Source organism: Candidatus Binatia bacterium, from assembly GCA_036563615.1.
Taxonomy (GTDB): Bacteria; Desulfobacterota; Binatia; order UBA12015; family UBA12015; genus DATCMB01.
Genome location: DATCMB010000010.1, coordinates 1 through 56,842 on the forward strand (window position 1 = coordinate 1; position 56,842 = coordinate 56,842).

Annotated in this window: 53 protein-coding genes, 1 tRNA gene, 1 other RNA gene and 1 pseudogene (1 of these 56 cut by a window edge); 19 read left to right on the plus strand and 37 right to left on the minus strand. The window is 70.5% G+C overall.

The features are described from left to right. Positions 1-510: SNF2-related protein (locus VIS07_08930; protein ID HEY8515625.1), on the minus strand; the 510-nt coding region annotated here is incomplete at its 3' end. Further along, positions 497-1,359: pseudogene (locus VIS07_08935) on the minus strand (WYL domain-containing protein). The pseudogene VIS07_08935 and the gene VIS07_08930, both read right to left, overlap by 14 nt. A gap of 148 nt (positions 1,360-1,507) precedes the next feature. Here VIS07_08935 and dnaE point away from each other — a divergent pair. The 6 genes from dnaE (at position 1,508) to VIS07_08965 (ending at position 10,391) form a co-directional block, all read left to right on the plus strand. After that, entirely contained in the window at positions 1,508-4,969 is a 3,462-nt protein-coding gene (gene dnaE / locus VIS07_08940) for a DNA polymerase III subunit alpha (GenBank protein HEY8515626.1), read from the plus strand. Positions 4,970-4,988: 19 nt separating this feature from the next. Beyond that, positions 4,989-6,311, plus strand: coding sequence for a GTPase HflX (gene hflX, locus VIS07_08945; GenBank protein HEY8515627.1), 1,323 nt, complete (start codon positions 4,989-4,991; stop codon positions 6,309-6,311). Positions 6,312-6,335: 24 nt separating this feature from the next. Further along, entirely contained in the window at positions 6,336-6,884 is a 549-nt protein-coding gene (locus tag VIS07_08950; protein HEY8515628.1) for a CDP-alcohol phosphatidyltransferase family protein, read from the plus strand. A gap of 45 nt (positions 6,885-6,929) precedes the next feature. Continuing rightward, positions 6,930-7,853 carry an outer membrane lipoprotein-sorting protein gene (locus tag VIS07_08955; protein ID HEY8515629.1) on the plus strand — a complete coding sequence of 308 codons (924 nt, stop codon included), beginning with the start codon at positions 6,930-6,932 and terminating at the stop codon, positions 7,851-7,853. Next, complete coding sequence (locus tag VIS07_08960) at positions 7,843-8,772, plus strand: inositol monophosphatase family protein (protein HEY8515630.1); 930 nt, start codon at positions 7,843-7,845, stop codon at positions 8,770-8,772. The genes VIS07_08955 and VIS07_08960 overlap by 11 nt, the downstream gene beginning before the upstream one ends. 71 nt (positions 8,773-8,843) lie before the next feature. Beyond that, positions 8,844-10,391, plus strand: coding sequence for a fused MFS/spermidine synthase (locus tag VIS07_08965; GenBank protein HEY8515631.1), 1,548 nt, complete (start codon positions 8,844-8,846; stop codon positions 10,389-10,391). On the opposite strand, the gene VIS07_08970 is transcribed toward VIS07_08965, so the two are convergent. Further along, complete coding sequence (locus VIS07_08970; GenBank protein ID HEY8515632.1) at positions 10,379-11,161, minus strand: NRDE family protein; 783 nt, start codon at positions 11,159-11,161, stop codon at positions 10,379-10,381. The genes VIS07_08965 and VIS07_08970 overlap by 13 nt on opposite strands. Positions 11,162-11,380: 219 nt before the next feature. Between VIS07_08970 and VIS07_08975 the strand changes: the two genes are divergently transcribed. The 5 genes from VIS07_08975 to VIS07_08995 all read left to right on the plus strand — a co-directional run bounded on the left by VIS07_08975 (position 11,381) and on the right by VIS07_08995 (position 16,640). Then, on the plus strand, positions 11,381-12,349 hold the full coding sequence (locus tag VIS07_08975; GenBank protein ID HEY8515633.1) for a MoxR family ATPase: 969 nt from the start codon (positions 11,381-11,383) through the stop codon (positions 12,347-12,349). A gap of 20 nt (positions 12,350-12,369) precedes the next feature. After that, positions 12,370-13,791: a VWA domain-containing protein gene (locus tag VIS07_08980; GenBank protein ID HEY8515634.1), complete on the plus strand. Its 1,422-nt coding sequence runs from the start codon at positions 12,370-12,372 to the stop codon at positions 13,789-13,791. Positions 13,792-13,854: 63 nt separating this feature from the next. Continuing rightward, positions 13,855-14,370 carry a bifunctional nuclease family protein gene (locus tag VIS07_08985; protein HEY8515635.1) on the plus strand — a complete coding sequence of 172 codons (516 nt, stop codon included), beginning with the start codon at positions 13,855-13,857 and terminating at the stop codon, positions 14,368-14,370. A 29-nt stretch (positions 14,371-14,399) separates the two neighbouring features. Continuing rightward, positions 14,400-15,155 (plus strand): tetratricopeptide repeat protein, encoded by a 756-nt coding sequence (locus tag VIS07_08990; GenBank protein ID HEY8515636.1) that lies wholly within the window; start codon positions 14,400-14,402, stop codon positions 15,153-15,155. Positions 15,156-15,206: 51 nt separating this feature from the next. Beyond that, entirely contained in the window at positions 15,207-16,640 is a 1,434-nt protein-coding gene (locus VIS07_08995; protein ID HEY8515637.1) for an amidase, read from the plus strand. Positions 16,641-16,860: 220 nt separating this feature from the next. Here VIS07_08995 and VIS07_09000 read toward each other — a convergent pair whose 3' ends face one another. The 12 genes from VIS07_09000 to VIS07_09055 form a co-directional block, all read right to left on the minus strand. Further along, on the minus strand, positions 16,861-17,457 hold the full coding sequence (locus VIS07_09000) for an XRE family transcriptional regulator (protein HEY8515638.1): 597 nt from the start codon (positions 17,455-17,457) through the stop codon (positions 16,861-16,863). A 51-nt stretch (positions 17,458-17,508) separates the two neighbouring features. Beyond that, positions 17,509-18,132: a tetratricopeptide repeat protein gene (locus VIS07_09005; GenBank protein HEY8515639.1), complete on the minus strand. Its 624-nt coding sequence runs from the start codon at positions 18,130-18,132 to the stop codon at positions 17,509-17,511. Beyond that, positions 18,129-19,280, minus strand: a complete 1,152-nt coding sequence (locus tag VIS07_09010) for a deoxyguanosinetriphosphate triphosphohydrolase (GenBank protein ID HEY8515640.1) — start codon at positions 19,278-19,280, stop codon at positions 18,129-18,131. The genes VIS07_09005 and VIS07_09010 overlap by 4 nt, the downstream gene beginning before the upstream one ends. 113 nt (positions 19,281-19,393) lie before the next feature. Then, positions 19,394-20,539, minus strand: a complete 1,146-nt coding sequence (locus tag VIS07_09015) for a glycosyltransferase family 9 protein (protein ID HEY8515641.1) — start codon at positions 20,537-20,539, stop codon at positions 19,394-19,396. Between the two features lie 102 nt (positions 20,540-20,641). Next, positions 20,642-20,715: transfer RNA gene (locus VIS07_09020), tRNA-Arg, on the minus strand. A gap of 232 nt (positions 20,716-20,947) precedes the next feature. Beyond that, a complete protein-coding gene (gene secF, locus VIS07_09025; GenBank protein ID HEY8515642.1) occupies positions 20,948-21,937 on the minus strand; it encodes a protein translocase subunit SecF in 990 nt (329 codons plus the stop codon). Positions 21,938-22,000: 63 nt separating this feature from the next. Then, positions 22,001-22,579, minus strand: a complete 579-nt coding sequence (gene recR / locus VIS07_09030; GenBank protein ID HEY8515643.1) for a recombination mediator RecR — start codon at positions 22,577-22,579, stop codon at positions 22,001-22,003. A gap of 52 nt (positions 22,580-22,631) precedes the next feature. Continuing rightward, positions 22,632-22,961 carry a YbaB/EbfC family nucleoid-associated protein gene (locus VIS07_09035; protein HEY8515644.1) on the minus strand — a complete coding sequence of 110 codons (330 nt, stop codon included), beginning with the start codon at positions 22,959-22,961 and terminating at the stop codon, positions 22,632-22,634. A 31-nt stretch (positions 22,962-22,992) separates the two neighbouring features. Next, positions 22,993-24,867, minus strand: coding sequence for a DNA polymerase III subunit gamma/tau (gene dnaX, locus VIS07_09040; protein ID HEY8515645.1), 1,875 nt, complete (start codon positions 24,865-24,867; stop codon positions 22,993-22,995). Positions 24,868-24,957: 90 nt separating this feature from the next. Next, positions 24,958-25,056: signal recognition particle sRNA small type (ffs, locus tag VIS07_09045), an RNA gene on the minus strand. 78 nt (positions 25,057-25,134) lie between these two features. Continuing rightward, positions 25,135-25,749 carry a CDP-diacylglycerol--glycerol-3-phosphate 3-phosphatidyltransferase gene (gene pgsA / locus VIS07_09050; GenBank protein ID HEY8515646.1) on the minus strand — a complete coding sequence of 205 codons (615 nt, stop codon included), beginning with the start codon at positions 25,747-25,749 and terminating at the stop codon, positions 25,135-25,137. Further along, positions 25,746-26,405 (minus strand): lytic transglycosylase domain-containing protein, encoded by a 660-nt coding sequence (locus VIS07_09055; protein HEY8515647.1) that lies wholly within the window; start codon positions 26,403-26,405, stop codon positions 25,746-25,748. Before VIS07_09055 ends, pgsA begins: the two co-directional genes overlap by 4 nt. A 442-nt stretch (positions 26,406-26,847) precedes the next feature. Here VIS07_09055 and nadB point away from each other — a divergent pair, with 442 nt between their 5' ends. Then, positions 26,848-28,473, plus strand: coding sequence for an L-aspartate oxidase (gene nadB, locus VIS07_09060; GenBank protein ID HEY8515648.1), 1,626 nt, complete (start codon positions 26,848-26,850; stop codon positions 28,471-28,473). A gap of 16 nt (positions 28,474-28,489) precedes the next feature. On the opposite strand, the gene purF is transcribed toward nadB, so the two are convergent. From purF to VIS07_09150, 18 genes are all read right to left on the minus strand, one after another. After that, on the minus strand, positions 28,490-29,917 hold the full coding sequence (gene purF / locus VIS07_09065; GenBank protein ID HEY8515649.1) for an amidophosphoribosyltransferase: 1,428 nt from the start codon (positions 29,915-29,917) through the stop codon (positions 28,490-28,492). A 1-nt stretch (position 29,918) separates the two neighbouring features. Then, entirely contained in the window at positions 29,919-32,129 is a 2,211-nt protein-coding gene (gene purL, locus VIS07_09070) for a phosphoribosylformylglycinamidine synthase subunit PurL (protein ID HEY8515650.1), read from the minus strand. Between the two features lie 4 nt (positions 32,130-32,133). Further along, positions 32,134-32,901, minus strand: coding sequence for a phosphoribosylformylglycinamidine synthase subunit PurQ (gene purQ / locus VIS07_09075; GenBank protein ID HEY8515651.1), 768 nt, complete (start codon positions 32,899-32,901; stop codon positions 32,134-32,136). Next, complete coding sequence (purS, locus tag VIS07_09080) at positions 32,898-33,173, minus strand: phosphoribosylformylglycinamidine synthase subunit PurS (GenBank protein HEY8515652.1); 276 nt, start codon at positions 33,171-33,173, stop codon at positions 32,898-32,900. Before purS ends, purQ begins: the two co-directional genes overlap by 4 nt. Then, positions 33,170-33,889, minus strand: a complete 720-nt coding sequence (gene purC, locus VIS07_09085; GenBank protein ID HEY8515653.1) for a phosphoribosylaminoimidazolesuccinocarboxamide synthase — start codon at positions 33,887-33,889, stop codon at positions 33,170-33,172. Before purC ends, purS begins: the two co-directional genes overlap by 4 nt. Continuing rightward, entirely contained in the window at positions 33,889-35,226 is a 1,338-nt protein-coding gene (gene purB / locus VIS07_09090) for an adenylosuccinate lyase (GenBank protein HEY8515654.1), read from the minus strand. The genes purC and purB overlap by 1 nt, the downstream gene beginning before the upstream one ends. Then, complete coding sequence (gene dut, locus VIS07_09095; GenBank protein HEY8515655.1) at positions 35,223-35,741, minus strand: dUTP diphosphatase; 519 nt, start codon at positions 35,739-35,741, stop codon at positions 35,223-35,225. Before dut ends, purB begins: the two co-directional genes overlap by 4 nt. A 22-nt stretch (positions 35,742-35,763) precedes the next feature. After that, positions 35,764-37,044: a pitrilysin family protein gene (locus VIS07_09100; GenBank protein HEY8515656.1), complete on the minus strand. Its 1,281-nt coding sequence runs from the start codon at positions 37,042-37,044 to the stop codon at positions 35,764-35,766. 8 nt (positions 37,045-37,052) lie between these two features. Next, positions 37,053-39,149 (minus strand): polyribonucleotide nucleotidyltransferase, encoded by a 2,097-nt coding sequence (gene pnp, locus VIS07_09105; GenBank protein HEY8515657.1) that lies wholly within the window; start codon positions 39,147-39,149, stop codon positions 37,053-37,055. A 73-nt stretch (positions 39,150-39,222) separates the two neighbouring features. After that, the gene (gene rpsO / locus VIS07_09110) at positions 39,223-39,492 is read right to left on the minus strand and encodes a 30S ribosomal protein S15 (protein ID HEY8515658.1); all 270 of its coding nucleotides are present in this window, start codon (positions 39,490-39,492) and stop codon (positions 39,223-39,225) included. A gap of 43 nt (positions 39,493-39,535) precedes the next feature. Then, positions 39,536-40,465 (minus strand): tRNA pseudouridine(55) synthase TruB, encoded by a 930-nt coding sequence (truB, locus tag VIS07_09115; GenBank protein HEY8515659.1) that lies wholly within the window; start codon positions 40,463-40,465, stop codon positions 39,536-39,538. Then, positions 40,440-40,973: a 30S ribosome-binding factor RbfA gene (gene rbfA / locus VIS07_09120; protein ID HEY8515660.1), complete on the minus strand. Its 534-nt coding sequence runs from the start codon at positions 40,971-40,973 to the stop codon at positions 40,440-40,442. Before rbfA ends, truB begins: the two co-directional genes overlap by 26 nt. Then, a complete protein-coding gene (gene infB / locus VIS07_09125; protein ID HEY8515661.1) occupies positions 40,970-43,864 on the minus strand; it encodes a translation initiation factor IF-2 in 2,895 nt (964 codons plus the stop codon). The genes rbfA and infB overlap by 4 nt, the downstream gene beginning before the upstream one ends. A gap of 288 nt (positions 43,865-44,152) precedes the next feature. Beyond that, positions 44,153-45,559 carry a transcription termination factor NusA gene (nusA, locus tag VIS07_09130; protein ID HEY8515662.1) on the minus strand — a complete coding sequence of 469 codons (1,407 nt, stop codon included), beginning with the start codon at positions 45,557-45,559 and terminating at the stop codon, positions 44,153-44,155. A 23-nt stretch (positions 45,560-45,582) separates the two neighbouring features. Further along, complete coding sequence (rimP, locus tag VIS07_09135; protein ID HEY8515663.1) at positions 45,583-46,071, minus strand: ribosome maturation factor RimP; 489 nt, start codon at positions 46,069-46,071, stop codon at positions 45,583-45,585. A 203-nt stretch (positions 46,072-46,274) separates the two neighbouring features. Next, entirely contained in the window at positions 46,275-48,116 is a 1,842-nt protein-coding gene (locus VIS07_09140) for a long-chain fatty acid--CoA ligase (protein HEY8515664.1), read from the minus strand. Between the two features lie 37 nt (positions 48,117-48,153). Then, entirely contained in the window at positions 48,154-48,648 is a 495-nt protein-coding gene (gene greA, locus VIS07_09145) for a transcription elongation factor GreA (GenBank protein HEY8515665.1), read from the minus strand. Between the two features lie 105 nt (positions 48,649-48,753). After that, on the minus strand, positions 48,754-48,924 hold the full coding sequence (locus VIS07_09150; GenBank protein ID HEY8515666.1) for a hypothetical protein: 171 nt from the start codon (positions 48,922-48,924) through the stop codon (positions 48,754-48,756). 89 nt (positions 48,925-49,013) lie between these two features. Here VIS07_09150 and VIS07_09155 point away from each other — a divergent pair, with 89 nt between their 5' ends. From VIS07_09155 to VIS07_09170, 4 genes are all read left to right on the plus strand, one after another. Continuing rightward, a complete protein-coding gene (locus tag VIS07_09155; protein HEY8515667.1) occupies positions 49,014-49,772 on the plus strand; it encodes a phosphoribosyltransferase family protein in 759 nt (252 codons plus the stop codon). Continuing rightward, entirely contained in the window at positions 49,769-50,359 is a 591-nt protein-coding gene (locus VIS07_09160; protein HEY8515668.1) for a methyltransferase domain-containing protein, read from the plus strand. The genes VIS07_09155 and VIS07_09160 overlap by 4 nt, the downstream gene beginning before the upstream one ends. An 83-nt stretch (positions 50,360-50,442) precedes the next feature. After that, on the plus strand, positions 50,443-51,048 hold the full coding sequence (gene purN, locus VIS07_09165) for a phosphoribosylglycinamide formyltransferase (protein ID HEY8515669.1): 606 nt from the start codon (positions 50,443-50,445) through the stop codon (positions 51,046-51,048). Between the two features lie 56 nt (positions 51,049-51,104). After that, the gene (locus VIS07_09170) at positions 51,105-52,631 is read left to right on the plus strand and encodes a tetratricopeptide repeat protein (GenBank protein ID HEY8515670.1); all 1,527 of its coding nucleotides are present in this window, start codon (positions 51,105-51,107) and stop codon (positions 52,629-52,631) included. A 100-nt stretch (positions 52,632-52,731) separates the two neighbouring features. Here the strand turns inward: VIS07_09170 and VIS07_09175 are convergent, their stop codons facing one another. Beyond that, the gene (locus tag VIS07_09175) at positions 52,732-53,412 is read right to left on the minus strand and encodes a TIGR04283 family arsenosugar biosynthesis glycosyltransferase (GenBank protein HEY8515671.1); all 681 of its coding nucleotides are present in this window, start codon (positions 53,410-53,412) and stop codon (positions 52,732-52,734) included. 53 nt (positions 53,413-53,465) lie between these two features. Between VIS07_09175 and VIS07_09180 the strand changes: the two genes are divergently transcribed. After that, positions 53,466-53,948 carry a hypothetical protein gene (locus tag VIS07_09180; GenBank protein HEY8515672.1) on the plus strand — a complete coding sequence of 161 codons (483 nt, stop codon included), beginning with the start codon at positions 53,466-53,468 and terminating at the stop codon, positions 53,946-53,948. Here VIS07_09180 and VIS07_09185 read toward each other — a convergent pair. Then, a complete protein-coding gene (locus tag VIS07_09185) occupies positions 53,934-54,356 on the minus strand; it encodes a hypothetical protein (GenBank protein ID HEY8515673.1) in 423 nt (140 codons plus the stop codon). The two genes, VIS07_09180 and VIS07_09185, sit on opposite strands and share 15 nt — an antisense overlap. Positions 54,357-54,726: 370 nt before the next feature. On the opposite strand from VIS07_09185, the gene VIS07_09190 reads away from it, so the two are divergent. Then, a complete protein-coding gene (locus tag VIS07_09190; GenBank protein HEY8515674.1) occupies positions 54,727-55,167 on the plus strand; it encodes a hypothetical protein in 441 nt (146 codons plus the stop codon). Positions 55,168-55,188: 21 nt separating this feature from the next. On the opposite strand, the gene VIS07_09195 is transcribed toward VIS07_09190, so the two are convergent. Both VIS07_09195 and grxC read right to left on the minus strand, forming a co-directional pair. Further along, the gene (locus VIS07_09195) at positions 55,189-56,235 is read right to left on the minus strand and encodes a quinone-dependent dihydroorotate dehydrogenase (protein ID HEY8515675.1); all 1,047 of its coding nucleotides are present in this window, start codon (positions 56,233-56,235) and stop codon (positions 55,189-55,191) included. Between the two features lie 91 nt (positions 56,236-56,326). Beyond that, positions 56,327-56,587 carry a glutaredoxin 3 gene (gene grxC, locus VIS07_09200; protein HEY8515676.1) on the minus strand — a complete coding sequence of 87 codons (261 nt, stop codon included), beginning with the start codon at positions 56,585-56,587 and terminating at the stop codon, positions 56,327-56,329. A 78-nt stretch (positions 56,588-56,665) separates the two neighbouring features. Here grxC and mazG point away from each other — a divergent pair, with 78 nt between their 5' ends. Continuing rightward, on the plus strand, positions 56,666-56,842 hold the beginning of the coding sequence (gene mazG / locus VIS07_09205) for a nucleoside triphosphate pyrophosphohydrolase (GenBank protein HEY8515677.1). The gene runs 609 nt beyond the window's last position; only the first 177 of its 786 coding nucleotides appear in the window; it begins with the start codon at positions 56,666-56,668; its stop codon lies off the right edge, out of view.

Genomic DNA, 56,842 nt, shown 5'->3' on the forward strand with positions numbered 1-56,842 from the left:
CTTGTGCGCCTCATCGATGACGACGAGGTCCCACCGGATGGCCCGCAGTTCGTCCCGGATCGAATGGGCGAAGTTGTAGGACAGGATCAGGATGGCGCCCTGGTCCAGCGGATTGCGGGCTTCCCGGCGGGCCTGCCTGTATGCCCTGGCGTCCAGGACGACCGCGGGCAGGTTGAACTTTTCCTGCAGCTCCAGCGCCCATTGCTTGCGCAGCGACGCGGGGCAAAGGATCAGGAGCCGGCGCCGGCGCTCGGCCCAGGACTGGCACAGTACGATGCCGGCCTCGATGGTTTTCCCGAGGCCGACTTCGTCGGCGAGGATCACCCCCTTGGAGAGGGGGTTCTGGAGCGCGAACAGCGCCGCCTCGATCTGGTGGGGGTTGAGATCCACCGAGGCATCAAAGAGTGCCATCGAGAGGCGATCCATGCCCGAGGCCGCCCGACGGGTCAGGTCATGGGCATAGTACTTGGCGTGGTGCGGGGTCAGGGAGATGACATCAGGCGACGCCATCGAGCACCTCCCTGTTCAACAGCACGATCTGCTGGTCCGCCGGGCTCCGGGTGGACGGGTCAGCGTCTAGGCCGAGACGTTTGATCGCGTAGTAGAGCATGGCCTTGCGGACAGTGATGCTGGCCTTGCCGTTGCGCATGCCATAGTCCAGTGCGATGACCTTCTTCTGCGCATCCGACAGCCCCGGGTGCGGGCCGATTTCCAGCGTGATGTGCGTGTGCCAGTCGGCATCCTGGCTGGGGTCCGCGTCACTGGGGCGGCTGTCCCGGATGCCAAGGATGCGCGCCAGCAGGAAGTCCTTGAAGCAGCCGTCGGTGAAGCAGTACGCCCGGGCATGCCAGCGGAAGCCGTCGAACGCGATCGCATGGGGCGCGATCCAGCGCCAGCGCGGGGGCGGGGCTGGAAAGGGACTGGTACTCGGCCTCAAGCGCCTGCCTGGTACCGGATTGCTTCGATGACGTTGCGCAACGTGTGGGCGTCGATGCCGCGAACGGGACTGGGGACTGTGTCGAAGGCCGGCAACTGGCCGATCCAGGTTTCCTCCTGCGCGGCGATGCCGTCGGAGATCGACCGCAGCTGGGACAGGTAGCTCGCCGGGTCCGGTTTTAGGAACAGGGGCTGGAAGCGGTCGCCCCGGACGTAGGCGCGGGCGCTCTTGTCGTAGACCATGTTGCCCGGCGCCATGCCGAGGTAGCGGTTCAGGTCGGCAGAGGCCTGGTTGATCGAGATCCCGAAGGCGGCCATCAGGTCGCCGCGGTTGACATGGCCTTCCCAGAACAACCGGAACTCGATGAACACGAGCCGGCGCTCAATGCCCCACCGAACGCTACGTTGCGTTGCCCCCACCATTGCACCCCAGTATCATGCCCGCATCAGACGCGTCCGCGTGGGTCTCGGCACGCGCAGCGCGCGGCCGGGAAAGGCGAGCGCGAGGAGTGGGGCCTCGTCGGGATCGGCCCGGCGGGGCGAGGGGGCGGCTGCCCCTTCGGAGGGATGAATGGGTTTCGTGCACCTGCACCTGCACACGCAGTACTCGCTGCTCGACGGCGCCAACAAGATCGGCGAGCTGCTTCCGACCATCGCCAAGCTCGGCATGCCGGCGGTCGCGATGACCGACCACGGCAACATGTTCGGCGCGGTGCAGTTCTACACCAAGGCCGCGGAGGTCGGCGTGCAGCCGATCATCGGCTGCGAGGTGTACGTCGCGCCGAAGAGCCGCTTCGACAAGAGCTCGGCGCGCGCCGACGATCCCGAAGCCGGCGGCAACTACCACCTGATCCTGCTCGCGCAGAACGAGAAGGGCTACCGCAACCTCTGCCGCCTGGTGACCGCCGGCTACAAGGAAGGGTTCTACTACAAGCCGCGCATCGACAAGGAGCTGCTGCGCGAGCTGAACGAGGGGCTGTTCTGCCTCTCGGGCTGCCTCGCGAGCGAGATCAACCAGGCGATCGCGCGCTCGGATCTGGTGCGCGCGCGCGAGGTCGCGTCCGAGTTCGCGCAGATCTTCTCGGGCGACCGCTACTACATCGAGATCCAGGACAACCACCTGCCGGAGCAGGAAGCGGCGAACCGCGAGCTGGTCGCGCTCGCCAAGCACCTCGGCCTGCCGCTGATCGCGACCAACGACTGCCACTACCTGCACCGCGACGACGCGGAGGCGCACGAGGTCCTGCTCTGCATCCAGACCGGCAAGACGCTGTCGGATCCGAAGCGCTGGAAGTTCGGCACCGACCAGCTCTACGTGAAGAGCCCCGAGGAGATGCGCGCGGCCTTCGCGGAGTTCCCCGAGGCGATCGACAACACGGTCGACCTCGCGAAGCGCTGCGACTTCAAGATGAGCTTCGGGCAGTACCAGTTCCCGGAGTACACGGTCGAGGAGGGCGACACGCTCGAGGCCGCGCTCGAGCGCGCGGCGCGCGCCGGGCTCGAGCGGCGTCTCGCCGCGATCCGCGCGCAGAACAAGAAGTTCACCGACGCCGACGTCCCGCGCTACGTCGAGCGCCTCGAGACGGAGCTCGACGTCATCAAGCGGATGGGCTTCGCCGGCTACTTCCTGATCGTCTCGGACTTCATCACCTGGGCGAAGCGCCGCGGCATCCCGGTCGGACCGGGGCGCGGCTCGGCGGCGGGTAGCCTCGTCGCCTGGGTGATGGAGATCACCGACCTCGATCCCCTCGCGCACGGGCTGCTGTTCGAGCGCTTCCTGAACCCCGAGCGCAAGTCGATGCCCGACATCGACGTCGACTTCTGCTTCGAGCGGCGCGACGAGGTGATCCAGTACGTCCGCGAGAAGTACGGCGAAGACCGCGTCGCGCAGATCATCACCTTCGGAACGCTCAAGGGGAAGGCGGCGCTGAAGGACGTCGGCCGCGTGCTCGAGTTCAGCTTCGGCGACACCGACCGGCTCGCGAAGCTCTACCCGGCGCCGCGCCAAGGCAAGGAGTACGCGCTCGCGAAGGCGCTCGAGATGGAGCCCAAGCTGCGCGAGGTGCGCGACAAGGGCGAGCGCGAGCAGAAGCTCTTCGCCTACGCGCTCAAGCTCGAAGGCTTGATGCGCCACCACTCGAAGCACGCGGCCGGCATCGTGATCGCGTCGAAGCCGCTGGTCGAGTCGGTGCCGCTGTGCGTCGACAAGGACGGCAACGTCCTCACGCAGTTCTCGGGCACCGACATCGAGAAGATCGGCCTCATCAAGTTCGACTTCCTCGGGCTCAAGAACCTGACGCTGATCCAGAACACGGTGAACCGCATCAAGGCGAACCGTGGCATCGAGGTCGACGTCTCGGCGCTGCCGCTCGACGACAAGAAGACCTACCGCCTGCTGTCGCGCGGCGAGACGGTCGGCGTGTTCCAGATGGAATCGAGCGGCATGCGCGACCTCGTGACGCGCGTCAAGCCGACCTGCTTCGAGGACATCGTCGCGATCAACGCGCTGTTCCGTCCCGGACCGCTCGACTCCGGCATGGTCGACTCGTTCGTGCTGCGCAAGCACGGCAAGGAGGAGATCACCTACCTGCACCCGCTGCTCGAGCCGATCCTGAAAGAGACCTACGGCATCATGGTCTACCAGGAGCAGGTGATGCAGGCGGCGCAGGTGCTCGCCGGCTACTCGCTCGGCGACGCAGACAACCTGCGCCGCGCCATGGGCAAGAAGAAGCCCGAGGAGATGGCGCGTGAGCGCTCGCGCTTCGTCGAGGGCGCGGTCAAGAACGGAATCAGCGAGAAGCTCGCGGGCGACATCTTCGACCAGATGGAGACCTTCGCGGGCTATGGCTTCAACAAGTCGCACGCGGCCGCGTACGCGCTGGTGTCGTTCCAGACCGCGTACCTGAAGGCGCACTACCCCGAGGAGTTCATCGCGGCGCTGATGACCCTCGAAATGGACGACGCCGACCGCACGCACAAGAACATCGCCGAGGCGCGCGAGCGGAAGATCCCGGTGCTGCCGCCGGACATCAACGAGAGCCGCGAGGACTTCACGGTCGTCGAGGGCAAGATCCGCTTCGGGCTCGGCGCCATCAAGGGCGTGGGCGCGAAGGCGATCGAGGCGATCCTCGCGTCGCGCGACGCGGACGGGCCGTTCCTCGGGCTCGACGACCTGGTGCGCCGCGTGCGCTCGGCGCACGTCAACCGGCGCGTGCTCGAGAGCCTGATCAAGTGCGGCGCCTTCGACTCGTCGGGCGTCGATCGCGCGAGCCTGCTCGCGGGCCTCGACGACGTCATGCGCTGGGCGAACAACGCGGTGCTGAACCTCGACCAGCACAGCCTGTTCAGCGGCCTGCGCAACGGCGAGCCCGAGCGCTTCAACTTCCCGCGCGTCAGCAACTGGTCGCCGCAGGAGCTGCTCGCCGCCGAGAAGGAGACGCTCGGCTTCTTCATCACCGCGCACCCGCTCGACCGCTACGAGCGCCAGCTCGCGAAGCTCGTCACCTGCCGGACGGTCGACCTGCGCAACCTGCCGAACCAGCAGAAGGTCACGCTCGCCGGCGTCATCCAGGGTCTACGATTGAAGAATAGTCGCAAGGGCGACCGCTACGCGACTTTCTTCCTCGAGGACAAGCACGGTATCGTGGAGGTGATCGCGTGGCCCGACGCCTTCCGGAAGTTCGAGCCGCTGATCACCGGAAGCGAGCCGGTATGCGTGAGCGGACGACTGGACGTGAGCGAAGAGCGGCGACAGATCATCGCCGACGAGCTGACGCGGCTCGAGGAGGCGCGTGCGAGAGCCATCCGCGAGCTGCAGATCTCGCTCGATGCGCGCCGCGTGACGCGCGAGGCGGTGGAGCGCCTGCGGCAGACGCTGACGCGCTACCCGGGTCCGTGTCCCGCGTACGTGCACGTCGTGCGCGAGGAGTACGAGACCCGCATCGCGCTCGAGAAGCACGGTGTCGCCACGACGCACGAGCTGATCGCGGCGCTCGCCGAGCGCATCGAAGGGGTGGAGGCGCGATTCATCTAGTGACCCTGGGAGGGGCGCGATGAGTCGTCGGCGCACGCACGAGGTGCGGCGCGCCGACGAGCGGGCGCTGCTGGTCGGCACCGAGCTGACGAGCGCGCGCCACGACGGCGGTCCGAGCGTCGAGGAGTCGCTCGAGGAGCTCGCGCAGCTCTGCCGCACCGCCGGGGTCGAGGTCGTCGGCCGGACGTGGCAGCGCCGCGCCGTGCCCGACGTCCGCACCTACGTCGGCAAGGGCAAGGTCGAGGAGATCAAGAACCTCGTGCAGGAGCTCGAGGCCGGCGTGGTGGTGTTCGACGACCCGCTCTCGCCGGCGCAGCAGCGCAACCTCGAGCGCGCCATCGGCCTCGGGCCGGGCGGCGAGCCGACCGTCAAGGTGCTCGACCGCAGCCAGCTCATCCTCGACATCTTCGCGCAGCGCGCGCACACGCTCGAGGGCAAGCTGCAGGTCGAGCTCGCGCAGCTCGAGTATCTGCTGCCGCGCCTCACCGGCCACTGGACGCACCTGTCGCGTCTCAAGGCCGGCGTCGGCATGCGCGGCCCCGGTGAGACGCAGCTCGAGGTCGACCGACGGCGGATCCGCGACCGCATCGCGATGCTGCGCCGTCGTCTGGTCGAGGTCGCGCGCACGCGCCGCCTGCACCGCGAGGAGCGCGCGCAGGTGCCGTTCCCGACCATCGCGCTCGTCGGCTACACCAACGCCGGCAAGTCGACCCTGATGCGGCGGCTCACCGGCGCGGACGTGCTGATCGACGACATGCTGTTCGCGACGCTCGATCCCACCGTGCGTCGCATCAAGCTGCCGCGCAGCGGGGTGGCGCTGCTGTCGGACACCGTCGGCTTCATCCACAAGCTGCCGCACCAGCTCGTCGAGGCGTTCAAGAGCACGCTCGAGGAGGTGCGGACCGCCGACCTGCTGCTGCACGTCGTCGACGCGTCGAACGAGGCGCGCGCGCGCCACATCGCCGTGGTCAAGGACGTGCTGAAGGAGATCGAGGCGGACGAGCGGCCGGTGATCCTGGTGCTCAACAAGATCGACCGCCTGAACGACGAGGCGCGGCGGGCGATCGAGCTCGAGGCGCAGCGCGAGGGCGGCGTCGCCGTGTCGGCGGCGACCGGCGACGGCATCGACGAGCTGCGCGAGAAGATCGACGGCATCCTCGACGCGCGCACCACCAAGACCGAGTTCCGCGTGCCGCTCGACCGCGGTGAGGTGCTCGCACGGCTGCACCGGTACGGCGCCGTGCTCGACTCGCGCCTGGACGGCGACGCGACCTTCGTGACCGCGCTCGTGACGCCGAAGCTCGCGGGGCAGATCCGCAAGGCGCTCGCCGAGCCCGCCTGACGCAGCGCGGGGCCCCAGCCAGCGATGCTCAACATTCCGAACACCCTGACCCTGCTGCGCATCGTCGCGATCCCGGCGATCCTGATCTCGCTCGACGAGGGGAGCTACGGGCTCGCGTTCGCGCTGTTCGTCGCGGCCGGGATCACCGACGGTCTCGACGGCGGGATCGCGCGCATGACCAACACGCGCACCGATCTCGGCTCCTACCTCGACCCGCTGGCCGACAAGGGGCTCGTGCTGAGCCTGCTGATCAAGCTCACCTGGATGGGGATGATCCCGCGCTGGGCGCTGACCATCATCCTGACGCGCGACATCGCATGCTTGACGGGCTACGCGATCCTGTTCTTCCTCACCGGGGAGCGGCTCGAGGTGCGCCCGACCCTGGTCGGCAAGCTCGCGACCTTCCTGACCCTGACCGGTCTCGCCGGGGTGCTGCTCGTGCTCACGTACCCCGAGGTGCGGGGCGCGATCCCGACCGAGGCGATCTTCATCGCGGCTGCGGGAGCCACGGCGATCGCCGGCGTGCAGTACGTCGGGCGCGGGCTGCGCTGGTACCAGACGCGACCCACGTGAAGTCGACGCTCCGAGCGACGCATCTTCTCTGCTAGGCTGCTTCGGATGACGCGCTCGACCAACGCGACCACCCCGAGCGGGACCTCCGCCAAGCTCCTCGTTCTCCTCGCCGGCGCGCTCCTCTTGCTGACGCGCGCGGCCGCCGCGCAGGAGCCCGCCGACACGCCCGGCGCAGGCGCCCTCGACGCGGCGCTCGGCGCGAGCCCGAGCCCGTCGGCGAACCCGGCGCGGGCGCTGCTCGACGAGATCAACCACCTCGACGACACCACCCGGCGCTGGACCGACCGCACCCAGCGCCTGAAGCTCCTGATCGTCGACGGACGCGGCACCGAGCGTCAGCGCGAGCTGCGCATGAAGACGCTCAAGCGCGACGGCGGCGAGGACAAGACGATCACCGTGTTCTTCGCGCCGCCCGAGGTACGCGGCACCTCGTTCCTGCAGTTCGCGCACAAGGACCGCGACGCCGAGCAGTGGCTCTGGCTGCCGGCGCTGAACCGCGTGCGTCAGATCTCCGCGCAGTCGAAGAACGAGAGCTTCGTCGGGACCGACTTCAGCTACCGCGACCTCGAGCTGCTGACCGACGTCTTCGAGTGGACCGAGGCCGAGGCCACCTCGCGTCTCGTCGGCAACGAGCAGATCGAGGGTCGCGACGCGGCGATCATCGAGCTCGAGCCGAAGAAGAAGGACGTCGGCTACCGGCGGATCCGGCTTGCGATCACCACGCCGGACAAGGTTCTGCGCCGCATGGAGTTCTGGGCGGGGCAGGGGAGCGCGCCGAAGAAGCTGCTGCACCTCGACGACATCCGCGACGTGAACGGCATCCCGACCGCGTTCCGGCTGGAGATGCTCCAGCCCGCGGCTGGCAGCCGGACGCTCGTCGAGGTGCTCGACGTCCGCTACGACCAGGGGCTCTCCGAGGACGAGTTCACGCAGCGGGCGCTCGAGCGCGGGGCTCTCGATGACGAGTGAGCGTGGCTCCGGCCGTCGCGAAGGCCGCAGCACGGCGGCCGGTCGCGAACGGCGCGGGCGCGGGCTGCTCGCGACGCTCGGCCGCGCGGCGGCGCTCGGTCGCGCGCTGCGACGCGAGCCCGAGGGCACGCCGAAGAGCGAAGCGCCGCCGCGGCCGCCGCTCGACGCCCGCACGCTGACCCGTCTCGCGCGCCGCGCCGGAGCCATCGGTCTCACGCAGTTCCGCCGCGCTTCCGCGGAGCGCAGCGCCGCGGGCACGCTCGTCACCGAGGCCGATCGCGAGATCGAGCGCTGGATCCGCAGCGAGATGGGCAGCGTCGCGCCCGACCTCGCGGTGATCGGCGAGGAGCTCGCGCCGACCGGGAACGCGGCCGAGGGCTGGGCGCTCGCGGTCGACCCGATCGACGGCACCGAGGCCTACGTCGCGGGGCTGCCCACCTGGTCGGTCTCGCTCGGCTTGCTCCATCGCGGCGTCCCGGTCGCGGGCGTGGTCTACCTGCCGGCGTTCGACGACCTCTACCTCGCGTACGGCGGCACGCTGCGCTGGAACGGCGTCGAGGTGCCGCCGGGTGGCGTCGAGCCGCAGCACACGGGCTTCGTGCTCGCGTACTCGGAGTTCCACCGGCGTCCGCTGCTGCGTCTGCGCGGCAAGGTGCGCGCGCTCGGCTCGACCGCGTACCACCTGAGCCTGGTCGCGCGCGGCGCCGCGGAGGCGGCGATCATCGGCCGCGTGCGGGTCTGGGACGTGGCGGCCGGCAAGGCGCTGCTCGACGCCGTGGGCGGAGAGCTCGTCTACCTGCGCACCGGACAGCCGGTCGATCTCTCGGCGCTGCTGCACGGCGCGCCGACGCGTGACTTCATGGTCGCGGCGCGCGCCGGCGCGACGCAGCGGGTCTTGCAGCGCATCAAGCGTCGCTGAGTCGCGTGATGCGGCTTGCGCGCTCCGACGCGCGCGGGCAATAACGAGCGCTCCTCCGGATCACCCGTTCCATGCCACCAGCGAGCGACAACTCCTTCCCGGGGGACGACCGGCTGCTTCGGGTTCTCCTGCCCATCAGCGTGTTCGTCTCCGGCGCCGTGGTGATGATCGTCGAGGTGCTGTGCACGCGGCTCATCGCCCCGGTCTACGGGACGAGTTTGCACGTGTGGTCGGCGACCATCGCGGTCACGCTGCTCGCGCTGTCGGTCGGCTACTGGATCGGCGGCCGGGTCGCCGATCGTTACCCGCGGGCGTCGACGTACTTCCTGGTCTTCGAGCTCGCCGCGCTGCTGATCGTGCTGCTGCCGCTCCTGCGCGAGCCGATTTTGGACTTTACGCAGCCCCTCGGTCTGCGCGGCGGCGCGCTCGGCGCGGCGGTGCTCTTTCTCGGCGCTCCGCTGACGCTGCTCGGCATGATCTCGCCGTATGCGGTGCGCCTCGCGACGCACGTGCTGACCGACCTCGGCCGCACCGCGGGACGCCTCTACGCGCTGTCGACCGCGGGCAGCCTGATCGGCACGCTGCTCGCGGGCTTCTACCTGATCCCGAGCTTCCGGCTACGCTCGGTGTTCCTGGGCTCGGCGCTCTTCCTGGTGGTGCCGGCGGTCGCCTACCAGGCCCTGGCGGCGCGGCGGCACCTCGCGATGCTCGCGCTGGTGCTGGCGGCGTGCGGCCTCGTCGCCGCGAGCCCGACCGCGACGGCGGAGGGCATCCGGCACGTCGAGGAGTCGCACTTCGGGCAGCTCAAGGTGCTCGACTCCGGCGGCGCGCGCACGATGCTCGTCAACGGCACGATCCAGACGCAGACGATCGCCGGCACCAACGTCGCGATCACGGCGTACGCGCCGATCCTCACCGAGCTCGCGTGGCGCGCGCGTCCGCACGGACGGCGCGCGCTGATCGTCGGGCTCGGGGGCGGCGTGCTGGTGCCGCTGTTCAACGCGCTCGGCGTCAAGTGCCAGATCGTCGAGATCGACCCGAAGATCGTCGACGTGGCGCGCGAGTACTTCGCGTTCGATCCGCGGCGGACGCCGGTCGCGATCGCCGACGGTCGGCAGTTCCTGGCCAGCACGGACGACCGCTACGACTACATCATCCTCGACGCGTTCGCGGGCGAGGTGCTGCCGGTGCACCTGCTGACCCGCGAGATGGTGGCGCTGCTCGACGAGCGGCTCGCCAAGCGCGGCGTCGTGGTGCTGAACTACCTCGGCTACCGCGAGGGCGAGCGCGCGCGCCCGCTGCGCTCGGTGGTGCGGACGCTCGAGACGCGCTTCCCGCACGTCGTCGTCTACCCGAGCTACCCGCCGGGCGACTACGGCAACAACATCGTGCTCGCGGCGCGCGAGCCGATCGAGCTGCGCGGCGGGCCGCGTCCGTTCCCGGTGCCGCCGTGGCTCGAGGAGCAGGTGCGCGTCCAGCCGCCGCTCGACGTCACCGGCGACGCGATCGTCCTGAGCGACGACTACAACCCGCTCGACCTCTGGGCGGTCGACGCCGCGGAGGCCTGGCGGCGCTCCGCGCTCCACACGTTCTCGCGCGAAGTCCTCTACGCCGAGTGAGCGGCCGCCGTCTGCTCCTCCTGCCAGGGGAGTGGCACGCGGCGGTAGCTCCCCTGACACGGCGCGCGCGAGGAGTGCAGGAAGCGGAACCCGCCGCGGTCGTCGGCGAGCAGGATGCTCGACGAGCGCGTGCCGAAGGCGTCGGTGTGGATGCAGAGCTGATCGGTCGGCGCGCGGTCGTCGAGCGCGGTCAGATGGTCGCCCAGCACCTCGTGCAGCCCGGCGACGAGCGCGCTCCGATCGCGCGTCTCGATGAAGCGCGTCGCGAGCGCCTGGAAGCGCTGCGCCGAGCGCGAGATGCGCGGGCAGGTGCCGTCGTTCAGGTCGAGGTTGCTGAGCAGGTGCGTGCCGGGCGGCAGCTCCTCCACCACGACTCCCTCGCTGCGGTTCTGCGCGACGATCGCGCTCGAGCGGTCGGCGACGAGGATGTTGAACGGGTTGTGCGCGTCGGGCGGCACTTCGCGCAGCAGCGCCGCCGCGGCCTCGACCGACTCGGCGCGGGCGAGCGTGACGCAGAGCTCGCCGCGCGACTTGCGGGTCGGGTCGGGCGGCTGCGTCGACCGGCGGTTCAGCACCCCGACCACCATCTCGCGCGAGCTCACCGCGAGCCACGAGCCGCCGGCCACCAGGTCACGTCCGCCGATCACCGTCGGCTCGGACGCGAGCAGGGTGGGGCGCTCGGCGGGCCGGGCGTAGAACTCGTCGCGGTTCGCCGCCACGACGAGCGGCAGCCCCGGCAGGACGCGCGTCATCACGGCGAGCGTGCACATGGCAGGCGTCATAGTCGCCTGGGCCGCTGGCGCAAGCGTCGCGGGTACGTGGCGAGCGCGGGGGAGCGTGCAGGGCAGGCGGCCGGCGACCCGACGGGTCTCGGCGCGGTGCGCGGACCAAGCTTCCACGGGCCTGGAGTCGCGCGCCTCGATTCAGAGTTTCCATGGCAGGGCGGCTGTGTTACCCGGACTCATCCGGGCCCGCCCCGACTCTCGCCCATGTTTTCGAGCATCGACGACGTCGTCCAACGATTCGCTGCCGAGAAGTACATCTGCAGTCGCACGATCGCGACCGTGGTGTACCTCGCCACCCAGATGCGCAAGCCGATCCTGGTCGAAGGGCCGGCTGGCGTTGGCAAGACCGAGCTCGCCAAGGTCGCGGCGCGCTGCCTCGGCCACGAGCTGATCCGCCTGCAGTGCTACGAGGGCCTCGACGAGGCCAAGGCGCTGTACGAGTGGGAGTACGGCAAGCAGCTGCTCTACACCCAGATCCTGAAGGACAAGATCGGGGAGGTGCTCGCCGGCACGACGACGCTCAAGGAAGCGGTCGAGCGCATCTCGGCGCAGGACGGCGTTTTCTTCTCGGAGAGGTTCATCCTGCCGCGTCCGCTGCTGCGCGCGATCACGTCGGAGAAGCCGGTCGTCCTGCTGGTCGACGAGATCGACAAGTCGGACGCCGAGTTCGAGGCCTTCCTGCTCGAGATCCTGAGCGATTTCCAGGTCAGCGTTCCCGAGCTCGGCACGATCACGGCGCGTCAAGTGCCGCTCGTCGTGCTGACCAGCAACAACAGCCGCGAGGTCTCCGACGCGCTCAAGCGCCGCTGCCTGCACCTCTTCATCGACTACCCGTCGCAGCAGCAGGAGCTCGAGATCATCAAGCTCAAGGTTCCGGAGGTCTCGGAGGCGCTCGCGGCGGACGTCGTCGCGGTCGTGCAGGCGGTGCGCAAGCTCGACCTCAAGAAGTCGCCGAGCATCAGCGAGACGCTCGACTGGGCGCGGGCGCTCGCTCTGCTCAACGTCGAGACGCTCGGCGAGGAGCTGGTCAACGACACGCTGACCACGATCTTCAAGTACGAGGGCGACGTGCGAAAGGCGCAGACCGAGCTGCGCGAGTACATGGCCCGCCAGAAGGCGCGCGCCCGGACCGAGGGGCAGCCCGACCCCGCGGACAAGGACGTCCTGCACTGACGACGGTGTAGGCCTCCTCCGTGGAAGCGAAGATCATCGAGTTCGCGGGGCTTCTTCGGCGCCACGGGCTCCGGATCTCCCCCGCGGAATCGCTCGACGCGCTGAACGCCCTCGAGGGCACGGGCGTCGCGACGCGCGAGGTCGTCAAGGACGTCCTGCGCGCGACGATGGTCAAGCGCGCGACCGATCTGCCAACCTTCGAGGAGCTCTTCGACCTCTACTTCTCGGCGCTCGGCGAGGCGATCCGCGAGAGCACCGAGCAGACGGCCGCGGCCGTCGCCGGCTCGCTCGCCGACTACCAGAAACTGCTCGAGCAGCTCGAGGAGCTGCTGCGCAAGCGTCAAGAGCAGGGGCAGGAGCTCTCGGAGCTCGCCAAGGCGCTGCTGCGTCACGACGACGGGACGCTCGAGCGCAGGATGCGCGAGGCGGCGGAGAGCGTGCGCTCGAGCTCGGGCGAGCGCAGCAGGCAGGAAGGGCAGATCGGCCACGCGCTCGGCGAGCAGCTTCGCCTGGGCGAGGTCATGCGCGAGCTCGAAGGGCTGTCGGAGCAGCTCGAGGAGCTCGGCGTCGACGGCGAGACCGCAGCCAAGCTGCGCGAGCTCATCAAGCGTCGCCTCGCGGACCTCGCCGATCTGATCAAGCGCGCCGCGCGTCTCGAGGTGGCGCGCGAGAAGCCGAAGCCGCGCGATCCCACGGGGCTCCAGACGCTCGCCGAGAAGAGCTTCTACTATCTCACCGAGGACGAGATCCGCCGGATGAAGGAGGCGGTGACGCGGCTCGCGCAGCGCCTCAAGCACGTCGTCTCGATCAAGCGTCAGCAGGCGAAGCGCGGCAAGTTCGATCTGCAGCGCACGCTGCGGCACAACACGCAGTACGGCGGCGTGCCGTTCGACGTGCACTTCGATCGCCGCAAGAAGAACCGTCCGCAGATCGTCGTCATGTGCGACGTCTCGGACTCGGTGCGCAACGTGTCGCGCTTCATGCTGCAGTTCGTCTACTCGCTGCAGGACCTGTACTCGAAGGTGCGAAGCTTCATCTTCGTCGCCGACGTCGGCGAGGTGACGAAGCTCTTCGAGGAGCACGACATCAACCAGGCGATCGACCTCTCGCTGCGCGGCGACGTGATCAACGTGTTCGCGCACTCCGACTTCGGCCGCGCCTTCAAGAGCTTCCACCGCGATCACCTGGCGGCGATCAACCGGCGCACGACCTTCATCGTCCTCGGCGACGCGCGCAACAACTACAACCTGCCGCACGAGTGGGTGCTGCGGGACATCCAGCGCAAGGCGAAGCAGGTGATCTGGCTCAATCCCGAGAGCAAGACGACCTGGGGCTTCGGCGACAGCGAGATGGACCGCTACATGCCGTTTTGCGACGTGGTCGAGGAGTGCCGGAATCTGAACCAGCTCTACCGCGTCATCGATCGCCTGGTCGTGTCCTGAGCGCCCCGTCCGCACCCGGGTCGAGCGTTGACCCGGGGGACGCCGGTGGCTAGGAATGAAGCGGTGAGCCGCGAGGATTTCATTCTCATGAGCGTGGGCGGCCTGACGCTCGACCCGGTCACGAAGACCCCCATCGTCGTGCTCCGGGACTCCGAGAACAAGCTGAACCTGCCGATCTGGATTGGACTCCTCGAGGCGACCGCCATGGCCACCGAGCTCGAAGGCATCAAGATGGCGCGTCCCATGACGCACGACCTGCTGAACTCGATCATCAGCGAGCTCGGGGCCGCCGTCGAGTCGGTCGAGGTCAACGACCTCCGCGACAACACGTTCTTCGCTCGAGTGCGGCTACGGCATGACGATCGGGTGCTCGAGGTCGACTCGCGGCCGAGCGACGCGATCTCGCTCGCGCTGCGCACCAAGAGCCCGATCTACGTCGCGAAGAAGGTGCTCGAGCAGTCGAGCGTCTTGCAGCAGGCGGAGGAGGAGAAGGAGCAGAATCTCTCCAACGTCTCGCGCGACAAGTGGGCCGAAATCCTCGAGAAGATGGTTCCCGAGGACTTCAAGTACAAAATGTAACGGGGCAGGGCACGGAACCCCGCAAGCACATGACCCAGGCCGCGTCGACCACCACGAAGCGCGAGCGCTTCCGCCGCAAGGACCTACGCCAGCCCGACGAGTTCATCTCGCTGTCGCGTCGTGCGATCGAGTGGGGCCAGCAGAACCTGCGCCTCGTCCAGATCGGCGCGGCGGGACTGCTCGGTGTCCTGCTGCTCGTCGGCGCGATCACCTGGTACGTCCAGGCGCGTGCCGAGCGCGCGGCGCGCGCGTACTACGGCGCCAACGAGCTGTTCAAGCGCGAGCAGTGGGGCGAGGCGTACGAGAGCTTCCGTGCGGTCGCGAACGACTACGGCAGCACCTCGTACGGCAGGCTCGCGAAGCTCTACGCCGGACGCGCCGCGATGAAGGCGGGCAAGCCCGCCGAGGCGGTGCCGATGCTGCGCGAGTTCGCGAACCAGGCGCCGGATCCGGCGCTCGAGCAGCTGGCGCTCGTCGAGCTCGCCGCGGCGCTCGAGGCGAGCGGTGACGCGTCGAGCGCGCGCACCGAGCTCGAGCGCGCGGTGGCCATCGACGGTCCGGCGAAGCCCGAAGCGCAGATCTCGCTCGCGCGGCTCGCGGAGGCGGCAGGCGAGAAGGACAAGGCGATCGAGCTCTACCAGAAGTACCTCGAGGAAGACCCCGACGGCGCTTCCGCCGAGCTCGCGCGCATGCGTCTCGTCGGGCTCGGCGTCACGCCGCCGCCGGCGCCGCCCAGCCTGGGCTTCCCGGGCGGCATGTCGATGCCGCAGATCCAGATCCAGTAGCGCGCTCAGGGTCGCGGTCGGCACGGCCCGCGACGCCGGGAGGCCCGACCGATGGACGACGTTCTCCAGCTCGACGCGACCGCCCAGGCGGAGCTCGTTCGCCGCCGTGAGATCTCGCCGACCGAGCTCGTCGACGCGGCCATCGCGCGCATCGGGCGTCTCGACCCGAAGATCAACGCCGTCATCCTGCCGAGCTTCGAGAAGGCGCGCGCCCAGGCCGCGTCGCGCGATCTTCCGGACGGACCGTTCCGCGGCGTTCCGTTCCTGCTCAAGGACCTCGGCGGACAGTCGGCCGGCGACCCGTACTGCGCCGGAACGCGCATCCTGCGCGACCTCGGGCGACGCGAGGAGGCGGACTCGTACTTCACGGCGAAGCTCCGCGCCGCGGGCTTCTGCTTCGTCGGACGCAGCAACACGCCGGAGCTCGGACTCCTGCCGACCACCGAGCCCGAGGCCTTCGGCGCGACGCGCAATCCCTGGAACCTCGAGCATTCGCCCGGCGGCTCGAGCGGCGGCTCCGCGGCGGCCGTCGCCGCCGGCATGGTGTCGATCGCGCACGCGAGCGACGGCGGCGGCTCGATCCGCATCCCGGCGAGCCACTGCGGTCTCGTCGGCCTGAAGCCGACGCGCGCTCGCAGCTCGTTCGGACCGGACGCCGGCGAGCGCTGGAGCGGGCTCTCGTGCGAGCTCGTCGTCGCGCGCAGCGTGCGCGACGTGGCGGCGGTGCTCGACGTCGTCGCGGGCCCGATGCCCGGCGATCCGTACTTCGCGCCGCCGCCGCGCGAGCCGTTCGTGAAGGCGCTCGCGCGCCGCGAGCGGCTGCGCATCGGGCTCATGACCGAGGGGCCGCGCGGCGTCGCGGTGCACCCCGGGTGCGTCGCCGCGGCCGAGAAAGCCGCGCGCGTCCTCGAGGACCTCGGCCACGTCGTCGAGCGCTCGCATCCCGCGGCGCTGCACGATCCGTCGGGCGTCGAGAGCCTCGTCGTGCTGATCGGCGTCAACACCGTCCGCACGCTCGAGGTCTACGAGGAGATGGCCGGCCGCAAGCTCGGCCCGGACGACATGGAGCCGCTCACCTGGGCGCTCGCCCAGGCGATGCGCGAGCGGCGCGCCTCGGAGCTGCTGGCCGCGCAGCAGAAGGTGCACGCGTTCTCGCGCCGCATGGCCGCCTGGTGGGAGGAGGGCTTCGACGTGCTCGTCACGCCGACCACCGCCGAGCCGCCGCCGCGCCTCGGCTGGCTGACCTCGACCCGCGAGGAGCCGTTCCGGGCGTTCGCGCGCGCTGCGAGCTTCACGGCGTACACGTCGGCGTTCAACCTGACGGGTCAGCCCGCGATCTCGCTGCCGCTGCACGTGACCGCCGACGGACTGCCGGTCGGCGCGCAGCTCGTCGCCGCGTACGGACGCGAGGACGTGCTCTTGAGCCTCGCTGCGGCGATCGAGGAAGCGGCGCCGTGGGCGGATCGGCGTCCGCGGCTCGAGTGACGACGCCGTAGCCGCGCGCGGCGGGAGGCTGCGCTCAGCAGCCCTGGTAGGCCCGTCTTTTCCAGCACTTGGAGCCGGCATCGGCCGCCCCAGAACGTCCGATAAGAGAGATTATGACAAATACCCTCCTGTGGGTTGGGCGCACGGAAAACCCTACTCCCCCGGTGGGCTCGGCGCTGAAACCTGCACGGAGGTCACCGTCTAGCCTCGTCGCGGAAGCTCATCGCGAGCGCGGCTCCGAGGCGCTTACCACCGCGTAGCGCGCCGTCTTGTGGGTCGGGTTGTGGAGCATCGACGGCCCGTCGAGCTGCATGGCGAGGCAGTCGCCCTTGCGCAGCCGGTGGCGCTCCGTGCCGATCGTCACCTCGATCTCGCCGTCGAGCACCCAGACCTGCTGGTGGACGGGCGTCTCGTGTCCTGGGTTCTCGAACGCGACGTGGGCGCCGGCCGGCAGCTGCACCTCGACGATCCGCATCGGCTGCCCGGCGCCTGGCGGCGTGACGTTGCGCCGCACGTAGCCCGAGCCCGGGTCACGCCAGGTGGGCTGGTCCTCGCGGCGCGCCAGCGGGCCGCTCGGGGGGCCGCCGTCGGTCGCCGGGGCCTCGAACAGCGCGGCGAGCGTCACGCCGAGCCCAGCCGCGAGCTTCTCGAGCACGACGACGGTCGGGCTCGTCTCGCCGCGCTCGATCAGGGAGATCATCGAGCGGCTGACGCCGCTGCGGCCGGCCAGCGCCTCGAGCGACAGCCCGCGCTCGGTGCGCAGCGCGCGCACCCGCTCGGCGATGCGGGCGTCGAGATCGCTCGTCGGTGCATCCATGATGCTGGATGAATCTTCCAGTATATTGGAAGCGGAGTGAAGCGCACCACCCTATTCCTCCGGCGCCCCTCCGCCGCCATCCCCCATCGCGCGGCGGCGCAGCGTCGCGCGGATGTGCTCGGCGTCCTCGGGCTGCAAGCGCGCGAGCGCGGTGCGCGCGCGGCGGTCGTTGGGACGCACGGCCAGCACCTGCTGCAGGTACTCGCGCGCCGCGAGCCGCCGGTCCTCGTGCAGCGCGATCTCCGCGAGCAGACGCAGCACCTCGATGTCGGTCGGCGCGACCTCGCGCGCGCGCGTCAAGTAGCGGCGTGCGTTCTCGCGGTCGCGGTGGCGGTAGTACAAGCGGCCGAGCGCCTTCAGGGCGTCGGCGCCGAGCGGCGCGAGGCGCAGCGCTTCCTCGAGCTGTCCGATCGCCGAGCGGACGCGTCCGGCGCGGATCAGATCGCGCGCCATCGCGACCAGGTTGCGGCTCTCTTCGGCGAACTCGCGCACGTCGGCCTCGACCCGCAGCACGGCGTCGTCGAGCTCGACGTGGCGCAGCGTCGCCTGCGGACCGAGGTAGGCCCGCAGCAGCGCGAGCGTCTCGTCGCGGTCGGTGGCGCCGAGAAAGACGCGGCCGAGCGCGTCGGTCTTGTGGTCCTCGCGGTGGATCTCGAGGGTGACCCGGCGCTTCATACCTTCTCGAGCGGATCGAAGAGCTTCTTGTACTCGTCGAGCGCGAAGCGGTCGGTCATGCCGGCGATGTAGTCGGCGATGACGCGCGCGCGGTCCTCCCCTTTCTCGATCAGCGCGTAGACGTGCGGCGGCATCTGGCGCGGCTCGTCGAGGTAGGTGTTGAACAGCCCAGTGATGATCGTTTTTGCCTTGACGCCCATCCGCGTGACGCGCACGTGCGTGTAGAGGTGCGCCATCAGGAAGTCCTTGAGCTCGCGGATCTTCGGCGCCATCTCCGGGCTGTAGTCGACGAGTCGCGGCCGCACCGCGCGTACGTCGTCGATCGACTTGATTCCGTGCTGCGCGAGCTGGCGCTCGACGTGCGCGACCAGGTCCGAGACCATCGCGTCGAGGATGCGGCGCACCGTCTGGTAGCGGAGCAACGAGAACGGCGCCTTGGGCCAGCGGGCGCGCGCCTCCGCGAAGTGCTCGCGCCACAGCGTGACCTGCTCCATCTGCTCCGGGTGCAGCATGCCGGACTGCAGGCCGTCGTCGATGTCGTGGCAGTTGTACGCGATCTCGTCGGCGAAGTCGGCGATCTGCGCCTCGAGGCACGGCGCGAGGTGCGGATCGAAGCGCTTGACCATCGGGCGATCGTACTCGGACGAGTGCTTGACGATGCCCTCGCGCACCTCCCAGGTGAGGTTCAGCCCGGGGAAGTCCGGATAGCGCTCCTCGAGACGCTCGACGATGCGCAGGCTCTGCGCGTTGTGCTCGAAGCCGCCGTACGGCTTCATCAGCGCGTCGAGCACGCGCTCGCCGGCGTGACCGAACGGCGTGTGGCCGAGGTCGTGCGCGAGGACGACCGCCTCCGCGAGGTCCTCGTTGAGCCGCAGCGCGCGCGCCATCGTGCGCGTGATCTGCGCGCCCTCCATCGTGTGCGTGAGGCGCGTCCGGTAGTAGTCGCCCTCGTGATTGACGAAGACCTGCGTCTTGTACTCGAGGCGGCGGAACGCGGTCGAGTGCACGATGCGGTCGCGATCGCGCTGGAACGCGGTGCGCAGCGGATGCTCGGGCTCGGGGAACTCGCGGCCGCGTGATTGCGCGCTGCGCATCGCCCAGGGTGCGAGCAGAGCGTCCTCGCGTGCCTCGTACTCTTCGCGCTTCACCGTCCTCGCACGCTCCCGCGCGCCGATGCGCGCGTACCGGGCGCAGCTATATCGGCAGCCGTCCGAAGCAGCAAGGCGCTCGACGAAGCGCGTGTGAGGAGCGCGCGTTCAGCTCAGGCGACGCGCGTCGCGCGCCCGCTGCCGCCGACGAGCGCGGGCCACGACGGGTGCGCTAAGAGCGCACGCTCGACGTCGGCGACCGACGGCTCGACGAGCGAGACGTCGAGAGGTCCGCGCGGCGGGAAGAACGTCGACGCGCGGTTCGACAGCACGGCGACGCACGGCACGCCGAGCGCGGCCGCGAGGTGCATCGGGCCCGAGTCGGGCGTCACGACGACGGTCGCGGTCGCGAGCAGTGCTGCGAATGCGCGCAGCGGCCGCGGCTCGAGCACGCGGGCGACGCCGGCGAGACGCTCGCGCAGGCGCTCGACCGCGCCCGCCTCGTCCGGGCCGGTGAACACGACGACGCTCGCCCCCTCCCCCGCGACCCGCCGCGCGAGCGCGACCCAGCAGTCCTCGGGCCAGCGCTTCGCGCCGTGCCCGCCGACGAACAGGGCGACGAACGGATGGACGCGCTCGTGGTCCGCGAGCCGCAGGAGCTTCAGCGTTGCGAGAGCATCGGCCGCCTCGGCTTCCGTGACGACGTACACCGGACGCGGCTCGCAGGTGACGCCGAGCCGCTCGGCGAACGCGACCGGACCGTCGTACGCGTGCGTCACCGGCGCGGCCGGCAGCCGGACGTTGAGGAAGCGGTCGCCGCGTCCCGTGATGCCGACGCGGAAGCGCGCGCCGCTGAGAAACGTGTAGAGCCCGCCCGAGAACGAGCCCATCGCGGCTTCGATCGCGACGTCGTACTTGCGGCGGCGCAGACGCGCGAACAGCGCGACGAAGCGCCACGGCCGCGCGACGAAGCGGCGCGAGATGGCGATCCGCTCGTCGATGCCGAGGTGCTCGACGACCGCGAGCGTGCCCTCGCCGCCCAGGTAGTCGATCTGCGCATGCGGGAAGCGCTCGCGCAGCGCCGCGATCAGCGGGCTCGTGATCAGAGCGTTGCCGAGGCGGAAGTTCGGACGCACGAGCAGGACGCGCCGCACGTCGGTCACGTCGTCGAGCGGGATGTTTGGCGTGACCGGGAGAACGAGGTCGAGCAGGCGTCCGAGCAGCCACTGGCCGACGGCCTCGAGGCGGCCGCCGATGGCGGACGCGATTCGCCGGACGCTCCGGGCCCGCGTACGGACCCGCCCTCGGTTTTCCGCCACCAGGCCTCCTCTCTCCCGCCGGGCGTGCCGGTCGGTCCACCGGTGGTAGCGAAACTGGGTCAGGGAGGAAAGCGCAAAGAACGCGCCGCCGCGTTCGGTGAGTGCCCCCGCCGCGATTCGAACGCGGGACCCCAGGATTAGGAATCCTGTGCTCTATCCACCTGAGCTACGGGGGCTCGAGCCGCGAGCGGTCCGTCCCGGTCGCGGTTTCGCTGTTCCTAACACGGCGCGGGCTACCGCCAAACGTCCAGCGCTGGCTCCATGGCGTCACCGACGCAGCCCACAGGAGCGTGACGGCAGCCGCGCACGCACCCGAAAGGACGCAGCAGCGCCCGTCGGGCTTTCACCCCGCGCCGCGAAAGATGGACGGCTCGGGCCGCGGACGCGCCGGTCAGCGGAGACCGCCGCTCAGGCCTTCGCCTTCGCGCGGTGCGCCCAGAGCAGCACGATCGGCGCCGCGATGTAGATCGTCGAGTAGGCGCCGGTCACGAAGCCGACGAAGAGCGTGAACGAGAACGGACGCAGCCCGCTGCCGCCCCACACGAGGAGCGCGATCAGCACCAGCAGCACGGTGCCCGTCGTGAGCAACGTGCGCGACAGCGTCTCGTTGATCGCGCGGTTGATGACGGTCGCGAGGTCCGCCTTGGGGTTGCGCTTCAGGATCTCGCGGATGCGGTCCGAGATGATGATCGTGTCGTTGACCGAGAAGCCGACGACCGTGAGCAGCGCCGCGAGCGTCGTCAGGTCGAAGGTCAACTGGGTCAGCACGAGCGCGCCGATCGAGATCAGCACGTCGTGGATCAGCGCGATCACCGCTCCGACGCCGAAGCTCCACTCGAAGCGCAGCGCGATGTAGATGCCCATGCAGATCGTCGCGAAGGTCACCGCGAGCAGACCTTGCTGGCGGAGCTGCGCGCCGACCTTCGGGCCGACGCTCTCGACGCTGAGGATGTCGAACGCGCCCTCCTGCGGGCGGCTCTTGCGGAACGCTTCGCTGAGGCGCTCCCCGATGCTGCTCATCTCGGCGCCTTCCTCGATGTCGAAGCGCAGCAGGAACTCGCGGCCCTGGTTGCCGAAGTCCTGCACCGTCAGCTCGCGCAGGTCGAGGTCGGCGAGCTCGCTGCGAAGATCGCCGGCGGTCGTCGGCTCGGCGAAGCGGACGCGGACGTCCGTGCCGCCGCGGAAGTCGACGCCGTAGTTCAGACCTACCGTGAAGAGCAGGATCAGCGCGACGATGTTGAGGACCGTCGAGAGCGCGACGAAGAAGCGTCGCTTGCCGACGAAGTCGATGTTGAGATCGCCGGGAATGAGCTCGCGGAACTTCGGCGGGGTCGTCGGCGCGGCCTCCCCTGCGGGGCCCTTGCGGGTCGTGGCTTTCTTCGTCTGCGGCTCTGCCATTGGAATACCGGTCTCTCGCGTCTAGCACCGCCCCCCGGGGCTCTCAACCGAGGGGTCGGCGCGTCACATCTCGCGGCGCCCCTCGAGCGACTTCGACAGCGTGATCGCGTCCGTGTACTCGACGTCGCCGCCCATCGGCAGGCCACGTGCGATGCGCGTCACGCGGACGCCCAGCGGCTTGACCAGACGCGCGATGTAGAGCGCCGTCGCCTCGCCTTCCGCCGTCGGGTTGGTGGCGACGATGATCTCGGCGACGCCGCCGCGCTTGACGCGCTCGACGAGCTCGCTGCAGCGCAGGTGCTCCGGGCCGATGCCGTCGAGCGGTGAGATCGCGCCGCCGAGCACGTGGTAGTGGCCGCGGTACTCCTGGGCGCGCTCGAGCGCGAGCATGTCGGCGGGCTCCTCGACGACGCAGACCTCGTCCGCGCGTCGCTTCGGATCGGAGCAGATGCTGCACGGGTCCTGCTCGGTGAGCCCGAAGCAGCGCGAGCACAGGCGGCTCTGCTCCTTGACGCTGAGCAACGCCTGCGCGAGGTCGGCGGCGTACGAGTGGTCGGCGCGCAGGATGTAGAAGGCGAGCCGCGTCGCGGTCTTCTCGCCGATGCCGGGCAGGCGCTTCAGCTCCTCGACGAGGCGCTGCATGGATGGCGTCAGGGCGGTCGGCATCGGTGGCTGTCGTGAACCTCGCTTCTTGTCAGCCGAGGCCGGGGATGCGCAAGCCTCCGGTGAGCTTCGACATCTCCTCGGCCATCATCCCCTGCGCCTTGCGCAGCGCCTCGTTGACCGCGGCGACGATCAGGTCCTCCAGCATCTCGCGGTCGTCGCTGCGCAGGATCTCCGGGTCGATCTTGACGGACAGCACCTGCAGCTTGCCATTGACCTTGGCGACGACCATGCCGCCGCCGGCCGACGCTTCGACGGTCCGCGCACCGACCTCCTCCTGCAGGCTCGTGAGCCGCTCCTGCATGGCCTTCGCCTGCTTCATGAGGTCGCCCATGCTCGACAGATCGAACGGATTTGCCATTGCTCGACTCTCTTTCGCCGCGTTGCGCGGATCAGTCCTCGCGGCGGTTGCGCGGTAGCACGCCTTCGACACGCCCCTCGAGGATCTCGACGCTGAGCTGCACGATCGGATCTTCGCGCGCGGCACGGTCGAGCGCCGCGTGGTTCGCGGTCGGGCTCGGCACGCTGCCGTCGCCCGGCACGACGGGCTCGAAGCGCAGGCGGCGTCCGAACGCGCGCTCGATCGCCTCTTCGATCTGCGCACGCACGTCCGGCGCGGTGAGCGCCGCGACCGCTTCCTTGCCCGTGACCGCGACGCGCAGCACCTCGTCGCCGACCTCGAGCACCTTGCTGTACGAGAGGCGGAAGAAGCGCGACGCGCTCGCGCGCTGCAGCGCGTCCACGAGGCCCTTCCAGCGCGCCTGATCGGTCGACGCTGCGGAAGCCGTGCCGCGAGCGGCGCTGCTGCCGTTGCCGTTCGTGGCCGTCGTACCCGGCGCGGACGACGCTGCCGTCGCGCGCGCGGGGAACGTCGCCGCATTCGCGGCCGCCGCGCTGACGCCGGCGGCGCGCAGGCCCATGCCGTCGCTCGGCCCGGCCGCCCTGGGCTGAGGCGTCATGGACGCAGCCGACGTCGCGCGCGGGCCCGGCGCCATCGGGGCGGAGCGTCCCGGCGTCGGCATCGGGATCGTGCGCTGCGGACGCCCGCCGCCGCGGCCGTCGTCGCCGCCGCCGCGCTCGAGCGCTTCCAGACGCGCCACGAGCTCGTCGAGCGGCACGAGCGGCGCGAGCGTCGCCATCTGCACCACCGCCATCTCCAGGACCAGGCGCGGGTACGGGCTCTTCGAGATCTCGTCGAGCGCGTCGAGCAGGATGCGGAACCAGCGCTGCAGGTCCGATTGCGGGACGCCGCGCTGCGTGGCCTCGAGCTCGTCGATCGCCGCGGGCTCGAGGTCGGCGAGCGCCTGGCGACCGGCGACCGCGAGGACGGTCAGGTTGCGGATGCGCTCGAGCATCGCCTGCCCGAAGCGCGCCATGTCGATGCCCTGCGCGCACACCCGCGCCACGACCTCGAGCGCCTTGCCCGGATCGCGCGCGATCGCGGCGTCGACCACCTCGCGCACGGCGCGCTGGTCGGGCAGACCGAGCGCCGCGTTGACCGCCTCGACGTCGACCCTCCCCGAGGAGAACGCGAGCACCTGATCGAGCAGCGAGGTCGCGTCGCGCAGGCTGCCGCCCGCCTCGCGGGCGATCGCGCGCAGCGCCTCCTCGTCCGCCTCCATGCCCTCCGAGCGCACCATCGCGCCCAGCGTGCGGACCACCGTCTCGGTCGCGACCGAGCGGAAGTCGAAGCGCTGGCAGCGCGACAGAATGGTCGACGGCAGCTTGTGGACGGCGGTCGTCGCCAGGATGAACTTCGCGTGCGGCGGCGGCTCCTCGAGCGTCTTGAGGAACGCGTCGACCGCCTGCTTCGAGAGACCGTGCGCCTCGTCGATGATGTAGACGCGGAAGCGTCCGCTCGCCGGCTGGTACTTGACGGTCTCGAGGAGCTCGCGGGTCGCGTCGATGCCGGTCTGCGAGGCGGCGTCGACCTCGAGGACGTCGAGCGAGCGTCCTTCCGTGATCTCGATGCAGCTCGCGCAGCGGTTGCAGGGCGTCGGCGTCGGACCCTCGGCGCAGTTGAGCGCCTTGGCGAGGATGCGCGCGGTCGTCGTCTTGCCGACGCCGCGCATGCCGCTGAACACGAACGCGTGCGCCAGGCGACCGGTCGTCAGCGCGTTGATCAGCGTCTGGGTGACGTGCTCCTGGCCGACGACGTCGGCGAAGGTCTGTGGCCGCGCGCGCCGCGCGAGCACCTGGTAGGCGCCGCCGGCGCCCGTCCCTCGACCGGATGCGGGCTGTGGGAAGAGTTCCCGCTCGTCAGTCATGGTGCCGCTCGCGGACAACGACCGGGCCGTCGTCCGCGGTCGGGTCGACGCGCGCGGTCACGTAGACCTACTTGCTGCGAGCACGTCAGTGATAGCTAGGCACCCCCGCGGCACAGAGGAGAAATCGGTACCGTTGCTCCCTTCCGGGCCTGGCGGGGTTCGCGACCTCCTCTTGCGCAGGACCTAGCTATCACTGACATGCCCGATGCGGAAAACCGTAACCCCTACCCTGCGGGGGCGCAAGCAGGAGGACACCGCGCGCACGTCTCAGGATCTCTGCGAAAGCACGCGCGCGAGCCGCAGGTGGTAGGCGACGCCCGACCACAGCGCGAGGAAGAGCGCGATCCACAGGAACACCATGCCCGCGGCGTGGAAGTCGATCCGCCAGATCGGGTAGTGCAGCAGCAGCGCGACCAGCGCCACGACCTCGAAGGTCATCTTCGCCTTGCCGAGCGATTCCGCGCCGAGCACGATCCCCTCGTCGCGGGCGATCGCGCGCAGCCCGGTGACCGCGACCTCGCGCGCCGCGATGATCGCCACCATCCAGCCCGGGACGCGCGGCGTGCGCTGCATCGCGGCGAGCATGATCAGCGCGCTGATGATCAGCACCTTGTCGGCGAGCGGATCGAGGAACTTGCCGAGGTTGGTGATCAGACCGCGTCGACGCGCGAGGTAGCCGTCGAGCCAGTCGCTGATGCACGCGATGAGGAAGGCGACGGTCGCGGCGATGGCGGCGATCCGCCCCTCGTAGGTCAGGAGCCAGATCAGCACCGGCGTGATCGCGACCCGGCTCAGCGAGATGACGTTGGGCAGGTTGAGCGCCCGCGGCCGGCGTGCGCCGGCGACCGGCGGCCCCGCCGCGCGCTCCCCTGCTTCGGTCATCGGGACGCGACGACGACTCGCGATCGCGTCGGCTGCACGCCGCGCTGACGCAGCAGGTACTCCTGCCGGAAGCGGAACACCCGCTGCAGGTACTCGATCGTCTCCGGATACGGCGGCACGCCGCCGTAGCGCTCGACGGTCGCGGGCCCGGCGTTGTACGCGGCGAGCGCGAGCTGGATGTTGCCTCCGAAGCGGTCGATCATCTGCCGCAGGTAGTATACCCCTCCATCGAGGTTCTCCTGCGGATGAAAGGCGTCACGCACGCCGACGTCGGACGCGGTGCCCGGCATGAGCTGCATCAGGCCCTGCGCCCCGGCCGACGAGACCGCGAGGTGGTCGAAGTCGGACTCGGCGCGCACCACGGCGTGCACGAGCGCCGGCTCGACGCCGTAGCGCAGCGCCGTGTCGACGATCATCTGGGCGAGATCCTCGGGAGGCTCGCGCCACGCGGTGTTGCGGCGATTGACGAAGGTGACGCCGCGTCGTGCCGTGCGCTTGCCGTCCTTGTCCGGCGTGTACGAGATCCGCGTCACGCGCGCCCGCTCGAGAGGGACCGGCTTGTAGCGGCTGTCGTTCGGCACGTTGGTGAAGTGCACCACGCCGCGCCGATCGCGGAACGAGTACACCTCCGCCGCTGCCGTACCCACGAGCAGCACGCCGAGGACCGTCGCCGCGAGCGCGCCGCACGCGCACGCCGCACGGACCCCCCGCAAACCTGCCGCACCCCTCCGGTGCGCGACGATCCTGCTTCCCCCAAGCTGGGTCATCGGCCCAACCCTCCTATGGGGGAAGCGTCCGACGGTCAAACCGGAAACGACCGAGAGCGCGGGACGGCTTTCCCTTTCACCGGCGACGCTCGATGCGTACGCTTCGCGAGCGCCGCACGAGCCACTTGCCGCCTGCGGGCCCCGCGCCCTAGTCTCCCGATGGTGACGCTGCTTCCCCCTCACACCGCCTCCACCTCATGGCCCGCGATCCCCCCGCGGCCGGCCGGAAGGATAGCCGATCGCGCGCGACGCGCCTACCCCCCTTCGGCCCAACGATGCCGCACGGCGGCTGCCGCGCCGAGCGCGACGCCGCCGACCGCCGGGCTCTGACGTGGAATTCGACTTCCTGGTTATCGGAAGCGGCATCGCGGGCCTTAGCTTCGCGCTCGAGGCGGCGCGCAGCGGCACCGTCGGCGTCGTGACCAAGGACCGCGTCCCCGAGGCGTCGAGCAGCTACGCCCAGGGCGGCATCGCGAGCGTCTGGAGCCCGGAGGACTCGTTCGCCGCCCACGCCGCCGACACCGAGGAGGCCGGCGCCGGGCTGTGCGACCCCGAGATCGTCCGGCTGGTCGTCGAGGAGGGGCCGGAGCGGGTGCGCGAGATGATCGCGCTCGGGACGCGCTTCTCGCTACGTCCGGACGCCGAGGACGTCTACGACGTCGACCTCGGGCTCGAGGGCGGGCACTCGCAGCGCCGCATCCTGCACGCGCTCGACGCGACCGGACGCGAGATGATGCGCGCCCTGCTCGAGGCGGTGGGCAAGAACCCGTCGATCCGGATCCTCGAGCGGCACATGGCGGTCGACCTGCTGCTCGGCTCGAAGTTCGGCGTGCCGGGTCCCGAGCACTGCTGGGGCGCGTACGTGCTCGACGTCGCGTCCGGCGAGGTGCGGACGATCCGCGCTCGCGCGACGCTGCTCGCGACCGGCGGCGCGGGGAAGGTCTACCTCTACACGAGCAATCCCGACGTCGCGACGGGCGACGGCGTCGCGATCGCGTACCGCGCCGGCGCGCCGATCGCGAACATGGAGTTCATCCAGTTCCACCCGACCTGCCTCTACCACCCGCAGGCGAAGTCGTTCCTGATCAGCGAGACCGTGCGCGGCGAGGGCGGCATCCTGAAGCGTCCGGACGGCACGCCGTTCATGAAGGCGTACGATCCGCGGGCCGAGCTCGCGCCGCGCGACGTCGTGGCGCGCGCGATCGACCACGAGATGAAGCTGCACGGCTTCGACAACGTGTACCTCGACATCTCGCATCGCCCGGCGGAGTTCCTCGAGAAGCGCTTTCCGACCATCCTCGCGCGCTGCCGCTCGTACGGGATCGATCCCGTGCGCGAGCCGATCCCGGTCGTGCCCGCGGCGCACTACACGTGCGGCGGCGTCGTCACCGACCGCGACGGGCGCACCTCGATTTCTGGCCTTTACGCGGCGGGCGAGGTCGCGATGACCGGTCTGCACGGCGCGAACCGCCTCGCCTCGAACTCGCTGCTCGAGGGCCTGGTGTTCGGTCGGCGCGCCGCGCTCGACGCCGTGCGCCGCCTGCCCGCCGAGCGCCCTCGCCTGCCCGACCTGCCGGCGTGGAACCCCGGCCGCGCGCGCGACACCGACGAGTCCGTGCTGATCAGCCAGAACTGGGACGAGATCCGCCGCTTCATGTGGAACTACGTCGGCATCGTGCGCAGCGACCAGCGCCTGGCCCGCGCGCGCGCGCGCATCGACCTCGTGCTCGAGGAGATCGAGCGCGACTACTGGGACTTCCTGCCGACGCTCGACCTGCTCGAGCTGCGCAACATCGCGACGGTCGCAGACCTGATCATCGCCTCGGCGAGCTACCGGCGCGAGAGCCGCGGGCTGCACTTCAACCTCGACTGCCCGCAGCGCGACGACGTGCACTGGAAGCGCAACACGGTGCTCGTGCGCGATCCAGAGACGCACCGACCGCGGCCGGTGACGTAGCTCGCGCGGCCCGCGCTCAGGCTGCCGTGCGCGGCGCCGCGTCGAACAGCTGCAGCTGGCGCGGCTCGGGCTCGGAGTTGACCTCGGTCGGGTAGCGGCCGGTGAAGCAGGCGTCGCAGAAGTCGCGCTCGCCGCCCTCGAGGAACGCGTAGAGCCCCGACTCGCTCAGGTAGCCCAGCGAGTCGGCGCCGATGAACTTGCAGATCTCGTCGACCGACTGCGAGGCGCCGATCAGCTCCTCGCGGGTCGGCGTGTCGATGCCGTAGTAGCAGGGGCTGATCGTCGGCGGCGAGCAGATGCGCATGTGCACCTCCTTCGCCCCTGCCCCGCGCAGCATGGTGACGATCTTCTTGCTCGTCGTGCCGCGCACGAGCGAGTCGTCGACCACCACCACGCGCTTCCCTTCGAGCAGCTCCGGCATCGCGTTGAGCTTGACGCGCACGCCGAAGTGACGGATCGAGTCGGTCGGCTCGATGAAGGTCCGCCCGACGTAGTGGTTGCGGATCAGGCCGAGCTGGTACGGGATGCCCGACTCCTCGGCGTAGCCGATCGCCGCCGGCACCCCGGAGTCCGGCACCGGCGTGACGATGTCCGCGTCGACGTGGGTCTCGCGCGCGAGCTGACGGCCGAGCTCACGCCGCACCTGGTACACCGTGCGTCCGAACACGCGGCTGTCGGGCCGCGCGAAGTAGACGTACTCGAACACGCAGCGACGGTGCGGCACGGGCGGGAACGGGTGGTACGACTGCACGCCGTTCTCGTCGATCACCACGATCTCGCCGGGCTCGATCTCGCGCTCGTAGGTCGCGTTGATCAGGTCGAGCGCGCAGGTCTCGGAGACCACGACCCAGGCGTCCTTGACGCGTCCGAGGACGAGCGGCCGGAAGCCGAGCGGATCGCGCGCCGCGACGAGCTGGTCCTTCGACAGAAACACCAGCGAGTAGGCGCCGCGCACCTCGCTCAGCGCCGAGATCACGCGGTCGATCAGCGGGCCGCTCGCCTGCGCGATCAGGTGGATCACCACCTCGGTGTCGGAGGTCGACTGGAAGATCGACCCCGACGCCTCGAGCCGGCGCCGCAGCTCGTTGGCGTTCACCAGGTTGCCGTTGTGCGCGACCGCGAGCGCGCCGCCCGCGTACTCGACGACCAGCGGCTGCGCGTTCTTGAGCACGGTCTCGCCGTGCGTCGCGTAGCGGTTGTGACCGATCGCCGCCGTGCCGACCAGGCGGTGGATGATCTCGGGGTGGAAGATGTCGGCGACGAGACCGAGGCCGCGGTGCGAGATCAGCGCGTCGCCGCGCGAGGAGACGATGCCCGCGGACTCCTGACCGCGGTGCTGCAGCGCGTACAGCGCGAGGTAGGCGAGGTTCGCCGCCTCCGGGTGGCCGTACACGCCGACCACGCCGCACTCTTCATGGAAGCGATCGGCGTCGGGTGAGAACATCTCAACCTCGCATCAGCTTCTCGAGCGCCGTGTCCCAGATCTCGAACAGCTCCTGCACCGAGACGCTCGCGACCCCCTCGAAATCCAGCATGCCACCGCCGACCTCGCCGAGCACGGTGACGGCGACGCCGGCCTCGTTCGCGAGGTCACGCAGCGTTGCCGCGTGCTCGCGCTTGACGCTGACCAGCATGCGCGCCTGGCTCTCGCCGAAGAGATAGGCGTCGGGACGCATGCTCTCGTCGATGCGCACGCGCGCGCCGAGCTTGCGCACCCCGTCGGGCGCGAGGAAGCAGCACTCGGCGAGCGCGATCGCGAGACCGCCTTCGGAGAGATCGTGCGCCGAGCGCAAGAGCCCACGCTCCGCGGCTTCCAGCACCACCGCGTGCAGCTGGCGCTCGGCCTCGAGGTCGACCCACGGCGGCGAGCCGTGCGTGATGCCGTGCAGCACCGCCGCGTACTCGCTGCCCGAGACCTCCTCGCGTGTGCGGCCGAGCAGGATGATGACGTCGCCCTCCCCCTTGAACCAGGGCGTGACCGGCTTGGGAGTGCGCAGCAGGCCGACCATCGCGATGGTCGGCGTCGGCGGGATCGCCCGGCCCTCGGTCTCGTTGTAGAAGCTGACGTTGCCGCTCACGACCGGCAGGTCGAAGGCGTTGCACGCGTCGCGGATGCCGGCGATCGCCTGCTCGAACTGCCACATGATCTCCGGCCGCTCGGGGCTGCCGAAGTTGAGGCAGTCGGAGATCGCGAGCGGCTCGGCGCCGGTCGCGACCAGGTTGCGTGCCGCCTCGCACACCGCGATGCACGCGCCGAGGTAGGGATCGAGCGAGCAGTAGCGCGCGTTGCAGTCGACCGTCATCGCGACGTGCTTGTCGGTGCCGAGGACGCGGATCACGGCCGCGTCGGCGCCAGGATGAACCACGGTCGCCGCGCCGACGTAGTGGTCGTACTGCTGGTAGACCCAGCGGCGCGAGCACAGGTTCGGCGAGGCGAGCATGTCGCGCAGCGCCTGCCCGTAGTCGCGCGGCTCGGGCAGCTCGTCGAGCACAAATTCGACGGTCGACTCGGCAGGCTCTGCCGACGGCCGCTCGAGCGCCGGCGGGTCGGCGAGCAGCTCGATCGGGACGCGGATCACCTCCTCGCCGTGGTGACGGACGCGGAGCAGACGATCGTCGGTGAGCTTGCCGATCACCGCGGACTCGAGGTCCCAGCGGTCGCAGATCGCGCGGATCGCGTCGACGTTCTCGGGCTTCGCGACCAGCAGCATGCGCTCCTGGGACTCCGAGAGCATGATCTCGTACGCCGACATGCCGGGCTCGCGCAGCGGCACGCGGTCGAGGTCGAGCTCGATGCCGAGCCCGCCGCGGTGCGCCATCTCGACGCTCGAGCTGGTGATGCCGGCGGCGCCCATGTCCTGCACGGCGAGCGCGAGATCGGCCTTCTGGATCTCGAGCGTCGCCTCGAGCAGCAGCTTCTCGAGGAACGGGTCGCCGACCTGCACGGTCGGGCGCTTCTCCTCGCTCTTTTCGTCGAACTCGGCGGACGCGAGCAGGCTCGCGCCGTGGATGCCGTCGCGTCCGGTGCGCGAGCCGAACATCATCACGACGTTGCCGACGCCGGTCGCCCGCGCGCGCATCAGCCGCGACTCCTCGACGACGCCGAGCGTGAAGGCGTTCACCAGGCAGTTGAAGTCGTAGCCCGAGTCGAAGACCAGCTCGCCGCCGACCGTCGGCACGCCGATCGAGTTGCCGTAGCCGCCGATGCCGGCGACCACGCCCTTCACCAGGTAGCGCGTGCGCGGGTGCGACAGGCTGCCGAAGCGGATCGAGTCCATCGACGCGACCGGCCGCGCGCCCATCGTGAAGACGTCGCGCAGGATGCCGCCGACGCCGGTCGCCGCACCCTGGTAGGGCTCGATGTACGACGGGTGGTTGTGGCTCTCGATCTTGAAGACCAGCGCGAGCCCGTCGCCGATCGACACCGCGCCGGCGTTCTCGCCCGGTCCCTGCACGACGCGGCGATGCTCGGTCGGGAGCTTGCGCAGGTGGATGCGCGAGCTCTTGTAGCTGCAGTGCTCGGACCACATCACCGCCGCGACGCCGAGCTCCTCGATGGTCGGCGTGCGCCCGAGCGTCTCGGTCAGGCGGCGGTACTCGTCGTCGGTGAGCCCGTGCTCGCGGGCCGTCTCGAGCGTGACCTGTGGACGCGCCACCGTGTCACCGCATGGAATCGACCGCCGCGCGCTGACCCAGATCGGCGATCCAGCCGGCGATCGATTGAAAGACGCGCAGCCCGTCGGGCACGCCGGCGTCCGGCCAGGAGACCTCGCGCAGGCTCGGATCGGCGCCGTGCTCGGGGTGCGGCATCATGCCGAAGACGTTGCGCGTCGCGTTCATCACGCCCGCGATGTCGCGCATCGAGCCGTTTGGGTTGTAGTCGGACGCGTCCTCGCCCTCGCGTGCGCGCGAGCCGTCGGGTCGGCAGTAGCGCAGCAGCACCTGGCCGTCGCGCTCGAGCTGGTCGAGCGTCGCCTCGTCGGCGACGTAGCAGCCCTCCCCGTGCTTGACCGGGATCCGCCAGACGTCGCCGACCAGCGCCCGATTGACGAACGGGTTGGCGACGCTCTCGACCCGCAGCGTCGCCTCGCGACAGATGAAGGACAGCGTGCGGTTGCGCACCAGCGCGCCCGGCAGGAGCCCCGCCTCGCACAGCACCTGGAAGCCGTTGCAGATGCCGAGCACGAGACCGCCGTGCGCCGCGAAGTCGGTGATCGCGGCCATCACCGCCGAGAAGCGTGCGATCGCGCCGCAGCGCAGGTAGTCGCCGTACGAGAAGCCGCCCGGCAGGATGACGCAGTCGACGTTCGCTAGATCCGAGCTCTTGTGCCACAGCGGCACGGCCTCGTGACCGAGAACGTTGCGCAGCACGTGCAGCGTCCCGAGGTCATCGTTCGAGCCCGGGAAGCTGACGACGCCCCACTTCACGCGTCGCGCTCCGAGTGCCCGTTGGCCTCGTGGTCGATCTCGAAGCGGTAGTCCTCGATGACGCCGTTCGCGAGGAGCCGCTCGCACATCGCGCGCACGCGCTCCTCGGGCTGACCGTTCGCCTGCGCCGGGTCGAGGCGGAGCTCGAGATACTTGCCCATCCGCACGTCGGTGACCTCGCCGAAGCCGAGCGCGTGCAACGACGACGAGATCGCTCGGCCTTGTGGATCGAGCACCCCCTTCTTGGGAGTGATGAACACTCGCGCGATCACGTGACGATGCGTCTATACACTTCCTGGTACGCTTCCTCCACCCTACCGAGGTCGCGCCGGAAGCGATCCTTGTCGAGCCGCTCGCGCGTCGCCGTGTCCCAGAGGCGGCACGTGTCGGGACAGATCTCGTCGCCGAGCAGGATCGCGCCGTCGGCGGTGGAGACGCCGTACTCGAGCTTGAAATCCACGAGCGTGAGATTGCGCTCGGCGAGGAACGGCTGCAGGACGGCGTTGACGCGCAGGCTCGTCGCGACGACCGTGTCGAGCTCCTCGCGGCTCGCCATGCCGAGCACGGTGACGTGAAAGTCGTTGATCATCGGATCCCCGAGCGCGTCGTTCTTGTAGTACAGCTCGACGATCGGCGACGGCAGCTCCCTGCCCTCCTCGAGCCCGAGGCGCTGCGCGAGGCTGCCCGCGACCACGTTGCGCACGACGACCTCGACGGGGAAGATCCGCAGCCGCCGCACGAGCATCTCGCGGTCGGAGAGCCGCTCGACAAAATGTGTCTTGACGCCGCTGTCCTCGAGCAGGCGGAAGAGCCGCTCGGAGATCGCGTTGTTGAGGATTCCCTTCGAGGCGATCGTGCCGCGCTTCTGCGCGTTGAAGGCGGTCGCGTCGTCCTTGAAGTACTGGACGACGAGGTTCGGGTCGTCGGTCGACCAGACCTGCTTCGCCTTGCCCTCGTAGAGCAGCTCTCTCCGCTCGACGGCCGCCATCACGCGACCTCGAGGAGCGGCGGCGCCGGCGGCAGCTCCGGCCGCACCGCGAGCGCGCGCTCGACGATCTCGCCCGTGTGCGCGAGCGCGCGCCCGGGGTCGAAGGCCTTGTCGATCTGCTCGGACGAGAGCACGCGCTTCACGTCCGGATCGGCGGCGATCAGCTCGCGGAACGAGCCCTTGCCGTCGCGGGCCGCGAACGCGCAGCGCTGCACCCAGCGATAGCCCTCCTCGCGCGCGACGCCGGCGTGGACCAGCGCGAGGAGCACGCTCTCGGAGTACACGAGATCGCCAGAGACCGCCGCGTTGGCCGCCATGCGCTCGGGGTAGACGACCAGGTTGGTGAGGATGCCCGTCAGGCGCACGAGCATGAAGTCGAGCACGATGTTCGCGTCGGGCGCGATCACGCGCTCGACCGACGAGTGGCTGATGTCGCGCTCGTGCCACAGCGCGACGTTCTCGAGCGAGCTCAGCGCGTAGCCGCGCACCAGGCGCGCGAGCCCGCAGAGGTTCTCCGCCATCCACGGGTTGCGCTTGTGCGGCATCGCCGACGAGCCCTTCTGCCCCTGCGTGAACGGCTCCTCGGCCTCGAGCACCTCGGTACGCTGCAGGTGGCGCAGCTCGGTCGCGATGCGCTCGATCGACGCGGCGATCAGCGCGAGCGTTCCGAAGTAGGCGGCGTGCCGGTCGCGCGGCACGACCTGCGTCGCGACCGGCTCGGGCGTGAGCCCGAGCTTGCCCAGCACCTCGGCCTCGACCTCGGGCAGCATGTGCGCGTACGTCCCGACCGCGCCCGACAGCTTTCCGGTCGCGATCTCGCGCGCCGCCGTGCGCAGGCGCTCGAAGCCGCGGCACAGCTCGGCGTACCAGCTCGCGACCTTGACCCCGAAGGTGATCGGCTCGGCGTGCACGCCGTGCGTGCGGCCGATCATCGGCGTGTCGCGGTAGCGCTCGGCGAGCCCGCGCACGGCGACCAGCAGAGCGTCGAGGTCGCGCAGCAGCAGGTACGCCGCGTGGCTCAGCTGCACGGCGAACGCGGTGTCGATGACGTCGGACGAGGTGAGCCCGAGGTGCAGCCAGCGTCCCGCCGGGCCGACGCTCTCCGCGGCCGCGGTGACGAACGCGATCACGTCGTGCTTGACCTCGGCCTCGATCTCGGCGACCCGCGCCGGGTCGACCTTCGCGCGCGCGCGGATCTCCCGCACCGCGTCCTCGGGAATCTTGCCGCGGCGCGCGAGCGCCTCGCAGACCAGAACCTCGATCTCGAGCCAGATCGAAAGACGGTGCGCGTCCGTCCACAGACGCGCCATCTCCGGGCGCGTGTACCGCGCGATCATCGCTCCTCCCCGCGACCGCCCACAGCGTCTGCGCCGGCGCCCGTGTGGCCGAACCCGCCGGCGCCGCGACGCGTCCACAGCGCGTCGCCCTCGGCGGGCGCTTGCTCCAGGAGCTGCCACTCGGCGCGCGCGACCGGCGCGACCACGAGCTGCGCCACGCGGTCGCCCGGTCGAATCGTGCGCGGCTCGTTGCTCAGGTTCACGACAATGAGCTGGATCTCGCCCCGGTAGTCCGAGTCGATCGTGCCCGGCGTGTTCAGCAGGCTGAGCCCCTCGCGCAGGGCGAGGCCGCTGCGCGGGCGGATCTGCGCCTCGAAGCCCTCGGGCAGCGCGATCGCGAGCCCGGTGGGCACGAGCTTGCGCTCGAGCGGCGCCAGCGTGACGGGCGCGTCGAGGTCCGCGGCGAGGTCGCAGCCTGCGGCGCCGGGCGTCATGTAGCGCGGCAGCGGTGCGTCGCCGCCGCGCGGTCGCCAGATCGCGACCCGCACTGCCGTGCCAGCCCCTGCTCCGACCATCGTCGCTCCCGGCGGGCCGCCGTCAGGCGGGGGCGAGCGCCGCCTCGGTCACCTTGATGCCGGTCAAATCGCCGAGCAGGGCGAGCCCGGCGCGCGCCGAGAACAGCTCGCGCGCGAGCGCCTGGACGTCCTCCTGCGTCACCCGCGAGATCGCGTCCGCGACCTCCGCCGGCTCGATGTTGCGCCCGAAGTACATCTCGTTCTTCGCGATGCGCGACATCCGGCTCTCGCTGCTCTCGAGGCTCAGCAGGATCGTGCCTTTGATCTGGCTCTTGGCGCGAGCGAGCTCGGCGGGCTCGAGGCCGTCCTGCGCGAGCTTGCGCATCTCGTTGCGCACGACGTCGATCACCTCGTCCACCGAGTCGGCGGAGAGGCCGGCGTTCACGGCGAGGTAGCCGGTGTGGTGGAAGGACGCGAGGTACGACGAGATCGTGTAGGCCTTGCCCCGCTTCTCGCGCACCTCCTGGAAGAGGCGCGAGCTCATGCCGCCGCCGAGCGCGGTGTTCATCACGTAGGCCGCGTAGCGGCGGGGGTCGGTGTGCTTGAGGCCCGGCACGCCGAGCACCATCTGCACCTGCTCGAGCTCGCGCTCGACGAGCGTCAGGCTCGGCTTGGGCTCGGGCAGCGGCAGGTCGGGCTTGGAGCTCGTTCCCTGGAGCGAGCCGAACGCTGCGCTCACCTGATCGACGAGCCAGTCGTGATCGACCGCACCGGCCGCGCAGATCAGCACGCGGTCCGGACGGTAGCGCTCGTCGAGGAAGCGCAGGAAGTGCTCGCGGCGCATCGCGGACACCGTCTCCGCGGTGCCGGTGATCGGCAGCGAGATCGGATGCCCGGGCCAGAAGCCGCGGTCGAAGACGACGTGGACGTGATCGTCCGGCGTGTCCTCGGACTCCATGATCTCCGAGAGGATCACGCCGCGCTCGCGCTCGATCTCCTCGGCGGCGAACGTCGAGTGCAGGAACAGATCGGAGAGGACGTCGAGCGCGAGCGGCAGGTCCTCACGCAGGACCTTCGCGTAGTAGCAAGTGTACTCCTTGCTCGTGAACGCGTTGAGGACGCCGCCGACGCCGTCGATCGACTCCGCGATCTCCTTCGCGGTGCGACGCTCGGTCCCCTTGAAGAAGACGTGCTCGAGGAAGTGCGAGATGCCGTTCAGCTCGGCGGGCTCGTAGACCGAGCCGTTCTCGACCCAGATTCCGAGCGTCGCCGAGGTGAACTGCGGAACGGTCTCCGAGAGCACCCGAATCCCGTTCGGCAGGACGCTCTTGCGGACGGTGCTCGGGTCGCCGAGGCTGGGCACCCCTTCTTCTACTCCTGAATGCCTTCTTCCGCCATCGCCTCGCGGCGCGACAGCCGGATCTTGCCCGAGCGGTCGACCTCGAGGACCTTGACGCGGACCTCGTCGCCTTCCTTGAGGACGTCGCTCACGCTGCGGATGCGCTCGCGCGAGATCTGCGAGATGTGCAGCAGCCCGTCGGTGCCGGGCATGATCTCGACGAAGGCGCCGAAGTCGACGATCTTGCGGACCTTGCCGTTGTAGATCTTCCCGACCTCGGCCTCGGCCGTGATCGCGAGGATCCGGTCGATCGCCTTCTGCATCGAGGCGCCGTCGGACGACGCGATCTGCACCGTGCCGTCGTCCTCGATGTCGATCTGGCAGCCGGTCTCCTCGACCAGCGCGCGGATCACCTTGCCGCCCGGGCCGATGACGTCGCGGATCTTGTCCGTGCGGATCTTGATCGTCGTGATGCGCGGCGCGTACGGCGACAGCGACTCGCGCGGCGCCGGCATCGCCTTCGCCATCTCGGCGAGGATGTGCAGACGTCCGGCGCGCGCCTGCTCGAGCGCGGCGTGCATCACCTCGCGCGACACGCCGCTGATCTTGATGTCCATCTGCAGCGCGGTGACGCCTTCCGCGGTGCCGGCGACCTTGAAGTCCATGTCGCCGAGGTGGTCCTCGTCGCCGAGGATGTCCGACAGGATGGCGAAGCTGTCGCCCTCCTTGATCAGGCCCATCGCGATGCCGGCGACCGGAGCTTTGGTCTTGACGCCGGCGTCGAGCAGCGACAGCGAGCCGCCGCACACCGTCGCCATCGACGACGAGCCGTTCGACTCGAGGATCTCCGAGACGATGCGGATCGTGTACGGGAAGTCGTCGCCCTTCGGCAGGACCGGCATGAGGGCGCGCTCGGCGAGCGCGCCGTGGCCGATGTCACGCCGGCTCGGGCCGCGCAGGAACTTCACCTCCCCGACCGAGAACGGCGGGAAGTTGTAGTGCAGCATGAAGCTCTTGTGCGTCTCGCCGAGGAGCGCGTCGATGCGCTGCTGATCGGACGAGGTGCCGAGCGTCGTGGCGACCAGCGCCTGGGTCTCGCCGCGGGTGAACAGCGCCGAGCCGTGCGTGCGCGGCAGCAACCCGACCTCGCAGGTGATCGGCCGGATGTCGGCGAGGCCGCGTCCGTCGAGGCGCTTCTTCTGCTCGACGATCATGCGGCGCACGGCCTCGTACTTGAGGTGCGAGAAGGCGTTCGAGATCCCCTTCTCGCGGCCGGGAAACTCCTCGGCGAGCTGGGTGAGCGTCGCGTTCTTCGCCTCGTCGAACTTCGCCGCGCGCTCCTGCTTGGCCGGCGTGGCGAGCGCCTCCTGCAGCAGCGGCTGCGCGATCTCGCGCACGCGCGCCTCGAGCGCGGGATCCTCGGCGACCGGCGGCACCGGACGCTTCGGCTTGCCGATCGCCTTCTGCAGCTCGAGCTGCAGATCGATGATCGGCTGCAGCGCGGCGTGCGCGGTGAAGAGCGCGTCGAGCATCACGTCGTCGGGGACGATGTTCGCGCCGCCCTCGACCATGACGATCGCGTCGCGGGTGCCCGCGACGACGAGGTTGATGTCGCTCTTCTCGCTCTGCTCGGCGGTCGGGTTGATGCAGAACTGACCGTCGACGCGCCCGATGCGGACCGCGGCGATCGGACCGTCGAACGGGATATCCGAGACGGTCAGCGCCGCCGACGCGCCGCACAGCGCGACCATGTCGGGGTCGCTGTCCTTCTCGGCCGAGAGGACGGTCGCGACGATCTGGGTCTCGTAGCCCCAGCCCTTCGGGATCAGCGGCCGGATCGGTCGGTCGATGAGACGCGAGGTGAGGACCTCCTTCTCGGAGGGCTTTCCTTCGCGCTTGAAAAAGCCGCCGGGGATCTTCCCGGCGGCGAACGTCTTCTCCTGGTAGTCGACGGTGAGGGGCAGGAAATCGACTCCCTCACGCGCGGTCGGTGCGGCCGTGGCCGTGACCAGGACGACCGTGTCGCCGTAGCGGACGAAGGCCGCGCCGCCTGCCTGCCGCGCCACCTTCCCGACCTCGATCGAGAATGGTCTACCGGCCAGCTCCAGCGATACTAGCTTGGGCTCCATACAGTTCTCCGTACGTCACCGACGACCGGCGCCGGTGACCAAAGCGGGAAGTTTGGCAGTGGAGAGGGGCGGCCTACTTGCGTAGTCCGAGCCGCTCGATGACCTGCTTGTACCGCTCTGGGGCCGTGCGCTTCAGGTAGTCGAGGAGCCGTCGCCGTTGCCCGACCAGCATGATGAGGCCGCGCTGGGAGGCGTAATCCTTTGCGTGCTTCTTCTGATGCTCGGTCAGGTAGTTGATCCGTTCACTCAGGAGGGCGATCTGCACCTCCGAGGAGCCCGTGTCCTTCTCGTGGGACCGGAAGCTCTCGATCAACTCGCGCTTGCGTGCCGCGGCTAACGCCACTGTTCTTCCTCCATTTTCGTTGCCGGGTGACCTAACACCCGTATCAGGACCTGTAAAGTTCGCTTGCTTCCGGCATAACGACGCGTTTGAGCGTCCACCGACCGTCCTCAGCCTCGAGGACGGCGAGCAAGCGTCCGTTGGGTGCCAGGACCGCGGCAAGGCGTTCGCCTGGGCGCGGTGGTGCGATGCCGACGAGGGCCCCGCGCTGTCCGCTCGCGATGGCGAATGCCTGCGAGCGTCCGACCTCGACCCGGCGTGCCGAGCGCAGCGCCTCGTGCGGCGGGATCACGGGCAGATCCCCCGGCGGGCGCTCGAGCACCTCGTCGAGCGGGTGGGCCTCGTCGAGGCGGAAGTCGCCGAACTCGGTGCGCCGCAGCGAGGCGAGCGTCGCGAGCGTGCCGAGCTCGCGACCGATGTCCTCGGCGAGCACGCGGACGTACGTGCCCTTCGAGCAGGTGACCGCGAACGCGACCGTCGCGGGCTCGTCCGCCACCGGCGCGAGCTCGAGGGACACGATCTCGATCGGACGCTCCGGGCGCTCGACCGTCACCCCGGCGCGCGCGAGCTCGTAGAGCTTCCTCCCCTTGTGCTTCACCGCCGAGTACATCGGCGGCTTCTGCATGCGCTCGCCGGTGAGCGAGCGCGCGACCTCGGCGAGGCGGTCCGCGTCGAACGTCGGCACCGGAGCTTCGGCCACCACCTGCCCTTCGAGGTCGAGCGTGTCGGTCGCGACGCCGAGGCGGATCGTCCCGGTGTAGCTCTTGCGCTCGCCGCCGAGGAACTGCGCGATCTTGGTGCCGGCGCCGATGCAGAGCGGCAGGAGCCCGGTCGCCATCGGGTCGAGCGTGCCGAGGTGGCCGATGCTGCGCAGCCGGTGCGCCCGCTTGACGTCGCGCACCACCCCGGCGGACGTCATCCCGGCTGGCTTGTCGACCAGCAGGATGCCGTCAGCGCTCGGGGTCGGTGTCGTCATCGTGCTCGGCGTCGCCGTCGTCGCTCTCGTGGTCGTTATCGTCGTCGCCATCGTCGTCGCGCTCGGGAACGTCCTCGCCCGCGGCCGCCCGCTCGGCCTGCTCGCGCTCCTCGCGCTCCCGCTGGATGTCGCGCAGCAGCGCGTCGACGCGCCGCGCGCTCTCGAGCTCCTTGTCGAAGGCGAAGAGCAGCTCGGGCGCGTGGCGCAGGCCGAGCTCGCCCGCGACCACGCGGCGGAAGAACGGCGACGCGCTCTCGAGACCGCGCTGCGCCTCCAGGCGGCTCCCCTCGTCCATCGCGAGCAGCGTGAACGAGATCTTCGCGAGGCGCAGGTCGTCGTTCACGTGCACGCGGGTGATGTTGACCTCCGCCACCCGAGGGTCGCGCACCTTGTAGAGCAGCAGCTCGGAGAGGATGCGCTGGATCTCGGCGGCGACGCGGTCGGCCCGGCGGACGCCGCCCGCCGCGCCGCGCGAGGGGGGCCGTCCGCCGGATCGTCTGGCGGTCAAGCGTAGCGCTCGACGGGCTGCGCCTTCTCGGTCCCGGAGGACGGCTGGATGCGACGCGCCACCTGCTCGAGCTCGTAGACCTCGATGACGTCGCCCGGCTTGATGTCGTTGAAGCCGTCGAGGCCGATGCCGCACTCGTAGCCGGCCGCGACCTCGCGAACGTCGTCCTTGAAGCGGCGCAGGCTCGCGATCTTGCCCTCGTGGACCACGGCGTGGTCACGCAGCAGACGCGCGAGCGCGCCGCGCACGATCTTGCCGTCGATCACGCTCGAGCCCGCGATCACGCCGGCGCCGCTGATGCCGAAGGTCTGACGCACCTCGGCGCGGCCCACCGTGCGCTCGCGAACCGTCGGCTCGAGCATGCCCTCGAGCGCCTCGCGGACCTGATTGATGGCATCGTAGATGATCGTGTAGAGCCGCACGTCGACGCCTTCGCGCTCGGCGAGCTGCGCGGCCTTCGGCTCCGGACGGACGTTGAAGCCGATGATGATCGCATTCGACGCCGACGCGAGCAGGACGTCCGACTCCGTCACGCCGCCGACCGACGCGTGGATGACGGACACCTGCACCTCGTCGTTCGACAGACGCGCGAAGGCCTCCTTGAGCGCGTCGACCGAGCCCTGCACGTCGGTCTTGAGCACGACGCGCAGCTCCTTGACCGCGCTCTTCTCGAGCTGCTTGTAGAGGTCGTCGAGCGAAACCTTGCTCGACTTCGCCATCTCGCTCTGGCGCTGCTTGCTGCGCCGGTGCTCGGCGACCTGACGCGCGGTCGCCTCGTCGGCGACGACGACGAACGCGTCACCCGCCTCCGGCACGCCCGAGAGGCCGAGGATCTCGACCGGCGTCGACGGCCCGGCCTCCTCGACCTTGCGGCCCTGCGGATCGAGCATCGCGCGTACGCGCCCGTACTGGATGCCGACGACGAACGGATCGCCCGGCTTGAGCGTGCCCTCCTGCACGAGCACCGTCGCGACCGGGCCACGGCCGCGGTCGAGCTTGGCCTCGATGATCGAGCCGCGCGCGCGCGAGTCGCGCCGTGCCTTGAGCTCGAGCACGTCGGCCTGCAGGAGCACCATCTCGAGCAGGTGGTCGATGCCCTCGCCCGTCTTCGCCGAGACCGGCGCGAAGATCGTGTCGCCGCCCCACTCCTCGGCGACCAGACCGTGGTCGGCGAGCTGCTTCTTGACGCGCTCGGGATCGGCGTCGGGGCGGTCGATCTTGTTGATCGCGACGATGATCGGCACCTCGGCGGCGCGCGCGTGCGCGATCGCCTCGATGGTCTGCGGCATGACGCCGTCGTCCGCGGCGACCACCAGGATGACGATGTCCGTCACCTTGGCGCCGCGCGCGCGCATGGCGGTGAACGCCGCGTGGCCGGGCGTGTCGATGAAGGTGATGCGGCGGTCCTTCGCCGTCACGGTGTAGGCGCCGATGTGCTGCGTGATGCCGCCCGCCTCGCCCTCGGCGACGTTGGTCTTGCGGATCGCGTCGAGCAACGACGTCTTGCCGTGGTCGACGTGGCCCATGACCGTGACGACCGGGTCGCGCGGCAGCTTCTCGCCCTCGCTCGCCTCGTCCTCGGGAGCCTCGAGCTCCTTGTCGGCGTCGAAGGCGACGTTCTCGACCGTGTAGTCGAACTCCGCCGCGACCAGCGTCGCGTGATCGACGTCGAGGACGTGATTGACGGTCGTCATCACGCCCATCTCCATCAGCTTCTTGATGACCTCGCTGGCCTTGAGGCCCATCGCCTTCGCGAGGTCGCCGACGGTGATCACCTCGCTGATGCGGACGAGACGCTTGCGCGCCGACGGCGTCGTGATCTCGGTGCGCTTCTGCTCCTTGCCCGGCGCCGCGCGCTTCTTGACGGGCTTGCGGCCGCCGCGCATCGCGCCCCGGTCGGCGACGCTGTACGGGTCGAACTGACCCGGCTTGCGCACGACGCGCTTGCCGCGCTTGCGCCGCGATCCGTCGTCGGCGGCCTCGCCCGGCAGCGGGGCGGCGCCCGGCGCGATCGGCGCGCCGGCAGGGCGCCGGGCCGGGGCCGGCTCGGGCTTCTTGAGGTCGATCTTGCCCAGCACCTGGACGCGGCGCATGCCGTCGTCGAGCATCGGCGCCGAGGACGGCGCGCGGCCGAGCGGACGCACGGTCGGTGTGGTCGACGTCGACGCAGCGGCGGTGTCGCTCGACGCCACGGTCGGCGCGGCGGGCTGCGCCGTCGCGGCCGGGCGGACGATCGTGCGCTTCGGCGTCGGCTCGGGCGCGGGCGCTTCCGCTGGCGAGGGCGTCGGCGCGGCCGGCTCTGCGGCGGGTGCGGGCTCCGGCGCCGCGGCGGCAGCCGGCTCCGCAGCGGGCGCTGCTTCGGCGGCGGGTGCGGGCGCGGGGATGTCGACGATCGACTCGTCCTGCGCGGGCGCCGAGGACTCTGCCGACGGCAGCTCGGGCGCCGTGAACACGACGTCCTCGAGGCCGACGCCGGACGCGCTCGAGCTGTCGGCGGTGTCGACGTCGGGGAGGTCGAGATCCGCGCCGAAGTCGGTGAACTCCGCGGCTGGCGTGGGCGCTGGCGGCGGCGGTGGCGGCGTCTCCTCGACCACCTCGACCCGCTGCGTGCGGCGACGAATGACGTTCGGACGGACGCGCGCCTCGATGATCTGCTCACGCGCGCTGCCGTCGCCTTCCGCGACGACGCGCTCGCCGACGACCCGTTGGCTGCCGACCGTGACCGTCGGCTTGGGTCCGAGACCCAGGCGCTCCTCGACGCGCTTGATCTCGTCGTCCGTCAGGGTGCTCTGCGAGCGCTTCCCCCGGACGCCGAGCTCGTCGAGCTTCGCGATGAGATCCTTCGTCTGGATCCCCCACTCTCGCGCCAACTCGTGGATCCGCTTCGGCATACTTTTAGGTCCTTCTCGCGTTCCCCGCCGCGAGCCCGACAGCCGCTCCGGTCGATAGGAGGTCCATTCGCGCCTGCCTGCTCACCCGTGCGCGCAACCCGCGCACGAGCGGCTTCCCTGCCTCGAAGCTGCGCGCGCACTCTTGATCGTCGTGCAGATACGTACCGCGGCCACCGCGCTCCCGCCACTCGAGGCCGCCGCGGGCGTCGAGCGCGATGCGGCGCAGAGCGCTGCGTGGCGCGCGCCGGCCGCAGCCGGCGCAGGTTCGGATCGGTACGTGTCCCCTCGTCAAGCTTCGTCCTCGCTCCGACTCTCCGCTTCGGCCGGAGCCTCGGCGAGCTCCGCGCCGGTGTCGCCGCCGTCGAGGTCCGGAATCAGCTCGCCGCCCTCGAGGGCCGCCTCGGCCTCGGCCTCGCGCGCCGCCGCCGCCTCGCGCTCGGCCTGCGCCTCGAGCTCGCGCTTCTCGGCGACGTGCTGGCGCGCCGACTCGACGATGCCGACCGCACGCTCGGGACCAATGCCCTCGACCTCGGCGATCGACTCGGGATCCGACTCCGCGACCTCCTCGGCCGACTTGAAGCCGTGCTGCATCAGCAGCTCGGCGGTCACGTCGCTCACGCCGGGGATGGCGGTCAGCGAGGCGCGGGCGCGACGCGCCTCCTCGTCGGCCTCCGACTCGCCGCGGACGTCGAGACGCCAGCCGGTGAGGCGCGACGCGAGCGTCACGTTCTGGCCCTTCTTGCCGATCGCGAGCGAGAGCTGATCGTCGGGGACGATCACCTCCATCGCGTGCTCTTCCTCGTCGATGATGATCTTCGACACCTTCGCCGGCGCGAGCGCGCGACAGACGAACTCGGCGGGATCCGGCGTCCAGTGGATGATGTCGATCTTCTCGCCGCGCAGCTCCTGCACGACCGCCTGGACGCGCGTGCCGCGCATGCCGACGCAGGCGCCGACCGGGTCGACGTCGCGGTCGTGCGAGATCACCGCGATCTTGGCGCGGCCGCCGGGCTCGCGCACGGCGGCCTTCACCTCGACGATGCCCTCGTAGATCTCGGGCACCTCCTGGCGGAAGAGCTCGATGAGCAGGTTCGGGTGCGTGCGCGACAGGATGATCTGCGGGCCCTTGGCCGTCAGGTCGACGTCGTAGATGTAGGCGCGGATCCGGTCACCCTGACGGTAGCGCTCGCGCGGGATCTGCTCCTTCTCCGGCAGGATCGCGTCGGTGCGCCCCAGGTTGACGATGATGTTCTTCTTCTCGAAGCGCTGCACGATGCCCGAGAAGATCTCGCCCTTGCGATCCTTGAACTCGTTGTAGATCAGCTCGCGCTCGGCGTCGCGAACCTTCTGGATGATCGCCTGCTTCGCGGCCTGCGCGGCGATGCGGCCGTCCGGACGCGGCAGCTTGGCGAGGAACTCGTCACCGATCTCGGCTTCCTCGTCGTACTCGCGGCGCGCCTGCTCGAGCGTGATCTCGCTGTCGGGCTCGTTGACGACGTCGACCACCCGCTTGATCTCGAACAGCTCGACCTCGCCGATCTCCGGGTTGTACTTGGCTTCGATCTGGCGGGTCGGACCGTACTGCCGACGAGCGGCCTGCAGCATGGCGCCTTCGATCGCTTCGATGATGACGTCGCGATCGATCTGCTTCTCCTTGCTGACCTGCTCGATCACGCGGCTGAGCTGAACATCCATGGTGGCTCCCCTCCTGGGTCTCCTCAGGATCGCCCACCGCGCAACTCGGCATCGAAGTCGTGCTCGTAGTGCGCCCGCTCGATGGAGCGGAACGGCACCTTCACACGACCCTGCGTCTCGTCCTCGATCTCGATGCCTTCGCTCGAGGCCGAGAGCAGGCGGCCGAAGAAGTTACGCGAGCCAGCGATGGGTGTGGTCGTGCGCACGCGGATCGACTTGCCGCAGAAGCGCTCGAAGTCGACCTGCTTGCGCAGCCGGCGGTTGATACCGGGGGATGAGCACTCGAGGGTGTAGGAACCGGGGACGGCGTCGTGGGCGTCGAGCAGCGTGCTCACCTCGCGGCTGAACGAGGCGAGGTCGTCGAGGCTGATGCCGCCGGGACGGTCGAGATACACCCGCAGAACGGATCGCCGGCCCTTCGGCTGGAACTCGACGTCGACCAGGTCGAGCCCGCGCTCACACGCGATCGGCTCCACCAGATCGGCGACCTTGTCGGCGACGTTCGTGCGCATACACCCTGCCCCCGGCCATCCATCTGCGACCCGCGTTCGTTCGGAAACATCTGTACCCAGAAACAAAAAAAGCGGGCGGGGGCCCACTTTTTGGACGGCCGAAGGTAGGCGGTTCTGTAACACGGCCCTGATCGCGCAGCAAGCAAGCGATCCGGCGGGGAAATCGTCGCAGAGGCTCGGGCGAGCGCCGAGAGGCCCGGCGCTCAAGCGTCGCGGTACATCTCCTGGATCAGGTCGGCGTAGCGCGCCTCGATCACCTTGCGCTTGATCTTGAGCGACGGCGTCAGCTCGCCGTTCTGCTCCGAGAGCTCGCCCGGCAGCAGCCGGAAGTACTTGATGCTCTCGAACGAGGCGAGCTTGCGGTTCACCTCGGCGACCTGGGCCTCGACCAGCTGCAGCACCTCCGGGTGGCGGACGAGCTCGTCGCGCCGCCCCTGATCGATGCCGAGCTTGGCGTGCATCTGCAGCGCGGTCTCCTCGTCGATCGCGAGCAGCGCCGTGACGTACTTGCGGTTGTTGCCGATCACGATCGCCTGGCTGATGTGCGGCCGGGTCTTGAGCAGGTTCTCGATCTTCTGCGGCGCGACGTACTTGCCGCCTGAGGTCTTGATCAGGTCCTTCTTGCGGTCGGTGATGCGCAGGAAGCCGTCGCTGTCGAACTCGCCGATGTCGCCGGTGTGGAACCAGCCGTCGGCGTCCCACGCGGCGGCGGTCTCCTCGGGACGCTTGTAGTAGCCCTGCGCGACGTTCGGACCCTTGGCGTAGATCTCGCCGTCGGGCGCGATCGTGATCTGGCAGCCGGGGATCGGCTTGCCGACGGTGCCGAACTTGTAGTCGTCGATCCGGTTGATGGTCAGCGCCGGCGTGGTCTCGGTCAGGCCGTAGCCCTCGAGGATCAGCAGCTCGAAGGCGTGGAAGAACTCGAGGATCTCGCGCGCGATCGGCGACGCCCCCGACACCATGACGCGCACGCGTCCGCCGAGCAGCTCCTGCACGCGCGAGAACACGAGCTTGCGCGCGACCAGGTTCAGCGCCTGCAGCCAGATCGGCACCGGCTCCCGCGCCTGCTCGTACGTGCTGCGCTGACGACCGATGTCGAGCGCCCAGTCGAAGATCTGCTGCTTGAGCGGGCTCGAGTCCTGACGCGTCGCCTGGATGCGCGCGTAGATCTTCTCGTAGATGCGCGGCACCGCTGGGATGACCGTCGGCTTGGTCGCCGCGATGTCCTGCTGCAGGGTGTCGATGCTGCGCGCGAACGCCGTCAAGCTGCCGACGTAGATGCCGTAGTACGCGATGAAGCGCGCGAACGAGTGCGCGAGCGGCAGGAAGAAGAAGTCGACGTCGTCGGGCTCGACGAGCGCGATGGTCGACACGTTCTCGACCATCGACAGGTGGTTGTTCTGCGTCTGCACGACGCCCTTCGGCGAGCCGGTCGTGCCCGAGGTGTAGACGATGGTCGCGAGGTCGTCGCGCTGGATCGCGGCGACGCGCCGGTCGACCTCGGCGAGCGCCGCGCGATCTTCGCGTCCGCGGCGCCGCAGCTCCTGGAGCGTGATCACGTCCTCGGCGCCGCCCGCGTCGCCTTGCATGAGCAGGATGCGGTCGAGGCGCAGCGGCGCGCGGCTGCCGTCGTCGAGCTCGACGCCGTTCGCGAGCGCTTCGCGGACCTTGGCGAGCGGCTTCTCGCCGTCGACCCACACCATGCGCGACTCGGAGTCGAGCATGATGAAGCCCGCCTCGTTGGCGAGGTTCGAGTGGTAGATCGGAATCGGGATCCCGCCCGCGGCCTGGATCGCGAGGTCGATCTCGACCCACTCGGGACAGGTCGCGGCGAAGATCGCGACGCGGTCGCCGCGCTCGATGCCGAGGCCGATCAGACCGGCCGCGATCTCGCGCACCGCCTGCTCCATCGTCCGCCAGTCGACGTCGACCCAGCGGCCGTCGCGGTGGACGCGGTACCGCGGCCGGTCGGCCCACTTCGCGGCCCGCGCGAAGAACATCTGCGGAAGGCTCTGGAACTTCTCGATCTCGACGGTTCGCTCCATGCTCCCTCCGTTCCCCGCGGGCGCATGCGCCGCGGTGTCAGTCGCCGGACGGCTTCGAGTTGCTCATCCGGTCGTGCAGCGTTTCGAGGTCGACGACCTCGTAGGTTTTGCGCCCGCTCGGCGTCTGCACGACGACCTCGTCGCCGGGGGCCTTGTTCATCAGCGCCTGGCCGATCGGCGCGCTGACCGAGATCATCCCGGCCGACGCGTCGATCTCCTCCGGAAAGACGAGCTGGTACTGCACGCGCTCGCCCGTATCGACGTCTTCGAGCGTGACCTTGCTGCCGTAGGAGATCTTGTCGCGGGGAATGCGCGCGAGGCTGTACATCGACAGCTCGCGCAGGCGCGCCTGCGTCTGGCCGATGCGCGCACGCAGGACGCCTTGACGGTGCTTCGCCGCCTCGTACTCCGCGTTCTCGCGCAGGTCGCCGTGGGCGCGCGCTTCCTCGAGGCGCGCCGGCAGGTCCTGCGAGAGCTCGCGCTGCAGCTCCGCTAGCTCACGTTTGAGACGCTCGACGATCGGTAGCTCCATCTAGTCCTTTCCCTTGCGCGTCTTGGCGTGGTTGCGCAACCGTGCTGCGTATCCCGCGCGCGAGCGGAACGCACGCGCGCGGCACGTCGACGGGTGACCGGGCGGTCAGTTGCGCCCGATCAGCTCGTTGGCCGCGCGGCGGTGGTGCTCGGCCGAGTACGACACCGCGGCGCGCGCCAACCACGACTCGATCTCGTCACGAAACGGAATCTGGCCCGTGAGGAACCAGTACATCGTGACGGCCCCTACCGCGACGCCAACGATAAAGCGCAACATCGCCCTCTCCCCGCCCCGAGGACCGCGAAGAAAGGAATTGTCTTCGCTGCCCTGGTCTTGCCCCCGCTGTCGGGATTAGGCCGACAGCGTTGGCCATCCTAGACCTTTTGCTGACGCTTCTCTACCCACCGCGCTGCGCGGGCTGCCTGCGGGAGCTGCGCCGGACACCGCCCTGCGGCTTGTGCCGCGGCTGCGTCGCCGAGCTCGCCGGGATCGACGCCGCCTGCCGTCGCTGCGGCGAGCCGGGCGTGACGTCGCTCTGTAGCGTCTGCCGCCGCACACCGCCGCCGTTCGGACGCGCGCGGGCCTGCTTCCTCTACGTCGAGGGTGGTCTCTCGAGCGCGCTCGTCACGCGCTGGAAGTTCCACCGCGACCACGTGGCCGGCGCGAGCCTCGCCCGACTCCTCGCCGCGCACAGGCAGCGGGACGGCGAATGCTATGACGTCGTCGTGCCCGTGCCGCTGCACCGCTCGCGCCTCGCGGGTCGGGGCTTCAACCAGTCCGCGCTCCTGGCACGCGCCGCGCGCCTGCCGGGCGAGCGCCTCGGCATCGACGCGCTCGCGCGCACCGTCGCGACGCCGCACCAGCTCGCGCTCGGGCGCGGCGCGCGAACCGGCAACGTCCGCGCCGCGTTCGCGGTCCGCGATGCCGCGGCCGTGCGCGGATGCTCGGTCCTGCTCGTCGACGACGTCCTCACCACCGGCGCGACCGCCGCCGCGTGCGCGCGCGCGCTGCTCGACGCCGGCGCCGCGCGCGTCGACGTGTGGACGCTCGCGCGCACGCCGCGTCCAGCGCACTGGACGCTCGACGTCGCGTCGCGTGCCCAGATCGCGAGCGTTGCCTCATGAGCGGGCGCGAGGAGTGGGAGCGGCGCCACCGCGCGCGCCCCGAGCGCGGCGCGCCGTCGGAGTTCGTCGCGCGCCACGTCGCGCGGCTGGCGCATACCTCGGCGGGCGGAGCGGCGCTCGACGTCGCATGCGGCGCCGGTCGGCACAGCGCGCTGCTCGTCGAGCACGGCTTTCGCACGTTCGCGCTGGATCGATCCGTTGCCGCGTGCAAGCGCGTCGCGGCGGAGATTCCGGGCGTCGTCGCCGTCGTCGGCGACGCGCTCGCGCTGCCGTTCGCGGACGCGCGCTTCGCGGTGATCGTCGTGACGTCGTTCCTCGAGCGCGCGATCTTCCCCCGGCTGCTCGACCTGCTCGCGCCGGGCGGCCTGCTTCTTGCGGAGACCTTCCTCGTCGCGCAGCACGACGCGACGGGTCATCCGAGACGGGAATGGTGTCTGGCGCCGGGAGAGCTGGTAAAGCTGTGCACGACGAGCGGACGGCGTGTCGCCGTCGTGGACGCCCGGGAGGGACCGGTTGCAACCCCCGGCGGCACGCAACACCTCGCGTCGGTCGCGGTGGCGTCCGTAATAAATTTGCCGACGGGATGATCCCCCTTGCCCGTCGCCACGACTCCGGATAGTCATGCGCCGTGGCTTGACGGCATGGTTGGTTGGTGGAGGGGCGGTACAGCGTGGACCTGGGAATCCTGATATCCGGCCGGGGCTCCAACCTCGGTGCGATCCTGGGAGCTGTTCGTGAGCAGCGCCTCACGGCGCGCGTCCGCATCGTGATCAGCAACCGCGCCGGAGCCGGCGGACTCGACATCGCACGCGAGCACGGCGTGCCGACCGCAGTGCTGTCGCACCGTGACTACGCCGACCGCGAGAGCTACGACGCGGCACTGGTCGAGACGCTGCGCGCACACGACGTCGACACGGTCGCGCTGGCCGGCTTCGATCGGCTCGTCACCAGCGTCTTGCTGCGCGCCTTCCCGGGCCGCGTCGTCAACATCCACCCCGCGTTGCTGCCGGCCTTCCCCGGTCTGCACGCGCAGCGCCAGGCGCTCGAGTACGGGGTGCGCATCACCGGCGTCACGGTGCACTTCGTCGACGAGCAGATGGACCACGGGCCGATCATCGCGCAGGCGGCCGTGCCGGTGTTCGACGACGACACCGAGCAGACGCTCTCGGAGCGCATCCTGCGAGAAGAGCACCGGCTCTACCCGCTCGCGCTGCAGCGCCTCGCCAAGGGCGAGCTTCGACTGGAGGGCCGCCGTGTGATCGGAGGTCTCTCATAGCTCCCCAGGGTCCCCAGGACGCCCGCGACCCGCGGATCGCCGAGCGGGTCGCGGCCGTGCGCGCGCTGCGCGAGCGCGGCCAGCTGCGCGAGGTGCTGTCGCGCTACGGGAACATCGACCAGGAGCGCGGTCCGCTGTGGAACGACGTCGAGTTCGTGCTCGAGATCGCGCGCACGTACTCGCTGGTCGGCAACGACGCGAAGGTCGAGCAGTACTTCCTGCGCTGCGCGCAGCTCAACCCGCGACGCGCGGCGCTCTACCGTTGCCAAATCGGCTGGTTCTTCCAGCGCAAGAAGCGCTGGGCGCGCGCGCTCGCCTGGTACGACCGCGCGCTCGAGACCTTCCCGAGCTACCACCTGTGCCTGTTCCGCAAGGGCTACTGCCTCGAGCGTCTGCACCGCCCGCGTCACGCGGCGGCCGCCCTCGAGGCCGCGACCGCGGCGTTCGATCGCGCGCCCGCCGACCAGCGCGAGCGCAGCCGCGGCATCCAGGTCCAGGTGCTGTTCCACCTCGCACGCAACCTGCGCGAGATCGGCGAGACCGAGCGCGCGCGTGAAGCGCTCGATCGCTGCGGCGAGCTCGACGACGCGCTGCAGGAGAAGGTGATCAAGCGCGAGCACCGCCTCGCGAGCTACGGCGAGACCTACCTGCGCGACGGCAACGCCGAGGCGGCGATCGAGAAGCTGCTCGAGGCGCGCGACATCGATCCCAACTCGGCGGTGATCTGGGAGCGTCTCGGACGCGCCTACCAGCAGGCCGGCCGCTTCGAGGAGGCCGAGCAGGCGCTCGTGCGCGCGACGCAGCTCCCGAAGGGCGCCGTCGCGCTGATCGCGCTCGCCCGGTTGCAGATGGCGACGAAACGCTGGCTCGACGCCGCGCGCTCGCTGGTCGACGCGCTCCGTCTGCACCCGCAGGGCGAGGTGCAGATCCGGATGGAGCTCGCCGAGCTGCAGCTCGCGCTCGGCCGCACGCGCAGCGCCCTCGCCGACCTCGAGCGGCTCGCGGGCGGACGCGTGCCGCCGTTCTCGACGCTCGCCGTCGCGGTCGAGTCGCGGATCGCGAGCATCCTGCTCGAGCACGGCATGCGCACCCGCGCGCTCGAGCACCTGCGGGCGGCTCTCGAAGCCGACCCCGACCGCGCCGAGATCCGTGCCCGCGTCGAGCAGCTCGAGAGCGCGATCGCCGCCGGCGCGAAGGACGAGCCGCGGCCGCTGGTCGACGCGGAGCTCGATCCCGCGCTCGCCTCGCTGCTCGGCGACGGACGCGAGCAGCGCCGTCCGGGCCAGGTGGTGAGCTACTTCCCCGAGCGCGGCTACGGCTTCATCGGCTACGGCGAGGGCAAGACCGTGTTCTTCCACGTCAGCCAGTGCGAGGCGGGCTCGAGCGAGGGGATCGGTCCCGGCGCTGCGGTATCGTTCGTGCTCGGCGTCAATCACCGAAGCGGCAAGGAGCAGGCGGAGCGCATCCGCCTCGAGCCCGACGCGCGCAGGGTCGCCGACGCCCCGAGCGAGCACGCGGCCGACATCCCGGTGCCTTCGCCGATGTGGCCGACGCTGCGCTCGCCGCGGCAACGCACGCTGTAGGCCGAGTCGACGCATACGCGCCCGCGCGGGCCGTGACTCAATGGCAGATGAGCGCCCGCGAGCTCGTCGCGAGCCGTGACGAGAGAAGCGCGACCGCGCGTCAGCGCTTGCGGCGACGCCGGTAGGCGCGCGCGCACCATTCGGGCGACGCGCCGCACGCGTAGGCGAAGCGCAGCCACCACATCAGCACGATCGTCCGCGCGACGCCCTCTTCCTCCCAGCGCCGCGCCGAGGTGCTGACGCGCTCGCGCAGCGGCGCGAGCCGACCCGCCCGGCGCAGCCGCGTGCCGAGCTCGACGTCCTCCATCAGCGGGATCGGCGCGAAACCGCCGAGCCGCGCGAAGACGTCGCGCCGCACGAAGATCGCCTGATCGCCGGTCGAGATCCCGGTCCAGCGCGAGCGCGCGTTCATCAGCGTGGCGATCACCGGCAGGAACGGGTGCGTGCCGCGCAGCTCGACGTCGAAGCGCCCGGCGATCGCGCCCTCGGCAATCGCACGCTCGACGGCCTCGGCGAAACCTTCCGGCAGCCAGGTGTCGGCGTGCAGGAAGAGCAGCACGTCGCCGCACGCGCGGCGCGCGCCGGCGTTCATCTGCAGGGCGCGTCCGCGTGGCGCGATCAGCACGTCGTCGGCGAGCGGACGCGCGCGCGCCACCGTGTCGTCCGTGCTGCCGCCGTCGACCACGAGCAGCTCGACGACCTGCGGCGCGCGCGCGCGGCGCAACGTGGCCTCGATCTCGTCCGCCTCGTCGAGCGCCGGCACGATCACCGAGAGCCTCACGTCAGCTCGCCCCCGCGAATTGTCTCATCGGGCGCGCGAGAGTATCAGGCGGCATGGACGCCGTACGGGATCGCACGAGCGCCGCACGCCGCACGGCGCGCACGCTGCTCGCTCTCCTGCTGCTGCCGCTCGCGCTGATCGCCGGCGCGCCGTGGCCGTCCCCGGCCCAGGCGGGGGTCGACCTGGTTCGCCTCGAGGGCGTGCTGCGGGAGACGAACCCGCCCGGGACGATGGTGCAGACGACCCTCGCCGTCGGCGACCAGAGCATCCCCTTCGCGGTGTACGCGGCGCGCAGGATCTCGGGCGACCCGTTCGAGGGACCGGGCGTCCTGCTCGCGCTCGGCCCCGGGCCGCCGCCGATCCGCGTCGAGGGTCGCGACGAGACGGTCGGCCAGCTCACCTCGGCGGCTCCCGGGACGCGCGTCTCGCTGACCGGCAGCCTGAACGTCGGATCCGCCTTCCTGACGCTCATGAGCGTCGAGGTGGTGCCGTCCCCTGCTCCGTCGGCGGCGCCGTCGCCGTCAGCGGCGCAGTAGGACGACCAGCACGACGAGCTGCAGCACCGCCGTCGCGACCAGCAGCAGCGTGAGGACGTAGCGGCTCTTGCCGAGCGACTGCGCCTCGGCCGCGCTCTTCTCCTCGAGGCGCGCGATCTCGCTGCGCACGTTGCTGGTCTCGACGTAGAGCCCGCGCACCTCGTCGCGCATCGGGGTCGCGACCCCCTTGAGGTCGCCCTGCGCGGCCTCGAGGCGGTCGAGGCGCTCGCCGAGCTCGGTGATGCTCGTGCGCAGCGCGCCCAGCGTCGCGTTGATCTCGCGCAGCTCGGCGATCACGTTCTCGATCTGACCGACGAGCGGGTTCGGGGTCGGCGACGGCTTCGGCGCCGAGCGCTTGGTCTGGGCGTCCGCCGCGCTGACCGCGAGCGTGAGCAGCACGGCGAGCACGAGCAGCGTGCTGCGTGCGAGGCCTAGCGGGAAACGGCGTGCGAAGGAGCACGTGTGCACGCCTTGGCGTGCGCTCGTCGCTCCGCCACCCGCCACACCCTGGGTCTGCCGCGCTCGGTCCATCGGACGGTCCCCACCTCGCATGAGCCGGACCGCAAGCCCCATCCCCGTGCGTCGTGCGCGGTGGGGTGAGGCGCCGCGCACCGCGCGGTCACCAAAACCCTCGTCCAGCCTGGCCCGGCGAACGTAATGCTCGGCAGGCAGCGAAGCAAGAAAGCAGAGTTCCCCCGCTGCGACGCAGACGCTTGACGCAAGCCCCGCGTCGGACGTACGCGTCGGAGCAGCGCCGGGTGGAGCGAGGAGGCCGGGGATGTCGTTACGCGATCTGCTGCTGGTGGCCGGGACGCTGCCGCTCGTCGGTGTCGTCGCCTTGCGGCTCGCCGCCGAGGTCGGGCTCGTCCGCAACGCGCCGCCGCCGGAGGCGGTCAACGCGACGCTCGGGCTGTTCGGCGTCGTGTTCGTGCTCTACGTCGCGCTCACCCTGCGCGCGATCGCGCGCGCCACGCGCGAGATCCTCGAGCGCAGCGCCGAGCCGGTCGCGAACGAAACCGAGCAGCGCACCGCGGCGGTGACCGACTTCGCCGTCCACCTCGACCGGCGTCCGGAGATCGACCTCCGCGGCGACGCGGGCGCGGAGGACGCTGCACCTTCGAGCGAGGAAGCGGCGGCGCCGCCGCCGGAGCAGCGCTCGGCGCTGCTCGGTCAGGTCGGCAGCCTGCTCACCCGCATCCCGTCGGCGCGCTCGCGCTGAGATCCGTCCGCGCTGTGGCCGTCAAGCGCCGAGCTCGCGCACGAGCCGGCGGACGAGCAGCGGCCCCTCGTAGACCAGCGCCGTGTAGAGCGCGACCAGGTTCGCGCCCGCGGCGAGCTTCTCGCGCACGTCGTCCGCGGTGAAGACGCCGCCGACGCCGATGATCGGCACGTCAGGCCCGCACGCTCTGCGCACCAGCGCGACCATCTCGGTGGCGCGCGCCCGCAGCGGCGCGCCCGAGAGCCCGCCCGTTTCCGCCGCAGCCGCGCTCGAGCAGCCGGGACGCGCGATCGTCGTGTTGCTCGCGATGAAGCCTGCCGCGCCGGCGTCGAGCGCGGCGGCGCAGATCTCGGGCACGGCGTCGTCGGCGAGGTCGGGCGACAGCTTGACGAGCAGCGGCGGCGCGCTGCGTCCGCCGACCGACGCCGCCACCTCCTCGCGCAGCGCGGCGATCAGGCGGCCGAGCCGCCGTGGCTCGTGCAGATCGCGCAGCCCCGGCGTGTTCGGCGAGCTGACGTTGATCGCCAGGTAGTCGGCGAGCGGCGCCAGCAGACGCGCCGACGTCCGGTAGTCCTCGACCTCCGCGCTCTCGTCGCCGACCGCGACCCGCGAGCAGCCGATGTTGATCCCGATCGGGATCGAAGGCCGCACGCTGAGCCGGCGCGCGAGCGTCCGGGCGACCTCTTCGGCGCCGAGGTTGTTGAAGCCGAGGCGGTTCACGATCGCGCGCTCGGCCTCGAGCCGGAACATCCGCGGCGTCGGGTTGCCGGGCTGCGCTCGCGCGGTGACCGTGCCGAGCTCGGCGAAGCCGAAGCCGAGACGCTCCCAGAGGTGCGGCGCGATGCCGTTCTTGTCGAAGCCCGCCGCGAGCCCGATCGGGTTCGGAAACCGGCAGCCGAGGAGCTCGATCGGCTTTGCCCCGCCCGTTGCGCCCTCGGCCGCCGGGCGCGCGAGCGGGACGTGCTCGAGCGTCCACTCGGCGAGCTGCGCCGCCGACAGCGCCAAGTGGTGGGCGCGCTCGGGGTCGAGCCGGAAGAGCAGCCGGCGCAGCGCCGGGTAGAAGTTCACGCGCGCGGCTCCATGCGCGGTGCGGCCGCCGCGCTCGGGCGCGCGACCATCGCAGCGCGATCGGCGCACGCGGAGGAGCGCCGGCCTCGGCTCACGACGCGCGCAGCAGCTCGTCGAGGCGACCGCTGCGCTCGAGCTCGGAGAGGTCGTCGTAGCCGCCGATCGGCGTGCCGTCGATGAACACCTGCGGCACCGTGCGGCGTCCGCCCGCGCGCTCCGCGAGCTCGGCGCGCGCCGCGCTGTCGCCGGTCACGTCGATCTCCGTGAACGGAACGTTCTTCTTCGTGAGCAGCGCCTTGGCCGCGTGACAGTACGGGCAGTAGCTCGTCGTGTAGATCGTGACGTCGGCCATCGCGTGCGTCCGTGACCTCCAACGCCTAGACGTACTCGTCGCACGGCGGGCCGGCAACGGCGGTCCGAAGGGAGCCCGATGAAGGAGTTCGACGAGCTGGTTTCGGTGATGGCGCGGCTGCGCGCGCCCGGCGGCTGCCCGTGGGACCGCGAGCAGACCCACGAGTCGATCCGCAAGTACGTCATCGAGGAGGCCTACGAGGTCGCCGAGGCGATCGACCGGGGCGACCCCGACGAGCTGTGCACCGAGCTCGGC

What these genes read in the sequence shown, in the direction of transcription:
- purF (HEY8515649.1), bottom strand. Translation starts at nt 29,917, where the DNA reads ATGTTCTCACCCGACGCCGATCGCTTCCATGAAGAGTGCGGCGTGGTC.
- dut (HEY8515655.1), bottom strand. Translation starts at nt 35,741, where the DNA reads ATGGTCGGAGCAGGGGCTGGCACGGCAGTGCGGGTCGCGATCTGGCGA.
- purC (HEY8515653.1), bottom strand. Translation starts at nt 33,889, where the DNA reads ATGGCGGCCGTCGAGCGGAGAGAGCTGCTCTACGAGGGCAAGGCGAAG.
- VIS07_08975 (HEY8515633.1), top strand. Translation starts at nt 11,381, where the DNA reads ATGTTTTCGAGCATCGACGACGTCGTCCAACGATTCGCTGCCGAGAAG.
- purB (HEY8515654.1), bottom strand. Translation starts at nt 35,226, where the DNA reads ATGATCGCGCGGTACACGCGCCCGGAGATGGCGCGTCTGTGGACGGAC.
- VIS07_09160 (HEY8515668.1), top strand. Translation starts at nt 49,769, where the DNA reads ATGAGCGGGCGCGAGGAGTGGGAGCGGCGCCACCGCGCGCGCCCCGAG.
- dnaE (HEY8515626.1), top strand. Translation starts at nt 1,508, where the DNA reads ATGGGTTTCGTGCACCTGCACCTGCACACGCAGTACTCGCTGCTCGAC.
- VIS07_09005 (HEY8515639.1), bottom strand. Translation starts at nt 18,132, where the DNA reads ATGAAGCGCCGGGTCACCCTCGAGATCCACCGCGAGGACCACAAGACC.
- infB (HEY8515661.1), bottom strand. Translation starts at nt 43,864, where the DNA reads ATGCCGAAGCGGATCCACGAGTTGGCGCGAGAGTGGGGGATCCAGACG.
- VIS07_08970 (HEY8515632.1), bottom strand. Translation starts at nt 11,161, where the DNA reads ATGTGCACGCTCGCCGTGATGACGCGCGTCCTGCCGGGGCTGCCGCTC.
- pnp (HEY8515657.1), bottom strand. Translation starts at nt 39,149, where the DNA reads ATGGAGCCCAAGCTAGTATCGCTGGAGCTGGCCGGTAGACCATTCTCG.
- hflX (HEY8515627.1), top strand. Translation starts at nt 4,989, where the DNA reads ATGAGTCGTCGGCGCACGCACGAGGTGCGGCGCGCCGACGAGCGGGCG.
- VIS07_08950 (HEY8515628.1), top strand. Translation starts at nt 6,336, where the DNA reads ATGCTCAACATTCCGAACACCCTGACCCTGCTGCGCATCGTCGCGATC.
- recR (HEY8515643.1), bottom strand. Translation starts at nt 22,579, where the DNA reads ATGCAGCGCCTCGTCGAGGAGCTGAAGCGCCTGCCCGGCATCGGCGAG.
- VIS07_08990 (HEY8515636.1), top strand. Translation starts at nt 14,400, where the DNA reads ATGACCCAGGCCGCGTCGACCACCACGAAGCGCGAGCGCTTCCGCCGC.
- VIS07_09190 (HEY8515674.1), top strand. Translation starts at nt 54,727, where the DNA reads ATGTCGTTACGCGATCTGCTGCTGGTGGCCGGGACGCTGCCGCTCGTC.
- VIS07_09140 (HEY8515664.1), bottom strand. Translation starts at nt 48,116, where the DNA reads ATGGAGCGAACCGTCGAGATCGAGAAGTTCCAGAGCCTTCCGCAGATG.
- rimP (HEY8515663.1), bottom strand. Translation starts at nt 46,071, where the DNA reads ATGCGCACGAACGTCGCCGACAAGGTCGCCGATCTGGTGGAGCCGATC.
- VIS07_09000 (HEY8515638.1), bottom strand. Translation starts at nt 17,457, where the DNA reads ATGGATGCACCGACGAGCGATCTCGACGCCCGCATCGCCGAGCGGGTG.
- dnaX (HEY8515645.1), bottom strand. Translation starts at nt 24,867, where the DNA reads ATGACTGACGAGCGGGAACTCTTCCCACAGCCCGCATCCGGTCGAGGG.
- VIS07_09180 (HEY8515672.1), top strand. Translation starts at nt 53,466, where the DNA reads ATGGACGCCGTACGGGATCGCACGAGCGCCGCACGCCGCACGGCGCGC.
- pgsA (HEY8515646.1), bottom strand. Translation starts at nt 25,749, where the DNA reads ATGACCGAAGCAGGGGAGCGCGCGGCGGGGCCGCCGGTCGCCGGCGCA.
- VIS07_08960 (HEY8515630.1), top strand. Translation starts at nt 7,843, where the DNA reads ATGACGAGTGAGCGTGGCTCCGGCCGTCGCGAAGGCCGCAGCACGGCG.
- VIS07_08955 (HEY8515629.1), top strand. Translation starts at nt 6,930, where the DNA reads ATGACGCGCTCGACCAACGCGACCACCCCGAGCGGGACCTCCGCCAAG.
- VIS07_08995 (HEY8515637.1), top strand. Translation starts at nt 15,207, where the DNA reads ATGGACGACGTTCTCCAGCTCGACGCGACCGCCCAGGCGGAGCTCGTT.
- greA (HEY8515665.1), bottom strand. Translation starts at nt 48,648, where the DNA reads ATGGAGCTACCGATCGTCGAGCGTCTCAAACGTGAGCTAGCGGAGCTG.
- VIS07_09150 (HEY8515666.1), bottom strand. Translation starts at nt 48,924, where the DNA reads ATGTTGCGCTTTATCGTTGGCGTCGCGGTAGGGGCCGTCACGATGTAC.
- grxC (HEY8515676.1), bottom strand. Translation starts at nt 56,587, where the DNA reads ATGGCCGACGTCACGATCTACACGACGAGCTACTGCCCGTACTGTCAC.
- VIS07_08965 (HEY8515631.1), top strand. Translation starts at nt 8,844, where the DNA reads ATGCCACCAGCGAGCGACAACTCCTTCCCGGGGGACGACCGGCTGCTT.
- secF (HEY8515642.1), bottom strand. Translation starts at nt 21,937, where the DNA reads ATGGCAGAGCCGCAGACGAAGAAAGCCACGACCCGCAAGGGCCCCGCA.
- nusA (HEY8515662.1), bottom strand. Translation starts at nt 45,559, where the DNA reads ATGGATGTTCAGCTCAGCCGCGTGATCGAGCAGGTCAGCAAGGAGAAG.
- VIS07_09035 (HEY8515644.1), bottom strand. Translation starts at nt 22,961, where the DNA reads ATGGCAAATCCGTTCGATCTGTCGAGCATGGGCGACCTCATGAAGCAG.
- truB (HEY8515659.1), bottom strand. Translation starts at nt 40,465, where the DNA reads ATGACGACACCGACCCCGAGCGCTGACGGCATCCTGCTGGTCGACAAG.